We start from the raw sequence: 56,876 nt of genomic DNA, 5'->3' as shown, positions 1-56,876 counted from the left end.
GTGCGCGGCGCGGTGCTGCGCGGCGCAGGTGAGGTCGTCGCCGACGATGATCAGCGAATCTGGGACAACTCCAACATCATCGAGAGCTTCAGCGGCATAACCTCGCCGCTGACCTATACGACGGCCGCCGATATCTACGGCCGCGTATATCACGGCTACGCGAAATCGCTGCGAGTGCCCGCCGAACAACTGCGCCAGACCGATCGCTGGACTCCGGTGCTGCTCGGCTACTTTCACGGCCGGGTCTACTACAACCTGCTGCACTGGTACCGGATGGTCGGCATCGCGCCCGGATATCCGCTGAACCGAAAGGTGCTCGAGGCGGCCCTCGGCGTCGATGAACCGCTGCCCGACGAGATCGCGAAGACCCTGCGCCCGTACACCTTCCGCACCCCGTCGGCTCGACTGCGTTCGCGCGCCGTCACCACGGTCACCTATGTGCGGCGGCTGTTCGGCATCGACGATATGGTCGAGCGCTTCATGGCCGAGTTCTACCGCGTCTACGACGAATACGACGCCCTCGACTATTCGACGCTGACCGGTGAGCAGGCCTACGCGGCCTATCGCAAGGTCGACCGCGACCTGGTCGAACGCTGGGGCCCACTGATGGTCCTCGACGCCATCCTGCTGACCTGCACCGGTCTGATGTATCTGCTGACCAAGCTGCTGCTGCCGAAGGCGCCGGAATGGTTCCTCTACGCCGTGGTCGGCCCCGGCGCGGATGTCGAATCCGCCGAACCGGCCCGCGCCATGACCGAGCTGGCACAGTTCGTCCGCACCGATCCCGAGCTGGTGTCGCTGATCAATACGACACCGCCGGAACAGATTTACGATGCGCTGGGTGATCACGCCGAACTGCGCGGCCGGGTCGAGGACTACATCGACCGCTACGGCTATCGCAGCCTGGACGAGCTCAAACTCGAAACACCGGATCTGCGTGAGGATCCCGCGAGCCTGTTCGTCATGTTGCGCAGTGCGATCGGGCGCGTCGGCGAGGCCGCGCAGCACAGCCGCGGCGCCGAGGCCGATGAATACCTCGATGCCAATCTGCACGGCTTGCGGCGTCGGATCTATGAACGCCTGCGCGGCAAGGTGAATCGCTGCGCCGCCCATCGCGAGCGGCTGCGGTTCTGTCGCACCAGGGCCTTCGGCATGGTCAAGCGGATGATCCGGGTGATGGGCCGAGATCTGGTCGCCCGCGACGTCATCGATGAATTCGGCGACGTCTTCTCGCTGACCGTCCAGGAGTTGCGCGGCTGCTACGAGGGCGCCGATACCGCCGGTCTGCGTGAGCTGGTCGCCGCACGGAAAGCCCAGCGCGCCAGGGATGCCGAGTTGGTGGCTCCGGCACGCTTCGTCACCACCGGCGCGACCTTCGGGCGCGCCGAACTCGCGCGCCAGGGCTGGGTGCCGGTCGCCGATACGCCGGCCGCGACCGTCGGCACCGTGCTGCCCGGTACGCCATCGGCATCCGGGCTGGTCGAGGGCAATGCGGTGGTCGTCGACGAGCCGCGCGATGTCGCGGGGGGCATTCTGGTGGCATACCGCACCGATCCCGGCTGGGTGGCCGCCCTGCCTTCGGCATCGGCGCTGGTCATCGAGCGCGGCAGCCCCCTGACCCATGTCGCGATCGTGGCGCGGGAACTGGGCGTGCCGACGGTGGTTCAGGTCAAGGATCTGACCAAAAAGATACGGCCCGGTATGCGAATTCGGGTCGATGGTACAAACGGAACAGTGACTGTGCTGTCCGAAGGAGATCTGCGGAATGATACCTGACGAAAACGTTGCCGCAGTTCGCAATTGGCTCGCAAATCCGGCGCGGGACACCGGAATCCATCTGGCCGATGAGTCCGACGGCTGGGACTACCGCAGCTACGCCGATCTCGCCGAGCTGACCTGGTCGATCGCGGCGAGCATGCGCGCGCACGGTATGGGCAGCGGTGACGGTGCGTGTGTGATCATGCCGACCGGATTTCCCTGTGCCGCAGCGTTCTACGCCGTGTGGGCGTGCGGCGGGGTGTTCACGCCGGTCGCGCCGCCGATGTTCGGCGACCTCGACCAGATCATCGCCCATATCGCGGCCATTCTGGAGCAGGCCCGGCCGCGACTGGTGGTGACCTCGACCGAATTCGAGGAGTTGGTGCGCAGAGCCGCGATCGCGGCGGGCCGCACCGATGAGCCGCTGGTGATCGATGCCGCGAAACTGGGTCCGGCGCCCGAGGTCCGTGAATTCGGGCAGCCGGACGAATGCGCGCTGCTGCAATTCACCTCCGGATCCACCGGTACGCCGCGCGGGGTGCGGGTCAGCTGGCACAACCTGGCCAACAACATCGCGATGATCTCCGCGCTGATCGACTGGCGGCCCGGCGAGACCATGGTCTCCTGGCTGCCGCTCTATCACGATATGGGTCTGGTCGGCGCATTCCTCACCACCGTGACCAATCAGGGCGATCTGTATCTGATGCGCCCGGACCAGTTCGTCCGTGATCCCGCGCGCTGGCTGCGTGCCATGACGCAGGCCCAGCACACGCCGTCGCCGTCCTTCGCGCTCGGTTATGTGGCGCATCGGGTAGCGCCGGAGGAGATCGCGGACCTGGATCTGTCCGGATGGCGCACGCTGGCCGTCGGGTCCGAACCGGTCGAGGTGGCCGATCTCCAGTCGTTCGCGAATCTCACCCGCGGCCAGGGCTTTTCGACCAACGCCTACACCCTCGCCTACGGTTTGGCCGAGGCGACGCTGATGGTCACCTCCTCCGCGCGCAACCGGCCGATCACCGCACTGCGGCTGGACAATGCGAATCTGCGCTTCGGCGAACCGATTACGATTCTGGCCGAAGAGTTGCTGGACGATACCCACCGCGTCGAGGGGTCGGGCTGGATCACCGGACTCGGGTATTCGACGCCCGAATCGACGGTGCGGGTGGTGGATGAAGACGGCCGGGAGCTACCGGACGGCACCCTCGGCGAGATGATCGTGGTCGGTGATTCGGTCGCACTGGGTTACTCCGGTGCACCGACCGGTGGCTCGTCCACGCGGATCGTCGAAAGCGTGCTGTTCACCAGTGATGCCGGATTCCTGCACAACGGTGAGGTCTTCGTACTCGGCCGGATGGGGTCGAGCCTGAAGGTGCGCGGCCGGTCGGTGTTCATGGAGGACATCGAATCCCGGGTCGCTCAGGAAGCCGGGATCACCAAGGGCAAACTCGCGGCCGTCGCGATCACCGAGGCCGGTGCCCAGGGCATCGCATTGTTCGCCGAATCGGCACCCGGTGACTGGATCACCGAGGCGCGCAGGATCATTCGCGGTGAACTCGGGCCCGCGCAGACGGTGACCATCGTGACCGGACCGCGGGGGATCATTCGACGCACGTCCAGTGGCAAGCCACGCCGTCGGCACATGTGGCAGCTGTTCGTCGACGGCGCGTTGGCGGGTGCGGTGGTGCACGCGGTCGACGGTGCCGCGGAATCGAAACCGCGCGCGGAGCTGGCCGATATCGATGAGGCCGGGCCTGAGCCTGCCCTGCCCGCCGAGCGGGTGCGCCAGCTGCTCGATCGTGCGCTGGAAAGTGTTGCGGTGCCGCGTGATTCGGCCGTTCTGTTCGAAGGCTCGCTGGCCGAGGGATTCGGCAATGCCGGATCCGATGTCGACTTCCTGGTCGTCGCACCGGGTGATGAAGACCTGCCGACACTGCCGACGGTGTTGTTCATCGACGGTCGCCGTGTGGAAGTGCGGACCAGGTCCGAGGCGCAGCTGCGCGATCAGTTGACGCAGGCGGGTGATCCGGACCGGCTCGACGAGGATCTGCTCAACCGGTGTCAGCGCTTCCTGCGCGCGAGCCTGGTCGAGTCCGGCACGCCCGATATCGCGGAACTGCGTGCGCTGCTGCCGCATTCGAACTTCACCACGCTGATCGCGGACTGGTGGACCCGGCGCGCAACGCAGGCACTGCGCTACGCGGTCGCATTGCGGGCATTGCGAGCCGAGGACGAGGCCGGGGAGTGGGCGCGTGACGGACTGCTGCAGGCCATGAAGGGCTGGGCGGCCCGCCGGGGCGAAAGCTATCTGGAGACCAAGTGGCTGCCGCATCAACTCGACCGCATCGGCGACCACGAGCTGATCGATCGCTACCGCGAGCTCAGCACCCCTGCTGAACATGTTGTGTGGGAACAGGTTTGGGAGCTGGCCGCCGCGCTCGGCGTATCCGAGGTCGCCGACGATCCGCATCAGCTCCTGTTCGCACGAGCACCGCGGGTGACAACCTGGACGATCGGCGCTCGGGTACATGTGATCCGTGACGACCGCGACGTGTTCGCGCTCTCGGACTCCGCCGCCCGCGCTTGGCGCTCGGTGGTGTTCCGGCACTCGCTGCGCGATGTCCTGGCCCGTGCCGAGCACGATATCGCCGCGGACCTCATCGAATTCCTCAGGCTCGGTCTGGTCGGATTGCAGTGGCGCGGTGGCGAACTCGTCGAACCGGCGCTGGCCATGTGCAAGTCGGTCAAGCCGTATACGCCGGTGCCGAGTTCGGCCGCGCCGGCGCTCGGCCTGACCGGCGCGGCTCGCGATGATGTGATAGCGACGCTATCGCCGCTGCCCGCGATCAGATTCACCGAATGTGCGCTGAATCTGGTGTGGTCCAATATCGTCCTGGAGAACGCCAGGGAGGATCTGGCGGGTGCGGTCAAGAACTCTCAGGGGGCGGTCGCCGATATCGCCGCCCATCGGCTGATCGCAATGGCGGTGCGTGTCCTGTTGTCCGCATTCGGGATTCACCCGCTGCCCGCCGATGTCGCGCCCGTGTCCACGGTGCGGCGGCTGTTGCCGGTGCACGCCGTGCGCCACGACGAGCTGCTGGCACAGCTGGAATCGGCGCGGCAGGTGCGTTTCTCGGAGATCATCGGCACCGGCGGCGATACCATTGCCGGACTGGCGATGCTCGATGATTTCGTCACGCTGGTTCGATCGGTGGCCGCGGGTTCCGATGCGACAACGCGCTTCCCGGCCTCCTTCGATTCGCGTGAGCAATGGCGGCGCACCCTGGCGATCGGTTACGACTGGCTGCGCATCGCTGGCTACCTGAACACCGACCTGCCGCTCGACGAGGCCCGCGATCTGCTGACCTCCGGTGGCCAACAACCCCATCTCCGGGAAGGAGAGTCCGCATGACGGCAGCATCGCGCAGCGATTCGATCGGCGGTGATACCCGAGTGACGGACGGACCGGCCGATAAGGTGCGCAGACTCGTCCTGGCCATGGCCCCCGAACCACCGGCCGAGCTGGCCGACGAGCACCGCCTCGTGGAGGACCTCGGCTTCGATTCGCTGCGTCTGATGGAGCTCACGGTCGTGCTGGAGCGAGCATTCGCGCTACCGCGCTACCGGCCGGAGGAACTGGTCGGCGTCCGCCGGGTCGATGCGGTGATCGCCCTGGTGTCCGGCACCTTGGCGGCGGCCGAGAAGGTCGGCGAGGTGAACGGGTGAGCCTCGGCGATACCGTTCTGGTCACCGGCGCGGCGGGTCTGGTCGGCGCGGAGGTGGTGGCACGGCTGGCGGCCGCGAGTCGGCCCGTTGCCGCTGTGCTGCACAGCAATTCGACCATTGTGCGCAATGACGGCACCCTCATCGAGGCCGGGACGGCGGTCGCGGGTGATGTCCGGGTGCCCGGATTCGGCCTGGCCGAAGGTGTTGCCGCGGATCTGGCCGAGCGGGTCGGCATCATCGTGCACTGCGCGGCGACAACGGCATTCGACGCATCGGCGGCGGATTACGAGGACCTCAATGTGCGCGGCACCGCGAATGCGATCGCGCTCGCCCGCCAGTGGGATGTGCCGCTGGTGCACGTGAGCACCGCCTACGTCTGCGGTATGCGCGGCGGCAGTATTTCCGAGGATGACCTCGATGCGGGCCAGAGCTTCGGAAACGGCTACGAGGACAGCAAGTTTCGCGCCGAGCAGCTGGTTCGGGCGGCGGGTGCGCAGGGCCTGCAGTGGGTGATCGTGCGCCCTGGCATTGTGACCGGAGCCGGCGATACCGGCGTGATCCGGGAGTACAAGAACCTCTACACCGTGGTGAAACTCATGGTCGAGGGCAAGCTCCGTTCGCTACCCGGCCGCTACGACGCGACGCTGTCGCTGGCGCCGGTCGATCATGTCGCCGATGTGATCGCCGCTGCGGTGCTGGATTTCGACTCCGCGTGCAACCGCACACTGCACGCCGTCGGCCGCGACACCCTGTCGCTGCGCGAGGTGTCCGATGTGCTCGCCGAATACCCGTCGTTCGAGGTCGCCACCTTCGTACCGGAGGCGACCTTCTCCGAGGACGACCTCGAGCCGATCGAGCGGGAGTACTACCGCCGTATCGGCTCGCTGTACACCAGCTACTTCCGGCGGCGGCTGGTCTTCGACACTACCCACGCCGACGTGCTGCTCGGCCAGTTGTCCCCAGCGACGGGTAAGGAGTATCTGCGGCTGCTGTTGGACCATTGCCTGGAATCCGGATATCTGGGAATACCGCTGCCTTCGATCGAGGATATCTTGGCCAGCAACGACTTCGACGGAGCCGCGCAATGAGTGCCACTACGCCCGAGCCGCTGCGCCAGCTGCTGAGCACGCTGACGCCGTCGCCGGAGAAGGTCGTGGCCTATGTCGCCGACACCTACGTCCAGGAATCGGTCGACCAGCTCGACCGGCTCGGCGTTGACGCGGCCAAATTCGCCAGGGAGCATTCGCTGCTGCTGCTCAAGCCGGACGCGATCGTCGCCCGTTCTGTCGAGCCGACACTGAACTGGCTGGCCGACAACGGATTTCGCGTCGTCGCGGCATGCCGCATACCGGTGGACCGGCATCTGGCCCGCGCGCTGTGGTACTTCGCCTGGAATATCGCCTCACCCGAACGCCGCCGTCTCGCCGATCTGCTGGTCGGCATGTCGGATGTGCTGGTGCTCGTGGTGCACGGAGCCGACGGCGCATTGCCGGTTCCGGTGCGGCTCACCGAGGCGAAGGGTGCCACCGATCCCCGCAAGCGCCGTCCGGGCGAGCTGCGGTATCTGCTCGGCCGCCACAACTATCTGCTGAATCTGGTGCATTCACCCGACGATCCCGCCGATGTGCTGCGGGAACTCGCCATCTACCTGGACGAGTGGAGCCGAGCCGGGGTGATCGCGCAGGCGTGCGCGGGCCAGGACCGCGCGGCGGACGCGACCGCGATCGCGCAGGACCTCTACGCGGGCACACCGGCGCGCAGCTTCGAGCGGGCGGACGCGCTCGACCGGGTGCTGCGCGATCTCGAACGGGACGGCCGGACGGTCCCACCCGACTTCGATCCGACCTCGGATGCGGATTGCGCACAGCTGCTGTATCAGGCCTGGGCCGATGGCCGCGATCTGGATCCATGGTCGGCGATCGTGCTCGGATCCTATGTACTTCCCATGCGGACCGGCACCGAGCCGCAGATGTTACGGCCGGTGTCGGCCGAGGAATGGTTGGAGGGTCGACCGTGACCACAGAAGCGGCCGCCGTACAGACGGCAAGCCATATCCGCACGATCTCCCGGGAACTCGCGCACCGGTGCGCGGTCTCGGAGGTGTTCGTCACCTCGCTGGACACCGTTGGGGAACACACCTTCGTCGTCGGGGCCCAACTACCCAGAATGCACGCCTATTACGGCGACCACGTCGGATCGCTCGCAGTGCGCCACGATCCACTGGTGGTCATGGAGGCGGCGCGACAGGCCGCGATCGCATTGACGCACAAGTTCTATGGGGTGCCGCCCGAAATGGGCTTCGTGGTGCGCACTTTCAACGGCACCCGCTCCGACACCGCGGCCTGGGAGGTCGGCACCGCGCCAGCGGATCTGGTCATGCGGGTGCCCGTTCCGCAACGTCACCAGCGCGGTGGCGTGCTGCAGGGTCTCGATATGGTGCTCGACATCGAAGCCGATGGCGAGCCGATGCTGACGGTCGACGGATCCTTTTCCTGGGTGACCCCACGGCAGTGGTCGGCGCTGCGCAGTGGATTCCGGGAAAGCCTGGGGCTCGGACCGTTTCGCGGTGCCTCGGCCCTCACCGAACGGGCCACACCGGCCGCGGTGGGCCGGGAGAACTGGCGCAATGTGGTGATCAGTCCGCCGGTGCGCACCGGCGCGGTCGCGCGGGCGACGCTGGTGCCCGACCTCGGCCACCCCTTCCTCTTCGACCACCAGCTCGACCATGTGCCCGGCAGCCTGCTCATCGAGGCCTGCCGTCAGACCGCGCTGTCGATGATCGTGCGCGATCTGCCCCAACTCGAGTGTGTAGCAAGCGCTTTCGACCGATTCGTCGAATTGGACCTCCCCGCCGAATGCACCGCCGAGATCACCGATCAGGGTGCGGGCACTATCGTGATCCACTGCGAGATCCACCAGGCCGATGCCGTCGCCGCCGAGATCGATCTCGAATTCGCCGAGGACACACTGGTTTCCGAGGCCGATACCGAAGGACTCTGATGGGCGAGGACTTCAAGGGCACCGACCTGCTGACCACCACTCGCGCCTTCCGCCGCCGCCTCGATCCGACCCGACCGGTCGCGCGCCAGGATCTGCTGGACTGCCTCGATATCGCGGTGCACGCCCCCAGCGGCACCAACCGTCAGCCGTGGCGGTTCCTCGTGGTTGAGGATCCGGCGCTCAAGCAGCAGATCGGCGATTACTACCGAAAGGGTTTCGCCGCTTATCTTTCCGCACGCACACCCCGCCCCGACCAGCTCGGCGATCTGGCCTCCGGCCAGCACCTCGCCGCGCATCTGCACGAGGTGCCCGCGCTGGTCATCGTCTGCTCACTGGGGCGTCCGCCCGCGAACGCGTCTGCGCTGCTGCTCGCCAGCTTTTACGGCTCCATCTACCCGGCGGTGTGGAATTTCATGCTCGCCCTGCACGAACGTGGACTCGGGTCCACCATGACGACCGCGCATCTGGCCTACGAGCGCGAGATCGCCGATCTGCTCGGGATTCCGTTCGACCAGGTCACCCAGGTCGCGATGCTGCCGGTCGCGCATCTGCTGCCCGGTACCCGGGGCCCCGGCCTGCGGCGCACTCCGGCCGCGGAGGTGACCATGTGGGACCGGTGGAGTGACCGATGAGCGATCGCGTCGCGTCCTCGCCCGGTCTCCTGGACTCGGTCGTTCGCATCGGTCGCTTCACGGCGGTGATGTACAAGCCGCACTACGTGCTCTACGGCGTGCTGTGGGTGCTGGCACTGGAGGGCACCGCGGCCCTGGTGTCGCAACCGGATTCGCCGTGGCGGCCGACCGGGTCCACGGTATTGCGGATCCTCGTGGTCGCCTTCGTCCTGCTGTACCTGCGTATGGTCGACGAACAGAAGGACCTCGACTACGACCGCGTCCACAACCCGGATCGTCCCCTCGTGACCGGCGCGGTCACCGCCACCGAACTCCGTGCCGCCATGACCGCCATCGCCATCGGCGCGATAACCGCCAGCATCACCCTGTCGGCGATCTCGGCGCTCATGATCGCCGCCGTGCTCGCCTACGGTCTGGTCCTGTGGGGTCTCGAGCGGCTGTCGGTCACCATCCGAACCGACATCCTGGTGAACCTGGCCGTTACCTACCCGGTCCAACTTCTCGTCACCGCCTACGTCATCCTCTCCGCCGCCGATACCGGAACAGTCCGCGCCACCGGGAAGACCGCCGCCGTCGCGCTGATCTTCGCGGGCGCGTTCCTGCAATTCGAATTCGCCCGCAAGATTTCTCGAACGCCCCGTCCCGACGAGAACTACTACTCCAACACCCTCGGCCCGATCGGCAGCACCGCCTTCGGACTGCTGTGCGCCGCCGTCGCCGTGCTCACCGATATCGTCCTCGTCCAACCGTGGACGTATCCATCGGCTCAGGCGGTTGTCGCCTGGATTCCCGTGGCGCTCTTACTGCTTCCGATTTGGGGCGCACTGAAGTTCGTGCGCGGCACGCGGCCGGACTATCCGGTGCTCCCGGCGGTCCTGTTCATCCTGACGGCGTACATCGTGCTCGTAGTTCAGGCGTTCACACTGACGTAAGTGCGATTCCCGCAGCTGATTTCGGCCGCATCCGTCAGCCGATCGGCAGGCACGCCTGACCCGAGACCGATGCCGACGCTGACCAGGACCGAACCCTCCGACTCCGACGTGTAAGTGCCGCCGACGTACTTCGCGAGCACCATATCGCCGGTCGTCGCGGGCTTCCGATCGAATTGGGCGATGAGCGCGACTGCGCGCGTCGGCGTGGCCTTGTTCATCGTCGCACCGAACGAGATGCGACGAACAGCCGCACCAAGCTTTGCGACGGCCACCTGCGCTCGCGAACCCGATCGACCGGTCCAGTGTCGATACGGTCTCGGTGCATCGCAGGCTCCGAGCGACTTCGGCGAGCCGCTGCGGGTCGGCCCCCGTAGTGCGGCCGCCCGGGACGGATGAGTAGCTGGAATGAGTAGTTCGGCGGACGTCGGACCTACTGGTTCATTCGTAGTCTCGCAGCCACCACCACAGTCGGTGGTGGATTCTTGGTAGGAGGCACCATGCCGTACATCAACATCACGCGCACACCCGGTGTGGGATTGCCGGAGTATCAAGCGGTTGTCGCCGAACTCGGGGATCAGCCGATCGCGGGGCAATTGCTGCATATCATCGGGGTGTCCGATGGCGCATTGCACATCGTCGATGTCTGGGAGTCGGCGGCCGCCGCCGACCGGTACGCGGCGGAACGACTGTTTCCGGCATTCGAACGCGCCGGAGTTCGCCCCGGTCCGGATTCGAGCGTGCACGCCTTCGAAGGCGATGTGATCTCCGATGGGGAGGTCTGATCGGGCGACCTCATCCGCACCACCGCGCGAGTAATGTCAACCTCTCGGAGGTGGCGCGTGTCGACCGAACTGATCGGGCGGGGAGACGAACTCGCCGATCTGCTGCGCTGGCTCGACGCCGCGGTGAATGGGGAACCGCAGTTGATCCTGTGTTCCGGCGAGGCGGGAATCGGCAAGACCCGTTTGATGTCCGAATTGGCCCAGCGCGCGCAGGCGAGGGGTGTGGGCACGCTCTGGACCCGGGCTCTCGAACTGCCCGACGCACCCCCGTTCTGGCTGTGGCGGCAGGCGCTCGACGATCTACCGGCCGTCGATGCCGTACCGGTCGAACGCGCCGCGCTGTTCGAACGCTTCGCTGATCGGCTCGACGGCACGGCGGCTCTGTTCGTCATCGATGACATTCATTGGGCCGACGAACCGTCGCTGCAGGCGCTGCTGCATCTGATTCGAAACCTGCGGGGTAAGCGAATCCTGGTGTGCGCCACCGAACGTGATGCGGTATCCGATGCCGCGACCGGCTGGCGGGCGATCAAACCGGATCTGCTGCGCGAGCCGGTGACCAGGACGCTCGGCCTGACCGGTCTGTCGCAGCGGAGTTCGGCCATGTGTCTGCGGGCCCAGGCCGGCCGGGTGGTCCCGGACCAGATTGCCTTCGACGCCTACACCATGACCGGCGGCAACCCCTTCTACCTGCGTGAACTCGGACGATCCCTGCAGGAGACCGGTGCGCTGCGGTTACCGGACACTCTCCGGGAGGTGGTGCGCGGTCGGCTGGTGCCGCTCGCGGCGCGGACACAGGAGTTGCTGCGAGCGTCTTCGATTCTCGGCGAGGAGTTTCCGATCGCGGTGGCATCGAGATTGATCGGCAGGCCCGCATTGGACTGTTTGGCCTCGATGGATGAGGCCGCCGAGGCGGGACTATTGGTAATCGGCGCGGCACCGGGCGCGGTGCGATTCGGGCACGCCCTGGTGCGGACCGCATTGCAGGAAAGCTTGTCGCTGCAGCAGCGGGTGCTGTTGCACACCAGGGCGGCGCAGGCCATCGAGGAACTGTATCCCGATGCGCTGGAACACTATTCGGCGGCGTTGGCCCGACACTGGGCGAGTGCGGCGGTGACCGGCGAACACGGTCGCGCCGTGCACTGGGCCCGTCGCGCGGGCGATGCGGCACTGCGGGAGTTGGCCTTCGAGGAGGCCGTCCGGCTCTACGGGCTGGCACTCGATCATGCTGCGGGATCGGCCGCTGCCGATCGCGGCAGATTGCTGTTGGCGCGGGCGACGGCGAGTTTGCGCGCGGGAGATTTGGCAACGGCCCACGCGGATTGTGTTGCCGCACTGACCATTGGCCGCCGGATCGGCGATGCCGTCCTGATCGCCGAGTGCGCGCTGGTGCTCGAGCCGGTCGGCAATCGCGCCTGGGACCGCGATATCCGGGAATGGTGCACGGACGCACTGGAATTCGAAGATCTCGCGGATCTGCTGCGGGTTCGGCTGCTGGCGCGGGCGACGGAGGCCTCGGTCTATCTCGGTCTACTCGACCATGTCGACGAGACGAGCCGGGCGGCACTGGAACTCGCCGACGCGTGCGGCGATCGCGATGCCGTTGTCGCCGCCTTGCGCGCCCGACAACTCGCCTGTGCCGCACCGGAATACCGCGACGAGCGAAAGGAACTCGCCGCCCGCATGACCGCCGCTGGAATCGGCATGCGCAACCCATCGATCGAGCTGTGGGGCAGGCTGTGGACGATCGATTCCCAGTGGGAGCGTGGTGAACTCGCGGCGATCGGCAGCGAGCTGTCCCGTTTGCGCTGGTGTGTGCGACATACCGGTGGCCCGATGGCGCGCTGGCACCTGCTGGTGGCCGAAGCGGCCCTGGCGCAGGGACACGGCGATCTGGACGATGCGCTGCGGCTCGGTGGGCAAGCACGCGAAGTGGCGGAATCGATCGACCATCCGGCGGGCTTTGGCACGCACCGGGCACTGGTGGCCAATATCGGTCACCATCGCGGCCACCTCGACCTCAGCTTCGAACTGCCGCCCGTATCCACCCGCAGTGAAGTCCGCAACGAGATCTTCGCTCGACTCGGCACCGCGTTTCCCCTCGTCGAAAGCGGTCGCGCCGCCGAGGCCGAACCGCTGTACCGCAGCCTCGGTCCGCCGGAGGAATGGGTGATCCCGCCGTACTTCCTGCTCAATGCGCTGGTGGTCGGCGGGGCCGTCGCGCTGGCCCTCGGCCTGGACGACGATATCCGCTACTTCGCCGAGCGCCTCGGCCCGTATCGCGACGGCCACGTGGTCGCCGGCAGCGGTAACGGACACTACTTCGGCCCGGTCACCCTGTGGCTCGGCAAATTCGTGGCCGCCCGCGGCGACTTGTCCAGCGCCGAGGCGTATCTCGGCAACGCGCGAAAGGTCTGTCGCGAGGTCGGCGCCCGCTGCTTCGCCGTGGAGGCCGATTGCGAACTGGCCGACCTGTTGATTCGGCGGGGTGCCACCGAGGACGGCGTGAGCATGGCCAAATCCGCACTGGCACTGGCGGAGTCCTACGGTATGCGCCCGTGGGTGGACCGCCTGCGCGCCCTCGCCGCGACACCGCTGGACCGTCGGGCGCTCTCACCACGGGAACGCGAGGTCGCCGCCCTCATCGCCGCTGGTAAGAGCAACCGCGAAATCGCCACCGTCCTGGTGCTTTCCGAACGCACCGCGCAGAATCACGTCCAACACATCCTGACCAAGCTGGGATTCACCAACCGCAGCCAGATCGCGGCCTGGGTGAGCAAGAACCGCGAGCCTTGACCGGTCAGCGGGGGCTCAGGACCGCCGGGAGCCGCGATGGGGCCGCGACGAAATCGTGGTTGGCGGGTTTCACCCGGTAGGCGGGGTCCGGGGTGGGCTCCCAGCGGGAGAAGAGGGCCGCGGTGGCGAGGGTGATGGTCATCAGGGCGAAGCTACTGCCGGGGCAGTGGCGGGCACCGACGCCGAACGGGAGGATCGCCTTCTTGTCGATCTCCTCGATGCGGCTCGGAAACCAGCGGTCCGGATCGAACTTCTCCGGGGCCGGATAGTAGTGCTTGTCGTGATGGATCAGGTAGGGGCTGAACACGATCAGCGAGCTGTCGGGGAGGGTGGTGCCGCCGATGGTGACCTGGCCGCCGGCGGTCTGGGTGCTGACCCACGGGCCCCAGAAGCGCAGCGCTTCGAGGATCACCTGGTGTAGATACGGCAGGGCGGCGACGTGTGCGGGCTGGACCGGGCCGGTCCCGACGAAATCGTCGAGTTCGCGACGGAGTTCGGCGGCGATCTCCGGATTCCGCATGATCTCGTGCCAGACCCAGCCGAGGATCGAGGCGGTGGATCCGACACCGGCGGCGAGCATGAGGATCAGCTCGTCGACGATCTCCGCATCGGACAGGCGCGTCCCCGTCTCCGGATCGGTATGGCGGACCAGGGCCGAGAGCACATCATGGAAATCGCGGTCGGCGCGGCGGTATTCGGCGACAACGCGACCGATCTCGGCGCGCAGGCGAGCGGATTTGCGGGCGAATCGGCGGTTGGCGAACAGGCGCAGGCGGCGGATCGGCCGAGGCAGGGCGGCGCGCCGCACCACTTGCCCCAGCAGCCACGGAATGTTCTGCTGGACTTCACGTTTCGCGTTCGCACCGAATTCGGCGGTGAACAATGTGGTGGAGATGATGTCCAGCACCAGGCGATGCGCCTCGTCCATCAGATTCAGCCGCTGCCGAGCCGGCAATGCCGCGGCCCACGAATTCGCGAGATCGGCCGCGACGACGGCGTATGCGTTGATGCGAGGTTGCCGCAGGGCGGGGGCGATCATTCGGCGCCGCAGTTCGTGCGGCTTACCGCTGAGCACATTGGACGCGTCCCGAACAGCGTCCTGAATCGCCTCGCGCAGTTCCTCGCGGTGGAATTCACCCGCCTCGCCGAGGCTCACCTCGCGGATCAGATCGACGCTGGTGAGCACGTAGGCCGGTCGCGGCCCGAGATAGATCCGCACGATGGGTCCGATCTCGGCCAGCGACATGACGAAGTCCAGTCCATGGCGCAGCACGACCACACTGTGGCCGAGCAGCGGTATCCGGCCCGGGGCGGTCGGCACGTTCGGACCTGGTTGCCGCATGCGGTGATCAGGTCCCGAGGGCGATGGCACCATGCATGCGCACCACCGTAGTTACCCAGGATGTCCGATGTGCCGCGGACACGCGCCGGGCCCGGGCCCGAAGTAACGGTTGTGTTGCCATGGGCTCACCTGGCGTTGATTCCGCCGGAATTGGGAACTCCTGCTCACACGTCCCGTGAGCGGAATGAGGTGCCACATGAACACAGTGGTATGCGGCGACTGCTGGCGTCGCGAAAACTTGACGTTCGCACAGCGACTGGACCCGGCATTCATCCGGACCGAATTCGCCTATCTGTGCGCGGAGCACCGGGCCTGTCGGGCCGAAACGCTCGGCCGCACCGACTTCCGGCAATCGGCGGCGTGAGCACTCCAAACCTACCGCCCGCGATCGCGGCAAGCGCGCACCCACCGCGCCGACTTCGTCGGCTGCCATCCCCCCATGCGGCCCAGCGAATTTCGCTGGCGGTCAGGGCGCGTCGGGCAATGAGCCGGTGCGCCCACGCTCGCGCTCCGCGGCGGTGGCGAGGTAATCGCCCAACTCGCGCCGCAGCGTGACATCGAGGGACCGGGCCAGGGTGGCATGCACCGAGGCCACGGCCAGTTCGCGCATTTTGTTGAGCATCGTGGTGGTGTCGGCGATTTCGCTGCTGGTCTCCGGAAGCCAGCCGGGTCCGTGTTCGTCGACGATGTGCTGTTTGGCGGCCGTGATCATGATGTGGGTGATGTCATCGATGTGCTCGGCCACCTTGGCGTAGATCTCGATGAGCGTGCGCAGTTCCAGGCCGTATTCGTGCAATTCGGCGAAGGAGGTGAGCAGTGCGGTATCGGTGAAGGCGACGGTATCGCCGTCGATCCGCACCAGTTTCATCTCCGCGAGCCGGTCGACGAGTTCATCGGTATCGGTGCCGAGGATGGTGCCGATGAGTTCGCGGGGGACCTCGAAGGTTTCATCCTTGGCCCAGGGGGCGGTCACCGCGTGCTGTAGGCCGAGCACCTCGGTGAGGTCTTTGCCGGTCTCCCAGCTGGTGATGAAATCGGCGATGTGGGCGGTGGTGAAGCCACGCTGCAACAGCGCGTCGATGAGCCGCAGCCGCTCCAGATGCGAATCGTCGTAGATGCTGGCACGCCCGTCCTTGCCGACCGGCGGTGGCAGCAGCCCGCGTTCCTGGTAGGCGCGCACATTTCGGGTCGTGGTGCCCGCGGCGCGGGCGAGATCATCGATCCGGTACTCCGGCACCGATATCACCTCCCATAGCGACTGCGCCGCGCTGCACCGGCGGCCTGGACACGGTCTTCGAACCGACCGAGTCTAACGTTCGACCGCCGCTGGCGATTGCTTGCAGATCGCTCGAAACAACCACCCGCTCGGCGCTCAGGAAACCGCGGCGATCCGCGGCTTCGTACGCGCGCTGACCGGCACGACGTGGTAGTCGTCGAGGTCGACCGTCCGCAGCTGACCGACGTACTGGGTGGCGAAACCCGGATACATGGTCGCGTTGAACCCGTCCTCGGTGAGATACCAGCTGCGGCAGCCGGAGTTCCAGGTGGTGCTGCCCAGCCGCCGCTGGATCGCGGCGTTGTAGCGGTCCTGCTGGTCCCGGCGCACCTCGAGCATGCGCAGATTCCGGTCGAGGATGATGCCGATCGCGCGGACCAGATAGTCGATCTGGGCCTCCATGTACACCAGCGCCGAATTGTGTCCCGGCCCCGAGTTCGGCCCGAAGGTGAGGAACAGATTCGGATACCCGGATACCGCGATGCTCTTATAGGCATAGGCGCCGCGCCGCCATTCCTCGGCGAGCACCCGCCCGTCCCGGCCGACGACCGGAATGGGCGAGCCCGTCTTGGAGACATCGAATCCGGTGGCGAAGACGATGCAATCGGCCCGGTGCTCGACACCTTCCGCGGTGCGGATGCCGTCTTCGGCGATACGGGCGATCGGCCAGGTGATCAGCTTGCAGTTATCGCGTTGCAGCGCCGGATAGTAGTCGTCGGTCATCAGCAGCCGTTTACATCCGGCGCGGAAGTCGGGGGTGAGCTGGCGGCGCAACCATGGATCGCTGACCTGCCTGCGCAATTGGGCCCGCCCGACGAGTTCGACCACCCGGGTCAGCGGGGTATTCCAGACGACGCCGAGCGCCACCGATTCGTGCCCGTAGAACCAGGCCAGGCGCGATAGCGATGCGGCGGCGGGCACCCGGCGGTAGAGCTGTTTGGTCAGCGGTGTGGTGCGCCGATTGATCCGGGGCAGCACCCATCCCGGCGTCCGCTGGAACACCTTGACCGAGGCCGCCCGCTCGACCAGTTCCGGAATGATCTGCACCGCACTGGCTCCGGTGCCGATGACCGCGACCTTCTTGCCGGTGAAGTCGTAGTCGTGATCCCAACGGGCACTGTGGATCTTGTGTCCCCGGTAGTCCTCGATACCCGCAATATTCGGCAGACCGGCATTGGCGAGCGGTCCCGAGGCCAGCACCACGGCCCGCGCGCGAACGGTCTCGGCTCGGCCTTCGATCGTGATATCCCAGACCCCGGCGTCCTGGTCGAAGGCGAGTCCGGTGACATTGTGGCCGAAGCGAAAATGCTTGTGCAGTCCGAACTGGGCGGCCATCGATTCGATATAGCCGAGGATTTCACTGCTGCCGGAATAGGTGTGCGACCAGTTCGGGTTCGGCGCGAAACTGTAGGAGTACAGCCGCGACGGAATATCGCACGCCGCACCGGGATAGGTGTTGTCGCGCCAGGTCCCGCCGATCGCGGTGCCCCGTTCGAAGATCGCGAAGTCGCCGATTCCCTTTTGCTTCAGTCGAATCGCGGCACCGATACCGGCGAACCCGCCGCCGATTATGGCGACGTCCAATGTCCGCCCACCCCTCATCGAATCGCTGCGCGATGCGGTATCCATCTGTTCGCTCCTCATGCGGCGGGCTCGTAGGTGAGTTCCTTGGACCAGCTGGGGTCCTTGCGCAAGAGCGCCTTCGGCACGCGGGCGGTGATCTTCACCAGTGCGTCGGCCAGCAGGTGATAGGGGTGGCCCCGGTTGATCACCCAGCCGCCGTGCATCTTCACGATCTGGTACATCGGCAGCCTGCGCGCGAATTCGCTGCGCTCGCCGACATTGGCGTAGCGCTTGAGCGCGGCGTAGAGCTTCTCCTCGTCCACGCCCATCTCGACAATGTTGTCGCGCATCTTGTTCAGCAGCGGGACATAGCTCAGCACGCCGATGATGAAGGAGGGCTTGGCCCAGCCGCCGACCAGATCGATGAGCAGTTTGCGCATCTGCGCGTGTCCGAGCAGATCCATCACCGCGAAATCCACGGCCAGATGCCGGGATTCGTCGGCATTGATCTTCTTGAAGGCCTGCTGGCAGATCGGATCCTCGATCTCGTCCATGATGAACTTGATCAGCGCGCCGTCCAGGGCGACCTCCAGCATTGGGATCACCGTGCCGAGAAACGACAGCGACATATCGTCGGAGTACTGGTCCAGGAAGTCGATGACCAGTTTGACGTTCACATTCGGCTGCGGAATCTCATCGCCGTCGAGCATGCCCCAGCGCCGCATCAGCGCGAGTTCGGCATTGGCGTGCTTCTGCTCCTCGGCGTGGAAGTAGCGGTAGATCTCGCGCAGCGTCTCGCTGGGCGCCTTCTTCGCCATGGCGGCGAAGCCGCGCGCGCCGACATTTTCGATCCACATCAGATCGGCCATGAACGGTTTGAGTTTGGCGTGCAGTTCGGGCGAAATCGTCTCCGCGCCGGGGGCATCCCAGTCGATATCGGCCAGTGCCCACTGCCGATCCTTGATCTTGCGGAGCATATCGTCGAAGTCCATGGCCATGATCAGACTCCCGTTTTATCGGAGACCGCGCAGCGGTCGGTGGTGGTCGAGTTCTCCTGTGGCAGTAGCCGATCCAGGAGGCCGAGGGCATAGGTGTACTGGGCGGGGAAGTAGCGCTTGAGCCGCCAGATGAGGTGGGCGTCCAACTGCGGCAGCACATACAGCTGGCCGCGGTCATGGGCGTCGAGGGTGCTGCGCGCGACCCGGTCGGGGGAGAAGCCGGTCAGGCGCATGAGGGTGTCGGCCAGCCGGGCCGACTGTTCGGTAATGCGGCCGTCGCGCGCCACATTGGTCTTGACGAAGGTCGGGCACAGCACGGTGACCGCGACCCCGGTGCCGCTCATTTCGGCGGCCATGGTCTCCGACAGCGACAGCACCGCCGCCTTGGACGCGTTGTAGACCGCCATCGATGGCGCGGCGGCGAAGGCCGCCGCCGAGGCGACATTGATGATCCCGCCACCGCAGGCGGCGCGCAGTTGCGGTGCGAAGATCTCGCAGCCGTGCACCACACCCCACAGGTTGATGCCGAGCGCCCATTCCCAGTCGTCGAAACCGATCTCGCCGACATGCTTTCCGCCGATGCCGACCCCAGCATTGTTGACCACCAGCGTGACCGGGCGTCCGAACAGCGATTCGGCGAAGCGCGCGAGCACTTCCACGTCCTCGCGCCGGGAGACATCGCAGCGGAACGCGTGCGCCGTGCCCGGGTGGTTGCCTTCGATGAGCGCGACGGTCTCGTCGGCGCGGGATTCATCGATATCGGCGCAGATCACCTGTCCGCCGCGGGCGGCGATTTCGAGTGCGAAGGCCCGGCCGATGCCGCTGCCAGCGCCGGTCACCACCGCGCGTGCGCCGTGGCTGCGGCGCGGACGGATCCCGACCGGAATGAGCCTTTCCAGTCCGAACATATCAGCTCACCTTCTCCGTGACGGTGTGGGAAATCAGTGCGGTACAAAGGAATTCGGCGGCGCGGCGCAATGCCCTTTCCGCCTCCGGCACCAGCAGCGGCAGCGCCTGGAAGACGTGCACCTGGCCCGGCCAGATCTCGAGTTCGCACGTGCCGCCCGCATCCCGCACCATCTCGTGCAGGTGTCGTGCGTCGGCACTGAGCATTTCCGCACCGCCCGCCTGGATCAGCATCCGCGGCAGGGCCATACCCGGTGGTACGCGCAGCCGCAGGCGCGGTGTGTCGGCGGGCAGACCGCGGGTGTAGGCGTGCGGGAGTCGGCTGGCCGCGCGGGCCGAGATGACCGGATCCCGTTGCCGCCGTTCCTGTTCGGCGGCCAGCCCCAGGGTCAGATCGAGCAGCGGGGAGAACATCGCGACGGCGGCGGGTTGCGGCCGGTTGTGGCGTTGGTTCTCGAGCAGCAGATCCAATGCCAGATGTCCGCCCGCCGAATCGCAGGCGATCGCCAGATCGTGTGCGGCGAAACCGCGGTCGAGCAGCCAGCGGTATCCGGCCTCGACATCATCGGCGGCGGCCGGAAACCGATGCTCCGGCGCGAGCCGGTAGTCGATGAGGAAGACCGGCAGCCCGGTCCTGCGCGAGAGCTGCGCGGCCAGTCCGCGATGGGTGCGGGCCGAGCAGAGCACGTAGCCACTGCCGTGGATGTAGTAGATGGCACGTGATCCGAAATCCACACCGGGGGCACGGACCCATTCGCCGCGGACCATGCCGGACCTGATCTGGGTGACGGCCGTGCCCCACGGCGCTGGACCCACCGCGGCCATGATCGTCGCGATCAGCTTGCGTGCGAACCACACTCCCGGTGCGTTCATGGGTACCGCGTTGTTCAGCGGCCGCAGCCCGATCTCGCATGCCGTGGCAGCGAGTCTGGACCGCGCCGACGGCACCGTCGGAACGCCGGGGACCGAGGTCCTCGTTGACCTTGTCATGCTCCTAGCGTCATCGATGAATGTGCCAGTTGTCAATGGCACATTTAAAACAGGCTGATTACGTTCGCGTCATGGCGAGGCCTCGAGCCGGTCGTGGTCTCAGTAGCCGCGGTGCGGGTCGATCGGTGCTAGGAGATCTCGGCCATCGATGAAACGGAGCACGTTCTCGCTCACATGGTCGGCGAAGGCGGCGAGTCGCAGTTGCGGGGGATTCGAATCATGCGGGGTGACAATGGCATTCGGCAGCACCCAGAGCGGGTGGCCATCGGGTAGGGGTTCCGGGTCGGTGACGTCGAGGCCCGCACCGGCGATCGCGCCCGAGGCGAGCGCGGCCACCAGCGCGTCGGTATCGATCAGGCTGCCGCGCGCGACATTGACGATCCAGGATGTCGGCTTGAGGCGGGCGAGTTCGTCGGCGCCGACCAGATGGCGGGTGGCGGGAGTGGCCGGGGCGGCGATGACGACGTGGTCGGTGCGGGGCCAGACCCGGGCGAGCTGGTCGGCCGGAATCGTCTCGACGGTGTCGGGGATGCCGGGGCCGGTTACCGGTGTTCCGGAGCGGTTGACCGCGATGACGTGCACGCCGAGCGGAATGAGCATGGGGATCAGGGCGCGCCCGATTCCGCCCGCGCCGACGATCGCGACGGTCTTGCCGTGCAGCGTGTCGACATGGGGAAAGAACTCCTGCTGCCGCCAGCTCCCGGCGTGCAGATGTTCGGGCAGATAGCGCACCCCGGCGAGCAGCAGCATCAGTGCGTGTTCGGCCACGCTGGCGGCGAAGGCGCCTGCGGCGGAGGTGAACCGAATGTCGGGATGGCGGGCGAAGATGCCCGCGGTGAACCAGTCCTCGACACCGGCCGCCGGGAGCTGCACCCATTCGATGGTGTCCGGCAGTTCGTCCGGGAATTCGCGGGGACCACCGGCCCAGATCAGTGCCCTGGCCTCCGCCAGATCCACCACGTTCGCGCCGGTCTCGACCACCGCCTTGCGCAGCAATGTCGGAGCGGGCATGGCCGGGCCGATCGCGATCGGAACCGGACCCTCGGCGGGGCTCATGGACGACCTCCTATCGCGGGCGAGACCAGGGAGCCGCAGCTGACTCCGAAGCGAACGGTAGCACCGCTAGCCGCATCGGCCGCTCGTTGTCAGTCCTGCTCGTCGAGGTCGACTTCCACGTTGTCGCGATCGGCCCATTCCAGCAGTCGGTCGATGCGGAATACCGCGTCGTCGATGCCCGCGTGCAGATCGCCGAATTCGGCGAAACGAGGGGGGACGGTCTTCATGGTGAAATCCTGCGGTTCGACATCGGGTATCTCGTCCCAGCGGACGGGGGTGGATACCGTCGCCTCCGGTACGCCGCGTACCGAATAGGCGGCGGCGATGGTGTGGTCGCGGGCGTTCTGGTTGTAGTCGACGAACAGCAGGTTCGGATCGCGGTCCTTGCGCCACCAGGTGGTGGTGACATCCTCGGGCGCGCGCCGTTCGACCTCGCGCGCGAAGGCCAGTGCCGCGCGACGCACCTCGGTGAAACCCCACTCCGGTGCGATGCGGACGTAGATGTGCAGGCCCTTGCCGCCGGAGGTCTTCGGCCAGCCGACCGCACCCAGTTCATCGAGCACCTCATGGGCAACGCTCGCCACCCGCCGCACCCGCGACCACGGACAATCCGGCATCGGATCCAGATCGATCCGCCATTCGTCGGGTCGCTCGGTGTCGGCGCGGCGGGAGTTCCAAGGATGGAATTCGACGGTCGACATCTGCACCGCCCAGATGACATCGGCCAACTTGTCCACGCAGAGTTCGTCCGCATGCCTGCCGTAGCGCGGGAAGAAGACCCGCACCGTCGGAATCCAGTCGGGCGCGCCCGCGGGCAGCCGCTTCTGATGCACCTTGTCGCCCGCGAGTCCCTTGGGAAACCGGTGCAGCATGCAGGGCCGGTCCCGCAGCGCCCGGACGATGCCGTCGCCGACGCTCAGGTAGTACTGCACCAGGTCGAGCTTGGTCGCGCCGGACTCCGGGAAGTAGATCCGGTCCGGGTTGGAGATGCGGACGGTGCGGTCGCCGATATCGAGTTCGACAGCGGGCGACGCGGACTTACTGGCCACCCGTCCGACGATAACGGCTGCCCGGTCCCATCGCGCGCATCCGCGTGATATTCAGCGCGAACTGAGCAGTTAGAACTGTACAGTTTAGACTGAATAAATTAGAGTCGTCGGCATGGCCGAGAAGATCTCCGAATCCGCCGTCCGCGCCGCTGCCGAGGTACGGGTCGTCTTCGGCAGGTTGCGACGGCGCATGCGTGAACTGGCCGCCGATGACGACCTCACTCCGTCGCAGGCCGCGGTGCTCAGCCGCTTGGACAAGGACGGCGCGGCATCGACCAGCGATCTGGCCGCGGCCGAACGCGTGCGGCCGCAGTCGATGGCGATGACGGTCGCGGCGCTGGATCGGTACGGATTCGTCGAGCGCCGCCCGGATCCCGCGGACGGGCGCAGGCAATTGCTGTCGTTGACGGCGGCGGGGCGCGAGCGGCTGCGGGGTGACCGGCAGGTGCGCCAGGAGTGGTTGGCTCGGACCCTGCAGCAGCGGTGTACGGAGGCGCAGCGGCGCACCATCCTCGAGGCGCTCGCATTACTGGACGAGGTGGCGCAATCATGACGGCCGTCGAGCAGCACCACGCTGGACCATCCACTGGCGCAACGGGATTCGATCGCGGTCTGATCGCGCCGATGATCCTCGGCTCGATCCTGAACCCGATCAACTCCTCGATGCTCGCGGTGGCGCTGGTGCCGATCGGGAAGGCGTTCGGCGCACCGCCGTCGCAGACCATCTGGCTGGTCTCGGCCCTCTACCTGGCGACCGCGGTCGGGCAGCCGGTGCTCGGGCGGCTCGTCGACCGGTATGGGCCACGCACGCTCTATCTGATCGGCACCGCTGTGGTCGGCATCGCGGGTGTGCTCGGTGCGCTCGCACCCGGGCTCGGTGTGCTGATCCTGTCCAGGGTGCTGCTCGGATTCGGCACCTCGGCGGCCTATCCGGCCTCGATGTTCTTATTGCGCAGCGAATCCGAGCGGGCGGGAGCGCAGAGCCCGGCCGGGGTCCTCGCCGTATTGTCGATGGCCAATCAGGTGATGGCGGTGGTCGGGCCCACGCTGGGCGGGGTGCTGATCGGCCTGGGCGGATGGCATCTGATCTTCACCATCAATGTGCCGTTATCGCTGGCGTGCCTGGTGCTCGGGCGGATGCGCCTGCCCGAGGTGGCCGAATTGCCCGCGGCGGTGCGGGCGCGGCAGGACGGCGGTGTAGATATCGCTGGCATGGTGTTGTTCGCGGGCGCGCTGGTCTCGTCGATGCTGTTTCTGATGGAACCGGCTCTCGCGCACTGGTATCTGCTGGTGATCGCCGGTGCTGTCGGGCTGGTGTTCGTGCTGCGGGAATTGCGTGCCGCCGCGCCGTTCATCGATCTGCGGGTGCTCGGCGGTAATGCGCCGCTGTTGGCCACCTACGGCCGTCAGGTGCTCGCCTTTGTCACCGCCTATGCCTTCCTCTATGGCTTTACCCAATGGTTGGAGGAGGGACGGTCGCTGAGTGCGTCCGTGGCGGGACTGGTGCTGCTGCCGATGTCGTTGAGCGCCATAGTGATCACCGCGATAACCGGGCGGCGTCGCCAGGTGCGCGGCAAGCTCATCGCGGGTGGGCTGTTGCAGGTCGCCGCGTGCGCGTGTCTGCTGCTGCTCGGTCCGCACACCGGGATCTGGCTATTGGTGGCGCTCGGTGTGTTGATCGGGCTGCCGCAGGGGCTCAACGGGCTGGCCAATCAGAACGCGCTGTACTACCAGGCCGATCCGGCGCGAATGGCGTCGTCGGCCGGATTGTTGCGCACCGGAATGTATCTCGGTGCGTTGATCGCGGCGGCGGCCGATGCGGCCGCATTCCCGCATGCCGCCGATAGCGCCGGGGTACACGAGTTGGCGGCGTTGCTGTTGGTCGTGTCGGTGCTGCTGGTGATCGTCACGCTCGCGGATCGCTCACTCGCGCGCGTGGGGCGCGCGGCAACCTGATCTTCCTATATCCCAAGACAATTCACCTCGGAAAGGTCGCAATATGCCGGTTACCACACTCGACGAGCGCACCGCACTGGTCGTCATCGACCTGCAGCACGGCATCGTCGCCGCACCGCGCCAACCGCATTCGGCCGCGGCCGTCATCGAGAATTCCGCCGCGCTCGCCCACGCCTTCCGCGCGCACGGCCTGCCGGTGGTGCTGGTGCGGGTCTCGTTCTCGGCCGATCGCGCCGATCAGGTGAAGGGGCGCAACGAATTTCCGTATCCGGGCGGTAATCCACCGGAGGGCTGGGACCGGATCGTGGACGATCTCACCGGCCATCCCGAGGATATCCACGTCACCAAACGCAACTGGGGCGCGTTCTATGGCACCGACCTGGATCTGCAACTGCGCCGCCGCGGCATCACCCAGATCGTGCTGGCCGGGATCGCGACCAGCATCGGCGTCGAATCGACCGCCCGCGCCGCGCACGAACACGGCTACCACGTCACCCTGGCCATCGATGCCATGACCGACTCCGATGCCGAGGCCCACCGGCACAGCATCACCAGGATCTTCCCGCGCCTCGGCGAAACCGGCACCACCGCCGAGATCGTCGAACTGGTCGCCGCAACCCGCTGACCCGCGGCTTCGCCGGTCGTGAACATCGGTGTCAACCGGGGTCGAAGGGGCGCACACTGGCGAGATGATGACCAAGCTGATGCGAGCGATTCGTCGATTGTTCGGACGCGGGGTGCCCGCCGGCGGCGGGGGTCCCGGCGAATCCGGTGGTGGGGCCGCGGGCGTCCGCGAGCCGCGCAGGCCGATCTTGCCCGACGACCGACTCAGCGATACCAAGCGAATGGAACCGGATCCGCCGACGCTTCGGCTACCGGACGCGCGCCAGTGAGGCGCGACCGGTAGCCGACCGCGACGGCTCAGTTGTGTCCGTGCAGTTCCGGCATGGGCGGTAGCTCGATGGTGTCGGCCAGCGGGTCGATGCGCAGTTTTTCCAAGACTTCGAAGAACGCCTCGGCCGAGCCATACCGCGCGATGACCTCTCTGAGCAGTCTTTCTGCGGGCATGTTCGAGTTCATGTGGATATCGTGACCTATCGAACCCGGTCTGAAACGCACGTTCGCTAAATAGTTGCTAGGTTGTCGATTTTTGAGCGGCGGACGACGGGTTCACGGATGCGTCGGCTCGCCCTGACCCGGGGCCGGTGCCGACTACGTCTGGGTCGCCAGCGCGAATGGCAGCACCGCCGGTGCACCGGCGGTGCGGAGCGCATGGGCGGCCACTGTGAGCGTCCAGCCGGTATCGGAGCGGGCGTCGACCAGCAGAATCGGCCCGTCGATCGAAATCGGGTCCGGGATCAGCCAGGAGTCGAACAGCCCGGCCACCCGGTGCGCGGAGTTCGCCGCCGACACCGGCGGCCGGTCCGGACGCAACCGCAGGGTGCCGAGGTCGCAGAGCCGACCGACCTCGGCGAGGCGGGCCGCGAGGGTGGCGGTGAGCACCGGATGGCGGTGCGATTCGAGGGCCATGACCGCGGTCGGGCGGGTTGCCCAATTCCACTCGCGCAATACGGCGATGCAGGCATCGAAGACCGCGTCCGGAACCGGATCGTCCGGGGCGTCGAGGAGGGCGCGCAGGCGCTGGCCCCACCCCAGGTCGGTGAGCCTGCCGAGTGCTCGTCCGGTCTCGGCGCCATTGGTGATCTTGCCGGACAATGGGATGCCCAGTTTCGCCATCCCGGTCGGCCACTGTTTGCGCGGGGCCAGGTCGAGACCGGGACGGTCGAGTCGGGCCCGGGTCGCGGCGATGGCCGAGGAATCGATGGTGGTATCGAGCCGAGTGCCGGTGCAGTTGTCGCAGCGACCGCAGCCGGACGCATCGCCGTCGAGCGCGGGCAGTCCCGGGTCGTCGAGCTGGCGGCGCAGGAACCACATCCGGCAGCCGGTGGTGCGCTGATAGTCGAGCATCGCCTGCTGTTCGACCTCGCGGGCCGCGGCCAGGCGTTCGTAGCGTTCGGTGTCGTAGGTCCACGGCTGTCCGGTGGCGGTCCAGCCGCCGCGGACCCGCCGCACCGCGCCGTCCACATCCAGCACCTTGAGCACCATCTCCAGTCGCGAGCGGTTCAGCTCGACCAGCGGTTCCAGTGCGGCCGTCGACACGGCCCGGTCGAAATCCAATGCGTCGAGCACCGAGCGCACTATGTGTTCGCGCGGAAAGGCAACGGAGGCAAAGTAACTCCAGATCCTGGTGTCCTCGGGTCCGGGCAGCAGCACCACCTCGGCGCGATCGGTGCCGCGGCCCGCGCGACCCACCTGCTGGTAGTAGGCGATGGGGGAGGACGGCGCGCCGACGTGCACCACGAATCCCAGATCGGGTTTGTCGAAGCCCATGCCGAGTGCGGAGGTGGCGATGAGCGCCTTGACCTCGTTGTCGAGCAGCGCCGCCTCCAACGCCTCGCGTTCGGCGGTATCGGTCTGCCCGGTGTACGCGGCGACATTGTGTCCGTGCGCAGTCAGCACATCGGCGAGATCGTGGGCGGCGGCGACGGTGAGGGTGTAGACGATGCCGGAGCCGGCCAGCTCGCCGAGGTGCCCGCTCAACCAGGCGGTGCGCTCCACCGCGTCGTCGAAGTGGACCACCGACAGATGCAGCGATTCACGATCCAGGGTGCCGCGCAGCACCAACGGGGGTGGCAGGCCGACGGAGTCGGCGGGGTGGGTAGACGCGGTGTCCGTGCCGATCTGGGTCACGACATCGGTGACCACCCGGTCGTTGGCGGTCGCGGTGGTGGCCAGCACCGGCACATCGGAGCCGAGATCGGCGATCAGCGTGCGGATGCGGCGGTAGTCGGGCCGGAAATCGTGACCCCAGTCGGAGACGCAGTGCGCCTCGTCGATCACGACCAGTCCGGCGTCGGCGGCGAGCCGGGGCAGCACCTGGTCGCGGAAATCCGGATTGTTCAACCGTTCCGGGCTGACCAGCAGTACGTCCACCTCGCCCGCGGCCACCCGATCGTGGATCTCGTCCCATTCGGTGACATTGCCGGAATTGATGGTCGCCGCGACGACGCCCGCGCGTTCGGCGGCCGCGACCTGGTTGCGCATCAGCGCCAGCAGCGGCGACACGATCACCGTCGGACCGCGCCCCGCCCGCCGCAACAGCTTGGCGGCGATGAAATACACCGCCGACTTACCCCAGCCGGTGCGCTGCACCACCAGCGCCCGCCGTCGCCGCACGATCAGCGCCTCGATCGCCGTCCACTGATCCTCGCGCAACCTCGCTCCCGATCCCGCCAGATCGCGCAGCAGCTCCTCGGCCCGCTCGCGCAGGTCGGGAGCTGTGAGGTCGATCGCTGACGTACCGGCCGCCGTGGTCATGGGCTCCATCGTGCCCGATGCCACCGACAGCGCTGCCGACCACCTTTGGTCCGGCGGATTGCCGATCCAGGAAAGCTCGGCCTATCGACTGTCTCGCGCTACCCGATCGTCACGAGTTCGTTCCGCGCAGAACGGTGAAATACCCCCGGGGAACCGACAATAGGGTGAGACGATAGCTCGGCACCGTGGGACCGCGCAGGAGGTAGCCATGACCAACTATGAGCCGCCGCCGGGTTGGTCTCCGCCCGGTTCCCAATTCCGCAGCACCGGTGGGTTCGGGCGGACGCTGGTCGGCATTCTGGTCGGTCTGGTGGTGACGCCGGTCGGGATCGGGCTGGCCGCGCATGCGGCGCTGGATACCCGGCAGTGGGTCATTCTCGGATCCGCGGCCAATCGGGCCGGATCGACCTTCCAGATCGTCGGCGGGGCGCTGCTCTTGCTGCTGGTCGCGGCGCTGGCCGCGTACTCACCGGCCGGGACGGTGCTGGCCGGGCTGGTCTGGGGTGTGGTGCCGGGTTTCGTGTACTTCCTTTTTCCGGACGACACCTGGCGGATCATCCACGACGATCTGCCGGTGCTGTCCGATGAAATGCGGCTAGCGCTGATCACCTGGGTGACGAGCGGCTACGCATTCATCCTCGGCGTACTGCTGATCGGCGCGGGGGTGGCTGGCACATTGCGGCGACGCTGAAATATTCAGGGCCGAATTGCGGTTGTGCGCACCGCGATTCGGCCCTGTGTCATTCGGATCCCGGCTATTTCACCCCTTCACGCACAGCACCTGATGCAATGTCGCGACGATATCCACCAGATCGCTCTGTGCCGCGATCACCTCGTCGATATCCTTGTACGCGGCCGGGATCTCATCGACCACACCCGCGTCCTTACGCGATTCCACCCCTTCGGTCTGGGCGATCAGATCGGCGACGGTGAACTGCCGCTTGGCCGCATTCCGGCTCATTCGCCGACCCGCACCGTGCGACGCCGACTGGAACGAGGCCGGATTTCCCTTGCCGCGCACCACATATGAGCGCGTGCCCATCGAACCCGGAATCAACGCCAGATCGCCTGCGCCCGCTCGCACCGCGCCCTTACGGGTCACCAGCATCGGCACGCCGTCGATCTCCTCCTCCGCCACATAGTTGTGGTGACAGCTGATCGGCTCGTCGAAACGCACCTCGCGCCCGGCGAATTCCGCGCGCACCGCGCCGCATACCAGCGACAGCATGACCGCGCGGTTGCGGGCGGCGTATTCCTGCGCCCAGGTGAGATCGCGCCGGTAGGCTTCCATTTCCGGTGTGCCGGAAAGAAATACGGCCAGATCGCGATCGGGGATGTCCTGGTTGTGCGGCAGTGCGCGCGCGATGGTCATATGCCGCTCGGCGAGTTCCTTGCCGATATTGCGGCTACCGGAGTGCAGCAGGATCCAGACCGAATCGTGCTCGTCCAGGCAGATCTCGATGAAGTGGTTGCCGCCGCCGAGCGAGCCGATCTGCTTGTGTGCCTTGGACTCCAATGACTGCACGCCCGAATGCAATGAGCCGAATTCGGACCAGAAGCGGTTCCAGCCGGTGTTGTGTCGCGCCAGCTCGCCGTGTGAGGTGGCGAACTGCGCCCCCAGCTTCGCGATATCGACCGCATTCTTATGCGCCTGGAAACCCACCGGTACCGCCGCTTCGATGCGCGAGCGCAGCGAATGCAGATTGTCCGGCAGGTCGGCGGCGGTGAGGTCGGTCTTGACGCTTTCCATGCCGCAGCCGATATCCACGCCGACGGCCGCTGGCGCGACGGCATCGCGCATCGCGATCACCGAACCGACCGTCGCCCCCTTACCGAGGTGCACATCCGGCATGACGCGGACGCCGTGGACCCATGGCAGTTGCGCGATATTTCGCAGTTGCCGCAGCGCGGCCTGCTCGATGTCGTGCTCGTTGGCCCACATGAGCGTCTGCGCCCTCGTACCGCGCAGCTCGACGGGAAACATGGGGAACGTCCTTTCTCGTTCGGTGTGTTCCCCTTCAACGCTAGTTTCTCCGCACAGCTGTCCGCACATCATTTTTCGCCGGTTACGGCTCCACGAAATCGGCGGCCAGGCCGCACAGTTTCCATGCCCCGCCGCGGCGTGCCATTGTCCCGGTGTAATCGATGTCCTTGAAGTACTGCCGATATTTCGCGGGCACATTGGTGAAGGATTCGTGTGCGAGGAAGGTCGCCGAATCCGGGCCGGTCTGGGTGATTCCGGTGATCGTGGTGGTGAAGCCCGCATCCTCGACCTCCGGGCCGATCCGCCCGTCGTATTGCGGCGTGTACTGCATGACCAGCGCGTTGACGGCCGCCAGCGCCTCCGGGCAAACGAGCGCGGCGAACGATTGCCACTGTCGGGCATTGGCCGTCGCGGCCAGTTGTCCGACGGCCTCGGTGAGCGTCGGGTCCGGGCTGGTCGGATTGTTCGACGTGGTGCGCGTATCCGGCGGATTGAAGACCAGCGGCGCGGGTAGTGGCCGATAGCCCGACGGTTCGATATTCGCGGCCACCGCGCGGGCCCAGCTGCCGTCGGCGATCATGGCCTGAATGGCGTGGGTGATCTTGCTCTGCAGGATGGTGTCGCCCTTTTCGACGCCGACGCCGTACCGCTCGCGGGTGATCGGGTGCCCGACGACTCGCAGCTCGTTCGGATGCTGTGCGGCGAATCCGGCGAGGATCACATCATCGGTGCTGACCGCGTCGACCTCGCCTTCGAGTAGTTCGTCCACGCAGATCGAATAGGCCTCCTCGACGGTGACCCGCACGCGGGTCGCGAAGTCTCGCTTGATCTTGTCCGCCGAGGTGGAACCGTCGCCGGTGCACACGGTCCGGCCGTCGAGGGCCTCCGGCCGATCGATATGCGCCTCATCGCGTCGGACCAGCAGATCCTGACCGGCCAGCAGATACGGTCCGGCGAAGGACACCGCTTGCTGTCGATCGGCGGTGATCGAATACGACGCGACGACAAAATCCACCTCGCCGCTGTCCAACAGCGCTTCACGTCGATTCGACGGTGCCTCCAGCCAGCTGATCCGCTCGGCGTCGACGCCGAGGTATTTCGCGATATAGATCGCGGTATCTATGTCGAATCCGTGCGGAATCCCGTCCTCGCCCATGACCGACAGCCCTGGCTGATCGAATTTGATGCCGATGCTGAGGGTCCATGGCGGGTAATCGGCGGGGTATGCGCAGGCGGCCAGCACCACGCCGATCGCTAGGCCGACAGCTTGGATCGAGCGCTTCATCGAGCCGAATCTCCTCTCGATGCCGGGATACCTCGGTCGAGCAGGATGGTGCCTCCGCGCATATTCAGCTAATTATCAGCGCGAACGATTCGCTGATGATTTTCGCTGATCACGTGCTAGAAGTGAGCGGGTATTGCACGAAACCGTTCACTTTTTGAGATCTGGCTACCGATGAGCGCTCGACGGTCTCCAGTTTCGATAGATGCGCGCCGCGTTGCCATCGGCGATCGCAATGACGAGTGCTTCGGCGTCGCCGGACGTAATGACGTCCTCGGCGATCCACTCGTCGAGCAGGCGGCCGAGACCACGGCGCCACAGCACCGCGCCGAGGTAGTGCAGTTCCGGAAGTCCGTAGCCGTCCGAGGAATAGAGCATCGAACCGAACGGGGCGAGCTCGAGTGTTTCCGCGAGCACCGCCGCGGCCCGCTGCCCCACATAGGGAATCGTCAGGCCGAGGTCGAGATGCACATGATCGAAGGCGTGCGCGAGATAGGCCGCGTTGCGGTGGAAGGGCCAGCAGTGCAGCAGTACGACCGATGTTCCCGAGTCCGCCGTGGCCCGCAGGAAGTCGGTCAGCAGCAATGGATCCGCGTGCCGCAGTCGCAGATCGGTATCCCCGAAACCGGTGTGGAATTGCAAGGGCAGGCCGAATTCCCCGCCGATGCGGGCACCGAGTCCGACCAGCCAGCCCAGGGTCGCCGGATCGGTGAGGCGGCGTTCGAGGGTGACTTCATCGGGCGGGGTATCGGTGCGCGGGAAGTCGAGTCCACAGCGGTAGGCCACGATTGTCTTGAGGCCGACGGCATTTCGGACCCGGCCGCGCAGGGCGGTCTCGATATCCTCGAACGGCGTCGTCTCCACGCCGACTTCGGCGATCACCTGTTCGGCGAGGTGTTCGAGTCGGACGATCTCGCTCACCTCGCCGTCGGCGACGGCCGCAAATTCCGCTCGCCCGCCGCCGAATCCGGTGTCGAGAAACCAGCGGGTGACGCCGGTGGCGCGCAGTAGCCGGGTGGTGGTTTCACGCCAGCCGAGTTCGGCGCGGCGGGCCAGATACCGCTCCGGATCCGCATGCGGTTCCAGATCGAGAACCGGTGCGCACCAACGCCTTACCGCGAGTCCGAGCGCCGAATCGAAACTGCCGCGTTGTCCTTCGCCGAGCAGCCGCTCGAAACCGGGCCGGTCCAGATCGGCGGCCACAACGCCGTGACAGTGGTGATCGGTGAGCGCGATGCCATCGGTGAGCACGCTAGAACCGCCACCGGGTCAGCTCGACCACCTTGGCCGGGCTGATATCCCGATAGCGTTCCGCCTCGGCGCGGCGCACGGTGAGCAGGGCATCGTGCAATTCGACGCCGAGCGCCTCGGCGAGCACCTTGGAATCCGCCAGTGCGTCGGCGGCTTCCATGGAGTTGGTCGGCAGCCGCCGCACACCGGAGAGCATGAGTTGTTCCGCATCGAATCCCACCGGATCGCCGGTGATCTCGGCGGGCAGCCGCAGTTCTTCGGCGACGCCGGCGAGCCCGGCGGCAATGACCGTGCCGACGATCAGATACGGATTACCGGTCGCGTCGAAACATTTGATCTCGGCATTGGCCGCCCATTCCTCGGTGCCCCGCACGCCGGTGATGAAGCGCAGGGCGGACTCCCTGGTCTCCCGGCCCCAGCATTGCCAGATCCCGGCCCAGCGCGAGGGCTGCAGCCGCAGGAAGCTCGCCGGATTGCCCGCCCCGATCGCGACCAGTGCGGGCAGTTCCCGCAGCACACCGGCCAGGAATGCCTCGCCGGCGCGCCGCATGCCGTACGGCCCGTCGCCGCCGGCGAACAGCGGCCCCTGCTCGTCCTGGAGCGAAAAATGCAGGTGCGCACCGGAACCCGCGCCGCCGGGCTCGATACACGGCGCCAGCAGCGCGCGCCACCCGTATTGCGCGCTCACCTGCCGGATGGTGTGCCGGAGCAGGACCACGTCATCGGCCGCGGCCACCGGATCGTTGGGTGCGACCGACAGCTCCATTTGCGCGAGTGCGTATTCCGGATGGAACTGGTCGACCGCGATCTCCTGGCGTTCCAATGCCGCGACCAGATCGCTGGCGTATTCGGCCACCTGACTCAATCGGATCATGCCGTAGGCGGGTCCGTATATCGCTGGGACGAAATCGTTTTCGGCATCCGCGCGCCCGAGCGCCCACTCCGTCTCGAAGGACATCGATAGCCGCAGGCCCGACTCCTGCGCCGCCTGGACCTGCCGGGTCGCGAACGCGCGCTGGCAGGCGACGAAGCGGGTGCCGTCCTGGGTGTACTTATCGGCGGGCGCCCAGGCCCAGCCCGGCTGACAGGCCAGTTCGGTCAGCCGGGACAGGTCCGGGATCAGGCGCAGATCGCCGTCGGGTCCGCCGAGATATCGGCCGACCGACATCAGATCGTCGAAGGTGAACGTCTCGAAACAGGGGGAGACGCCGATCCCGTATTTGGCGGCGTGCGCCAGCCGTCCCTTCGGGACCGTCTTCACCCTGGTTATTCCGGCATTGTCGACGAAGGACAGCACGACCATATGGGCCTCGAGGTGTCCGATCAGCGCATCATGGGCACCTTCGGTCGGTATCCGATCCGGCATGGTGGGCATAGTCCCAAGATAATCCGCTCGCGCCCGCAGATGGCGTGATAGCGCCGACAAGATCTCCGGAAGTCTGATGGTCACTCGTCCGGTTGCTCGACCTCGTCGCGCTCCATATCGGCCAGCTGGCTGCGGGTGTTGAGGAGTTCGGTGGCTACCTCGCTCGACGGGGCCGTTTCGGCCAGTTCTTCCAGTTCCGCGAGTAGTGCGCGCATCGTCGCCAGCCACGGCCGATCGGATGCCGCACCGACGCCGTAGAGCTGTAGCCAGGCCGCCGAGCGCAGGCATTTGGCTCGGGGGCCGATGTGACCGAGGCCGCCCCACAGGTGTGCGGCGCGCAGGAAGGCGGTGACCGCCTGTTCGTCCTCGCCGCAGTAGTCCAGCACCGAGGCCGCCGACCAGGCCAGATCGGCCTCGAGTTCGACGCGGTCGGGATCGTTGTGGACCAGCCTGGCCGCCTCGACGAATTGCTGTGCGGCATCACGGTATCGGTTGAGTTTGCGCAGCGATTCGCCGTATTGGCGGCGCACGAGCGCCATTTCGGCGGGTGGATAGGGCATCTCCCCGGCCGCGAGTGGCTGTTCGAACAGTGCGGCCGCCTCACCGTGCCGTCCGGCCCGGTGCAGTGCGCGCGCGGCGACGAAGATGAGGTGTATCGCGTCCGCGGGCGAAATCGGTTCCCAGCGGGCCGCGGCGGTGAGCGCCGCGTCGGCCAATTCGTATTCGCGGCCCCGCTGCCCGGACAGCGCCATGACGAGTTGGGAGCTCAGGCGCGCGAGATGTTCGGCGGGCAGTGCGGTGGCGCCGATCGAGAGTGCCTGGCGCAGATACTGTTCGGCGTCCTGTGGATAGTCGACCAGTCGTACCGCGGCCAGCTCGGCCAGCTGTAGTGCGTCCTCGGCTTGTTCCTCGGATGTCGCGGTGAGAGCCGGTGCCACGGCGGCGACCTTGCGCGGCAAGGTATTGCGCACACCGAGTGGAAGATGCTCGACCAGCGGCTGTTGCGCGAGCCGGGCCGCGACCCGATCGCTGACCACGATATTGCCATTGCGAGCGTCGTAACGTGCGGTGAGCTCACCGATTTCGACGGTGAGCTCGGCATACACCGAATCCACCGTGCCCGCGCCGATGTCGAGTGCGCCGAGTTCCAACTCCGTCAGCCGCCGCAACAGCACATGGACACCCGATATGAAGGCGAGCCGGATGGCGGCGTCCGCGCCCTGATCGGTCAGCCACGCCGTGTGTTCGGACAGGATCTCCAGACCGCGCGCCTCGTTCCCGGTCAACGCGCAGAATTCGATGTGCTCACCCACCGAGCGCCGCAGGTCCGGAGCATGGCGCACCAGGGGATAACCCGTCAGATGCGCACCGCGCGCCTCGGCGATGCGACCGGTGCGCACCATCGGCAGCAATGCGTGCCCGAGCACCCGGTGCGGTTCCTCGGCGCAGCTGCGCGTTCCGTCGATGACCGGGCGCCAGCACTCGAGTGCGGCCTCGTAGTCGCCGGCCTGGGCATAATTGGCGCCCCACTGGTTGCGTTCACAGGCATCGCAGTCGGACATGCTGTCGCGCGCTGCCGCGCGGGCCGCGTCGAGCAGCTCCGCGGCCGCGTCGTGGTCTCCGAGTTCGCGGGCCAGGTCCGAGCGCAGCGCGAGCACCGGACGAGCGCTGTATCCCCGCTGCCGATAGCGACTTTCGAGTTCGTCGAGCCAGCGGTAGGTGGTGTGCAGCGGTACGGCGGGATTGTCGATCAGGCCCCAGGTCAGCCATTTCAGATACCAGTGCACCGAATGCGTCATCCCGCCGAGTTCGGCGGGGAAGTCATCGTAGATCCGCAATAGCCTGCCATAGGCGACCGGAGCCAGATCTCGTTCGCCCGCATAGGCATACGCCTTGGCCAGCTCCAAAAGGACACTGCCCTCCAATGCCCGGTCCGGACCCGACTTGGCCGCGGCGGCAAGGGTTTCCAGGCGTTCGGTGCGGCCGCGGCCGTGCGGCAGCGCACGGCTCTGCGCCAGCGCCGCCCGGATCTCGGAGGTCTCCATCTCAGGCCTCCTCCGCGGTCTCGCCCGCCGCGCGCCGGGTCGCCCAGGTGAGGAATTCGCCGAACGCGCGATTGAGCAGCGCGGTATCGGCCGGTCGCAGCGGCCGGTGTGTCATCAGCAACGCCTGGCCATAGAGGGATTCGATGGCCGTCTTCAGGAAGGCGGGATCGTCGATGCGGCTCAGCCTGCGCACCACCGGACTGTGGTGGTTCAACACCAACTGTGCCCGGGGCGCGCTCGCTTCCAATGCGCCGAGGATTTCGGTCCAGAGTTCGTCGGCGCCGACCGTGGTCTCGACCCGGGTTCGTTCATTGCGCGCGCCGCGACTGTCCAGATGCAGCGCGGGCACCGAAACCGGGTGGAACGCACGCAGAATCACATCGCAGGACAGCGGATCCAGTGCCGTGCGGGCGGCGGCGAGCACCGGGGCCAGCGCCAGTTCGTCGGGCGGATCCACCGGGTCGAGGGCGTTGGTGACCGCGGCCGCGTCCAGTTCGGTGACCGTGACATCGGGCAGGATCGCGGGCAGCAGGGCGACGAGTTCGGCATCGTAGGTGTAGCCGCCGTTGACGACCCCGATGCCCTGTGCGGCCGCGATGGCGGCCACCTGGCGGAATTCCTCGACCGTTGTCGTCACCCGCACCGCGGGATGGTTGCGTGCGAATTCGGTCAGCGCAACCCGGCCATCGGTCGTCTCGAACAGCAAGTGCGGCACCATGATCCGCAGCATGTCCGGGGAGTGCCTGGCCATCGCCTTGACGCCGAGCGCGTGCACGGACAGGAACGCGGCAAGCCGCTCGGGCTGTTCGGCGGCGATTTCAGTGAGCCAGTCCCGAATTCGATTCCCGAGGGTGTCGCGGATGATGGCGAGGCGTTCGTCTTCGTAGAGTCCCTCGCGCGAGGCGGTCGGGCGCAGACTGTCGGTATCGATCACACAGCGCACGAAGAAGGCCCAGTCCGGCAGCAATCCGCGCACCGCGTCACCGAGCAGCATGCCCTTGAGATAGACCCGGTGGGCGCTGGGATCGGCCGGATTGCCCGGCTGCGACAGCACGAAGGCGACGCCGCTGACTCCGGCCAGTTCGGCATCGAGTTCGATCACATCCAACGGGGTGAAGCCGAGCGTGCGCTCGCCGTATTCGAACAGCGCCGCCCGTCGCTGCGCCGCGGACGCATAGCCGCGCCGCCACACCGGCGGCCCATCGGTCGCGCGCAGTCCGGTGCCGTTCGCCTCGACCGTCACCTCGTAGGGCAGCAGCGAACCGTATTCACGGACCAGGTCGAGCACCCGCCCGGGGGTGAACCATGCCTGCGCACCGGCTCGTGGCGTGAGATGCACTGTGGTGCCGGGCTCTTGACGCTGCGCTGGATCGAGTCGGCGCAGCGCATAGGTGCCGTCGGCGGCGGCCCGCCATTCGACAGGCGCGGCGGTCGGATCGACGGCCGAGCGGGTGACCACCCGGATGGTCTCGGCGACGGTGAAGCAGGCCAGCAGTCCGATGCCGAACTGCCCCAGGAACTCTCGGCGCGCGCCCTCGATATCGTCGCGCTTGGACGAATGCCCGATGGTGGCGAGGAACCGATGCACATCCGCCTCGGTCAGACCGATGCCCGGATCGGTTATCCGCAGCCCCGATTCGTCGATGACCAGTCGAATCGCGGTGGGCGCCGAGGCATCGCGCTGGGTGCGCGCGGTGACGGCATCGACCGCGTTCTGCAACAGCTCGCGGATGTACACCCGCGGACTCGAGTACAAGTGATGCGATAAGAGATCGACGATTCCGCGCAGATCGACCTGAAACGAGTAATTCCCATCACCGATGCGGTCCGACCCCGACCATGCACCACCCGGTGCGCTGTTCACCATGGAGCGCATCCTGGTGTGCGCCGCCAACAGTTCTCTTAACGAACGCTGATGGTGTTAACAGCCAGGACGCTTCGACTTTGGGAGTTTGCTTACAACCGCGTCGTAGGACTGATCGACGAGTTCACGCAGTTCGTCATCGGACACCGCACCGCCGAGTTGTATGACATTCCAGCCGTAGCGGCCGATGTAGGCCGATGCCGAAACGTCGTCCGGGTAGATCCGCACCAGCTCGTCGGCCTCCTCCCGATTGCGCCCGCACTTGAGCCCGATAGATGTCGATCCGAGGAAGGCGAAAATCTTGTCGCCGACCTTGGCGACGATATCGCCCTCCCACGGCTCGTCCTGCCAGGCACCGGGTTTCGCCAAGCAGTACTTCAGCACCCGCGCGTCATTCACTGTCGCTCCTACACCGGCAGCAGCCGCGACACCACCGCGGTCAGCTGTTTGGCCGAGCGGCATTCGTGCATCTCGATCACTTCGCGGTACTTATCCGCAGCGGAATCGCCTGAGCCCCAATTGCTTTCCTTCTCCGGATTGAGCCAGTGCGCGTGTTTGGCGGTCTGCACCAGTTGGCGCAGCGTATTCAGTCGCGGGTCGCGGTAATTGGTGCGGGCATCGCCGAGGATCAGCAGTGAGCTGCGGGCGGTGACGGCATCGGGCCAGTCCGTGGCGAAGCAGGTGAGCGCATGGCCGTAGTCGGAGTGTCCGTCCAGGCCGACCACTTTGCCCTCGGTGAAGATGCGTGCCATGGCCTGGTCCAGCTGGGTGTTCGGATCGAAGAACCGGGTCACCTCATCGGTGCGGTCCACGAACGCGAAAATGCGCACCCGGGAGAACTGTTCGCGCAGCGCACTGACGAGCAGCAGCGTGAAGTTGCTGAATCCGGCCACCGAACCGGACACATCGCAGAGCAGGACCAACTCGGGGCGCCCCGGGCGTGGTTTACGGTTCACCAGGTCGATGGGCACACCGCCGGTGGACATGGATTTGCGCAGCGTTTTGCGCAGATCGATCTCGCCGCGGCGCGCATGTCTGCGTCGCACGGCCAGTCGGGACGCCAGTATCCGGGCCAGGCGCTGGGTGCTGCGGCGCAGCTCCATGAGCTCGGTTTCCGAGGCTCGCAGGAAATCGACATCCTCCGCCTGCCGCGCGACGGCATAGTTGGCGACGCGCTCCCGCCCGATATTCTCCGCCACCCGCCGATGGGTTTCCGCCTCCACGATGGCGCGGAATCCGGCGATGCGCGCCCGGCCGATCCGGCGGGCGACCTCGGTGTCGAATTCGCTGGTGTCCGGTCCGGCGCCCAGGCCCGCCAGAATCCGGGCCAGCAGGGTTTCCGGCTGCACCTCGCGCAGGGTGCGGTACGCCGAGAAGGAGGGGCCGCGCGAGGACTCGTACTGCCCGAGCTGCTCGACCAACTGCGCGGCGATCATTTCCAGCTGCTGTGCGGAATCCTCGCGGCTCAGCAATGCCGCGAGCAATCCGCGCAGTGCGGGCATGTCGACCTCGCCGGTGGGCGTGCGCGGAATCTCGAGGTCATCCGGTGTGCCGCCGCGCTCGCCGATCGCGGCGGGGAACCACAGGTCGAACAGGCCGTCGAAGGTGCTGCGATGCGTGGTGCGGCGCAGCAGTGCGCAGGCCAGACCCTCGCGCAACACCTCGCGGTCCATCAGATCCAGCACCGACACCACCCGGCCCGCGTCCACGGTCTCCGAGGGACCCACCGCGATGCCGCGCGCCCGCAATGCCTCGACGAAACCGACAAGATGCCCCGAAAGCCCGTGCGGCGCATTGATTGTGGGTGTCGCGGGCACCGATCCGGCCGCCATGATCAGGCCAGCTTCAGCTCGGCCAGCGCGCGCTGGTGGTCGGCCTGATGTTTGAGCACGACCCCCAGCGTGGCGCGCACGGTGGTGTCGTCGAGATCCTGCATGCCGAGCGCGAGCAGGGTGCGTCCCCAGTCGATCGACTCGGCGACACTCGGCAGCTTCTTGAGCTGCATACCGCGCAGCACGTGCACGATCCGCACCAGCTGGGCGGCGACCGCGGCGGACAGTTCCGGAACCCGACTGGCCAGGATGCGGCGCTCGAGTTCTTCGTCCGGGAAGTCCAGGTGCAGGTAGAGGCAGCGGCGCTTGAGCGCCTCGGACAGTTCGCGGGTGGCATTGGAGGTCAGCACCACGAACGGCTTGCGGCTGGCGGTAATGGTGCCGAGCTCGGGCACGGTGACCGCGAAATCGCTGAGCACCTCGAGCAGCAGCCCCTCGATCTCGACATCGGCCTTATCGGTTTCGTCGATGAGCAGCACGGTCGGATCGGCGCGCCGGATCGCGGTCAGCAGCGGGCGGGAGAGCAGGAATTCCTCGGTGAAGACGTCGGCCTTGGTCTCTTCCCAGTCGTTTTCGCTGGACGCCTGGATGCGCAGGATCTGCTTGGCGTGGTTCCACTCGTACAGCGCGCGGGCCTCGTCGACGCCCTCGTAGCACTGCAGGCGCACCAGTTCCGCGCCAGCGGTCTGCGCCACCGCCCTGGCCAGTTCGGTCTTGCCGACACCGGCCGGACCCTCGATGAGCAGCGGCTTGCCGAGCCGGTCGGCAAGGAATACCGACGTAGCGGTCGCCTTATCGGCCAGGTATCCGGTCGTGGCAAGCCGTTCGATCACATCGTCGACCGATGTGAAGATCGGCTCCTGCACTGCGCTTTCGGTAGCCACCTTTGCGTCCTTCCCTCGAAACCACCCTGCACGCTACGGGAGGGTCCGGAGCAGGCGCTCGGCGGTTCTTACACCGCACGAAATCTACACCGGACGGATCTGGCCGTCGCCCCAGACGATCCACTTGGTCGAGGTCAGTTCCGGCAGCGCCATCGGGCCGCGGGCGTGCAGTTTCTGGGTGGAGATGCCGATCTCGGCGCCGAAGCCGAACTGCTCACCGTCAGTGAAGGCGGTGGAGGCGTTGACCATGACGGCGGCGGCGTCGACGCGGCCGGTGAATTCGCGGGCCGCGGCCAGATCGCCGGTGACAATGGCCTCGGTGTGGCCGGTGCCCCAGGTATTGATGTGCTCGACGGCCGCGTCCAGGTTCTCGACCACCTTGAGTGCGATGTCGAGGGTGAGGTACTCCTCGCCCCAGTCCTGATCGTTGGCGGGTACCAGCCCGGGCAGGTCGCCGTGCACGGTGACGCCGTGCCGTTCGAGTGCCTCGATCATCCGGGGCACCGCCGTGGCCGCGATCGCGTCGTCGATGAGCACCGTCTCGGCCGCATTGCACACGCTGGGACGGCGGGTCTTGGCATTGATGAGGATCTGCTCGGCCATCTCCAGATCGGCGGCGGCGTGCACGTAGACGTGGCAATTGCCGGTGCCGGTCTCGATGGTGGGCACCTGGGCGTCGCGGACCACGGCGTTGATCAGGCCGGCCCCGCCGCGCGGGATGACCACGTCGACCAGGCCGCGGGCCTGGATCAGATGGGTCACGCTAGCGCGATCGTGGCTCGGCAGCAGCTGCACCGCATCCGCTGGAATGTCCAGTGCGACAAGGGCTTCCCGCAGCACCGAGACGAGTGCGGCATTGGAGTGCGCGGCCGAGGAAGAACCGCGCAGCAGCGCCGCATTGCCGGATTTGAGTGCGAGTCCGAATGCGTCGACGGTGACATTCGGGCGGGCCTCGTAGACCATGCCGACCACACCGAGCGGCACCCGGACCTGACGGATCTCCAGCCCGTTGGGCAGCGTCGACCCACGCACGACCACGCCGACCGGATCGGGCAGCCCGGCCACTTGGCGCAGCCCCGAGGCAATGCCGTCGATGCGCGCCTTGGTCAGCCGCAGCCGATCCAGCAGCGACTCCTCGGTCCCCGCCGCCTGCGCGGCCGCGATGTCCTCGGCATTGGCGGCGAGCACGGTATCGGCCGCCGCCAGCAACGCATCCGCCGCCGCATGCAGCGCCTCGTTCTTCTGCGCCGTGGTCAACTGTGCGAGCGCCCGCGAAGCCACCCGAGCCTTCCGCGCCGCATCGTGCACCGCCTCGCGGATGTCCTGGCCGGTCGTCGTCCCTACCGTCATGACTGACAGCTTACTGAGCGGTTCGAATGGCCTCAGCACCCATTCCCGGGCGGCATCAGGGAAAAGTCGGATCGGGCGCTGAGTGCATACCCGCGGTGGCGATGGCTCGAATCAGACGATCGCCGCGCGCCTGGTCGGTCGCTCCATCCGAACCCTCGCCCGCACCACCGACGAGCACACCTGAGCCGACAGATACAGATGAACATTGTCGCTCGCAGCCGATGTGCGAATGTTCGAGACTCGAGTGACACTCGAGCGTTTGCATAATGAAGACATGACAGCCTATGTGATCTCCGAGGTCCGAGCACTCGACGAGACACTCGCACAACGCTATCGAGAGCTGGCAGCCGCATCGATCGCCCGCTACGGCGGGCGCTATCTGGTGCGTGGAATCGTACCGGAGGCCGCCGAAGGCGCGTGGGACGATCAGCGACGCCTGGTCATTGTCGAGTTCCCCACCGCCGAACAACTGCGCGAGTGGTACAAATCCGCCGAATACGCTGTCGCCCTGCGAATTCGGGAACAGGCACTCGATCGGCGGCTGCTATTCGCAGAGGGACTGACCACACCGAGCTGACCGACATCGAACCCAGCATCGCGGCGCGAGCTGCCATGCGATCTCCGAACACCCCATACCACAGCACATCACGCGGCCCCAACAGAGTTCTCGGACGCCCTCTCAGCTTGACTCTGTCGGTGATCTTGAAATTCGGTGTATGTAGCGGCTGGCGGGCTGCCACACTGCGAGGCGCGAATACTGCTGCGTCCCTTGAAGGAACAGGTGAATGTCACTCGGACCCGGTCCGGCCAAGACGGTCCCGCTGCTGACTGTGCGGGTGGCCCGCGCCAGTAATCCCCGCGGCACCACGGCCATGTGGATACGTGATCGGCTCGAAAGCCTATGGAGCAACGAGGATTTCGCCGACTGGTATCCGCGCGACGGGCGGCCGGGTCTGTCCCCGGCCCAACTGGCCACCGTGTGCGTGCTGCAGTACGTGCTGGACCTGTCCGACCGGCAGGCGGCCGAGGCCGTGCGCTGCCGTATCGATTTCAAGTACGCGCTCGGCCTGGAGTTGGACGACCCAGGCTTCCACCACAGCGTGCTGAGCGATTTCCGTGACCGGCTCGCCGAAGGCGACCGCGCTGACCGCTTGCTCGATCTTGCTCTGGCCCGGCTCACCGCTGCCGGACTGGTGCGCGAGCGCACTACCCAGCGCACCGACTCCACCCACGTGTTGGCCGCGGTGCGCGACCTGACCGGCTCGAGCTGGTCACCGAGGCTGTCCGCGCGGCACTCGAAGAACTTGCCCGTTGTGCCCCGCACGTCCTGACCGGTGTGGTCGATGAGGATTGGGGGCGCCGCTACGGCCGCCCGGTGCGCCTGGGCAAGAATCCCACCCGGCCCAAAACCAGGATCCTCACCGCCGGCGAGGACGCCTGCCGACTGCTGGAGCATCTGCGAGGGCACGAGCCGCACTACCTGTCCGGCCCCCAGATCCAGGCTCTGCGGCAGATCGTCCTGCAGAACTACTACCGCGATGACAAAGGCCGCCTTCGTTGGCGCACTGACGATGACGGCGGTCTGCCACCCTCGGCCGTGGCGATCGTTTCTCCCTACGACATCCAAGCCCGCTACGCGCGCCGGGGACAAGTCACCAGGTGGAAGGGGTTCCTGGTCCACCTGACCGAAACCTGCGCACCCGAGGGCACCAACGTGATCACCGACGTGGCCACCACCCCGGCCACCACAAACGATGCCCAGGTCCTTCCCGGAATCCACACTCGCCTACAGCGTCGCGCGCTGCTTCCCACCGAGCACCTGGTCGACGGCGGCTACACCTCCCTGGTCCACGTGGCGCGCGCAGCCCGCGAACACCAGGTCACGGTCAGCGGGCCGCTACCAGGCAACCCCACCCGCCAGCACCGCGAGAACGAGGGCTTCGGCAGAGACGACTTCCACATCGACTTCGACCGCCGACGGGTGACCTGCCCGCAGGGTCAGGTCAGCAAGGGATGGCACGGCCCCTACCCGACGTCATCGCCCACCGCGGCCCCGCTGATCGTGGCACGGTTCACCAAGGCCCAGTGCCAGCCATGCCCGGTCCGCAGCCAGTGCACCACCTCCCGCGACAGCGCCCGCAACGTGGGATTTCCCCCACGAGAACTCCTCGACCTGCAAGTCCAGGCCCGAGCCGAACAGCAGAGCCTCTCCTGGCAGCAGAGATATGCCGTGCGTTCGGGAATCGAGGGCACCGTCTGCGAATTCGCGCACGGGCACGGCATGCGGCAATGCCGCTACCGCGGCCAGCGCAAGGCCCACGTCCAGCACGTACTCACCGCCATCGCCGTGAACGTCGAACGACTCAGCGCAGGACTGCTACCAGACGAGCTATCCCCGGCCCGGCCACCAACAGCCTTCCAAAACCACCTGGACCAGAAGGGAATTCCCCGGCTGCGGTCCTGGCGCGCAGTCAGCAACTGATCTTGTAATCCACAAGATCACCGACAGAGTCAAGCTCAGATCGTCCCCGGCGAGCGCCCCTTAGCAGATAGGGATTCCGTCCAGTACTCGTGCCGTACCGCGTCCCACAACCGCGCCAGTTCCGGGAACCGCTCACGAACCTGCACCAGGTCCGGCGCGGCGGCCGCGCTCGATATCGAAATCAGCGGCTCCGATTCGAATACATTGCACACCAGCATTATTCGAATGCGTCGATGGTCGAGTCGCCAGCTCACCTGCCAGCCCTCCACCTCGGTGCGATACTCACTCATCTCCGGCTCGTCAGCCGTCGCCGCCGCTGTCCGCGCCCGGAATCGGTAGTACCAGCTCGTTGAGTCTGTCCAGCACCTCACGCAGTGTTCGAATTGTCGGCCCGCCCTGCGCGCAGCCCTCGCGATCCAGTGCCGGGAACTCGAGCCCGCGCGCGGCGGCGCGCTCGCGCGGGGTCAACGATTGCGGCGCGAGTCGACCCGCATCGACCAGCGTGTAATAGGCCGCCGCCTTCCACACGCACCTGCCGATCCGACAGGCGCGATGCTCGCGCATCTGCTCATGCGCCAACGCGATATCGGCATACCCGCAAACCCTCGGCGGCGTGACGATCGTGTCCTCGCGCATCACGCCGCCCCTGTCTCGGGGATGGCCGGGCACGCGACCCTCGCCCATGTGGTTGCGGGACAAACGGTTTCGAGATCGAAGTCCTCACACACCCGCGCTGGTTGATCATCGACCTGAGCCAGGTCGTAGACCACGATCGCGGCCACACCCAGCCCGGCGGCGATCCCGAGGGCGTACCCGATCGGATCGGGGATGTCCTGCGGGGGCCGTACCGTGTAAACGTACTGGTAGCCCAGTAGCCGCGCGTGCTGCATTACGGCGTTCGCATGTCGGGGTGCGGCAAGTCCGGACACGTCACCGCGTACGAATCCAACGGCCTTCGGCGCGTCGGATCTTTCTGTATGTGATTCTGCCACTTGATTGTTCGTCATCGCTCCAGGCCTTCGCGTTGTTGGGTGTTCAGTTGGATCGGCATTACATCTCCCAGGCGGCAGTCGATGCGGCCCTGACGTCGTCTCCAGCCGTGACCTACAGTTCCGCTGACCGGTGGTGTGCATCCCGGACGGAAATTGCCTGCGACCTGCATCGGGTGCCGCAATGAGCCTGCGGCAAGGAATCCGGTCCATAACAGTGCAGAACCGGCGCGAGAAGGGTTAAGAGCGGGTAATTTGCTGTTCGGCACTGGTCTACGCAGGGGGAGCGAACCGTATGGTGGATATCGAGTGGACGCCTACAGAGACACGAGCCCTCCGCGAAGCGATGCGGCGTAGCCCAATGGAGTTCGCGCGCATCGTCGGCGTCACCAAACGGACCCTCAGCCTCTGGGAGTCCGGGCAGACGTCGAATATGCACGAGTCGAGTAAGCGCCTGCTGTATCAGGTTCTGGAGGATGCACCCGACGATGCGAAACAACGGTTTTGGAGCGCCGTCGCAACGAACTCCCACCCTGAGACCGGTCGTCGGCCGAGCGACGAAGGCCTCCTGGTTGCGACAGCCGATGAATCGGCATCACTGCTGGCATGGGCGGAGACGACCAACGTGGGGCCGCTGACCATCGCGGACCTCGAGGACAACCTGCGTTGGGTGACCCGCGAGTACTTGAAATCGCCTACGCTGCCGCTGTTTGGGCGCGTAGTCCAGACCCGGGATCGGGCGATCGAGTTGCTGCACGGAGGGCAACGCCCGAGTCAGAGCGCCGAACTGTACGGAATTGCCGGATGGTCCATGACAATTTTGGGCTGGATCACCACGGACCTCGGGAATCCGGATATCGCAGAGCGGCATCTCCGCGCCGCATGGGCTCTTGCCGACAACACCGAGGACAATGAATTGCGTGCCTGGATCCGGGCCGCCCAGAACACGGCGGCGGCTTGGCGCGGGCAGTATGACCACGCCGCCGAGGCCGCCGCAGACGGACTCACGTACGCCGATACCGGCACAGCGGTCCTCATCCTGGCCAGCGCTAGGGCCATCGATCTCGCTCGCCTCGGCCGAGGGGAGGAATCCGCCACAGCGCTTCAGAACGCTCTCGAAATCGCAGCCCAGCTGATCAGCGAGCCACAGTGTGACCGATTCGCCGGGCCATTCTCCTGCTCGATCGAACGCGCCGGTGGATATTGGGCCGACACCGCACTTGTCAACGAGGAGCCAGCGAAGTCGATCCAGTTCGCCGCAATCGCTCTCGACCAGTTCCGCAACGCCCCACCAGCAATGCGCAACCTCGGCTCCGAACGCATGGTCCGCTGCCAGCAGATCAAGGGATACGTCGCGCTTGGCGACCTCGACGTCGCCGCGACCGAGCTGGCCGAGGTCGCGGCAACAACACCGGTCGAACACCGTGTCGGGCCCCTGATCCAACGGATCGACGAAATCGCCCAATTGGCACGCGAGACAACCGGAGCCGCGAGCAGCGTCGCCGACATCGACGATGTCGCATCGGCATTTCGACAACTCGCCGATTTCGGAACCTTGCCAGCCCTCGCAGCCGGGACGAACGGAAACTGACTCTCATGGCCGACGATTCGACACATGATCATTGGTGGTGGCGGCCCGGCTGGAAGCTCGACCGGTCGTTCTACACCTGGCACATAACCTTCACGGACAACTCCCCCGTCGAACGGCTCGTCGACCTGTTCGAACCGACGCTGACACAGGTCCACACGATGGACCCCGTTGCCAAGGAAGGACTACACATCACGATCCAGGGCATCGGATTCACCGACGAGGTAGCGGCCCGAGACGCCGAACGTATCGCTGACGCAGCCAACGATCACCTTTCCCAGCGTGAACCATTCGACGCACGGATCGGACCGCCCGTCGTGGATGAAGAAACCATCGGGATGCCGATCGCGAACCCCGATGGCTTCCAGCAGGTGCGGTACGCACTGCAACGAGCCATCGCAGATGTGTGGGGTAACGAAAATGTGCCCGAACGCAACGACCGTTTCCAGCCGCACCTGACACTCGCCTACTCCACCGGGGAGGCATCGATGACCGACCTCCGCGATCTACTCGAGCGAAACGAGTTGAGCCACATCGAGGTTGTCGAGCGCGTCACAGCGGTATCGCTGATCGAGTTGAATCGCGACAACCACCGATACGAATGGCGCGAGATCGCCAACGTGTCCCTTGGCCCACATCTGTGCACCTGATGTCACCAACCAGGTGGGACAGGGTACTTGCCAACCGGGGATTACTCCCGAGGTACCCATACCGGCGACTTCTTCGGCGCTGCACCTACCGGCAAGCCTTTCGTGACCGGCGGCGTCGACATGGTCCGCGTCGTCGACGGCCTGCTTATCGAGCATTGGGCATACGCTGCGCCGCTTCAGAACAGAGAATGACCCGCCACAGCTGCGGCCAACTGCTACCGACGGCCATGACGCGATCCTGAAGGGGCGCAGTGCTGTCCGCGCGCCTAGCGAGTCGAGCTAGCCGGGCTGACCCGGCTCCAGTCGAAGCCCAGTTCGCCTTTGTCCGCAATCACCTGACGGCGAGTGGGATGCCTTCGCGGCAGGCGTGCAAGACGGTGAGTTCACCCGGCCCACCACGTAACAGCTCCCCGAAACGATCACAGTCAACGACCTCATTCCGACACGTAATGGACTGAGGTCGTTACCGTTTCAGCCCGGGGCACCGCTGCCGATGCGCTCGCTGTCTTCCGATGGAGCATCAAGTGCCGCCAACAGCCCGCGCTTCTTGTACTTGGGTCGAAGCACCCGCCCGACCATGTCGGCCGGTGACAACCAGGACATGACAGCGCCGTGTTCCTGGTTCGTGAGCAACCGTGGAACGAGGTCCGCCGCAATGGTTTCGGGTAGATCGGCAAAAGCCGAGTAGAGCCCGCGTCTGCGGGGCGAGGCCCTCCGGTACTGCTCGGCCAGCATGTCGCTGACGACGATCCCGGGGATGATGGTGCCGACCCGGACCGAGCCGCCCGCGACCTCTTTGACCACCGACCGGGTGAAATAGCGAATCGCCTGCTTAGTGGCACCATAGATCGCCATGCCGTTGCGCTTCATGCCGTTACTTCCGAAACCCTCGGTGTTGAAGATCTGACCGGTTGTCTGCTGCTTCTGCATTCCGGCAAGCGCGACGATGCAGCCGTTCATGGTGCCGGTGAGATTCGCCGCCACGACGTCGGCTATCTCCGTCGCCGTCAGTTCGACCAAAGGTACTGGGTGTCCGCCGATTCCGGCATTGTTGATCCACAGATCGACGCGGCCGAACGCGGCTGTGGCGGCCGCGAACAAGCCCTCGACGTCCTCGAGACAACCGACGTCGGCCGCAACCCCCGTGATCCTTGCGTTCAGGTGTGTCGAGCGCAACTTCTCGACGCATTCGCCGACCGCACTCTCGGTTCGCCCCGACACCACGACCGCGCAGCCCGCCTCGAGAAACGCATCGGCCAAAGCGAATCCGAGACCGCGGGTACTTCCGGTGACAACGACGCAATGCTTGTCCATGCGCGCTCCTGTTCGAGTTGGATGCGTTCCGAGACACCCCGGAGCGCAATATTGGTGGTCTACCACCATTTGATGACCACATGTCTATCACAGCAAAATATGGTGGTCAACCACCACTAATTCTCGGAGACCGCTACGGTGAGAAACATGAGTCAGCAACCAACCGGCGCCGACGAGAACCCCAGCAACGCCGAACTGGTCCAAGCCCTTCAGCAGGCGGTGGGGCTTGTGCGTGCCCACTTCGCCGCAGCCACAGCCCAGGCGGGCGTAACGCCGGTGCAAGCGAAGGTGCTTCGTGAACTCTGCGACCCCCTTACCCTCAAGGATCTGTCGGCACGATTGGGCGCCGACCTGTCAAATACCTCGGGAACCGTCGACCGTCTGGAGTCTCAGGGCCTACTTCGCAAGCAGCCGCACCAAACCGATCGGCGAGCACGCGTACTCACCTTGACCGCCACTGGCAAGCGCGTACGGCAAACCCTGGAAGACCTCGCCTTCAGCACCGTGCCCCCACTCGACGTACTCAGCCCACGCCAGCGTCACGACCTGAACACGCTACTGCGACTGATCACCTCGACACAGACCACACCCGCAGATATCGAATCACCGTAGCGATTGATCACCCGCAGCCCGGCTCATCGACCTAGGCGTCGGCGGTCATGGCCCCGCCGCCTGGTCACTGCTGCCGCAGGCTTCATCGGCACGAACTATGTGTGCTCGATCTCGTTCAGGATCTGTCGCAGGAAGGGCCGGGGTGGCTGATCGGGTGTCTGCGGGGCGGCGAGCAGGGCTTCCACGACCGACGCGAGCCCGGGGGCGCTGTCCACGGCCATCCGGACGAGACCGAGTTCGGCGCACCGAGAAAGGGCCGGAGCCAGGCAGGCGATCGCCTGATCGGTTTGTCCGGCGACGGAAAGGCAACCGCCGTACAGCAATTGAGCCTGCAGAAGCGCGCGGGGGCGGGGTTGGGTACGGATTTCGGCGACGATCTGTGCGGCGGCGGCGGCCGCGCGCTCGGCGGTGGCCGGTGACTGTTGGGCGAGTAGGAGACGAATGGCCGAGTCGTGGGTGAGTTCGGCGGTGATCGCGAGTGGGTGGTTCGGTTGCCGCTGGTAGGCGGGAAGGTGCTCGAGCATGTGCCGGTCTTCGTCGGTGATCGGCAGACCCAGTCGGACCCGCTCGTTCAAAACACGGGCGGTCAGCCGTGGCAGGACGATGTGCTCCGCGACCGTTTGCCCCTCGTCCAACCGTTGTCGTGCGGCCTCGAGGTCGCCGCGTACTGCCGCAAACCTGGCACCGGTCCCGTAGTTGGCGATCAGGAATTCCACGGCGCCGCTCGCCACGCCGGGACCGGATGCCAGCAGCTCGGCGGCTTCGGTGTATTGGCCTTTCTGGTAGAGCAATTCGCTGAGCAGGCCGCTGGCCAGCCGGGTCGCGTGGGATTGGCTGCCGGTATTTCGGGCGAGGGCGAGCGCGGAGCGGAAGAGCTCCTCGGCGCCGGCGATGTCGAGTTCTTCGGCGGCGGCTTGGCCGGCGATACAGGCGCCGTATACGACGCCGGCCGGGCCGTTGATGCGGGTCCGGTAGGGCTCGGCCCACGCATGCCAGCGGCGGGCGCCGGCAAAGTCGAAACGATAGTAGGCGGCCGCTTCCGCGGTGGTGGCCGCGACGCTGGCGAAGAACGGTCGTACCTGCTGCTGTAGCCATGCCACGGCGGTATCGGGGAAATCCTTGAAACGGTCCGTCACAAGGTATTCCGCGGCTCGCGTCACATCAGCCTGGATGCGCAGCTCCGCGGTCTCGCGATCGTTCGGTGCGGTTGCCAGTGCCGCGTCCACGCGATCCAGCGCGGCTCGGGTGGCGGCGGGGCGCTGGAGGGAGATATTGGCCCAGGCCACCGACAGTTGCAGCCGCGGATCGGCAACCGTGATCTCGGCGGGCAGCTTTTTCATCAGCCCTAGGAAGGTGGCCATCCGGGAATCTTCGATCAGCATGTCGGCGTGTTCTTGCACGAGCTGTTTCGCCTGCTCGGCGGCGTCGGCCGCGAGTGCGTGATCCACGGCTTCGGTGACCATTTCGTGCCCGGCGAACCAGTTCGACGCGGTCAGATGGAGCTGTTCGAGCAAGCCGGGATGCTGCCGGATCAGTCTGCGGCGCAAGAAATCCGCGAAGAGCGCGTGATAGCGGAACCACCGCAGCTCGTCATCGACGCTGCGCAGGAACAGGTCTCGGCGCCGCACCTCCTCGAGCTGTTCCTGCCCGGACCGCACTCCGGTCAGCGCCTCCGCGAGATCTCCACAGACGGTGTCGGTGATCGCGGTCCGCATGACGAAGTCGAGCATCGTCGGTTCGAGTGCGCCGACGACGTTCTCCATCAGGTATTCGCCGATGGCGTAGTGCTGCCCCGTGATCTGGTCCAGGTAGCTCCCGGGATCCTCCTTACCGCGCAGTGACAGTGAGGCGAGCTGCAGCGCGGCCACCCAGCCCTCCGTCGACGCGCGCAGCCGGTCGACGTCGGCGTTCGACAGGTGCAATCTCTTCGCACCGACCAAGAAATCCGTCGTCTCCCCGGAATCGAAACGCAGTGCGCTCTCATCGATTTCCACCAGTTCGTCCTGAACGCTCATGCGCCCCAACGGAAGACCGGTGCGAGTGCGACTGGTGATAATCCATCGCAGGTGGTGGGACCCGTTGTCGAGCAAGAACTCCATCGCGGCGAGGGTGGCCGGACTGGTCACCTCATGCCAATCGTCGATCACGACCGCAATGGACTCCGCATTGTCGTGGATCTCGTTGATCAAGGCCGTCATCACCTGCTGCGCCGCGCCAGCGGAACGCTCCTCGAGAATCTGCGTCAGTTCGCTCGCCAGCGTCGGGCGAACTTGCCGAATCGCCTCGACCAAGTGGCTCAGGAACCACACGGCATTGTTGTCGTCCTCCGCGATCGCCAACCAGGCAACCCGGACGCCGTCCGCTTCGAGGGCGTGCGCCCACTGTGCGGCCAGGCTGCTCTTGCCGAAGCCGGCCGGGCCATGAATGAGGACCAGCCGTCTGGATTGTCCCTCCCGCAAGATCTCCAGCAACCGCGGGCGATCGACCAGCCGGCGCAGTGTCGTCGGTGGACGGAACCGGGTTGTCGGGGCCGATTGCGGCCGCAACGCCGTTGCGGCGGACGACCTTGTCAGCGAGATCGGCTGCATGCCCACGACCGAGACGGCTTCGACGGATTCGTCGCACTCCGGGGCAGGCATCGTGTCCACCGGCAGCCCGCAGGAGAACTGCACGGTGCGCAACCGCTCGCCGAATTCCCGGGCGGTGGCCGGCCGGTCGGCGGGTTCGGTGGCCATCGCGGCCTCCAGGACAGTGCACACCATTGCTGGTACACCGGCGGATCGCAGGTCGGGGAGGGGTTCGGAGGTGATGCGCACGAACTGCGCCACCATCGACTCGCCTGCCTGGCGCTCGAACGCGGCGTGGCCGGTGAGCGCCGCGAACAGCGTCGCGCCGAGCCCGTAGATATCGGAGCGAACCGTCGGAGGTGCGCCGCGGATTACCTCCGGAGCCATGTAGGCCGGGGTCCCCGCGACGACGCCGGCCGCCGTCTCGAACGCACCGCCGATACGCGCGATACCGAAGTCCGCCAGCTGCGGTTCGCCGTAGTCGCTGATCAGCACGTTCGCGGGATTGACGTCGCGATGTATGACACCGCAGGCGTGCGCGGTCGCCAGCGCGCCCGCCAGCTTCACGCCGACGGCCAGTACCTCCTGCCACGACAACGGCCCGTCCGCGCGAATCCGTGCGTCGAGCGAGCCCCTGGGGTGGAAGGGCATCACGATGAACGGCCGTCCGGTCGGGGTGACGTCGGTCGTCAGCACCTGGACGATGTTCGGGTGGGTCGAGAACTTCCCCAGCGCACGTTGTTCGCGCAGGAAGCGGGTCCGGTCCTCGTCATCGACCGTGGAGCCGAGAACCTTGACCGCCACGTCCCGATCGAGTGCGGAGTCGGTGCACCGGTACACGATGCCGAATGCGCCGCGGCCGATTTCTCGAGCGTCGGCCAACCCGGCCGCAGCCAGTTCCGCTGCGATGCCGAAAGTCAGGTCGCGTTGCGTCCCCTGAGCACTACTCTCGGACACCGACCGCTCAGCCGATCATCGGCGCAGATTTCCCGGATATTCGCGCGTTCGCGGCGGGCTGCCGCCCCGACCGCACCACGAGCGACTCATGTACTCACCTCTCGAGGCGAAAACCAGCTGGTCCCGACAGGTCGATCATAAGCCGCGACGACAGGAGCAGCGTGCCGGCCATCGAATCGGCCAGATAACTGCGGCGCGACGAGGTGGGCCGAATCCCAGCCGTATCCGCCGCCGAAATGGCGCTCGTTCGCCGCGCATGCCCCGTTTGTCTGTCTGCTGATTGAATGCGCTGCACGACGGTGATGCCGAGGAGGCGTTCAGTGCGTCCGAATTCGCGGCCCACAGCGGGTAACGACGTTGATCTGCGATTGCCGCCGACCTACGCGGCATGCACGGGAATGACGCTGACGGTGCCGCCTGCTGGCTTGCCCGTCGGGGCGTTTGCCGACGATAAGAAAACTGTTAGGCGGCATCGGCATTGTTGTGGGGGACACCGAGATCGCCTCGGTGTGATGGGGATTCGGAGTTCCGGATGAACAAGACCGCCGCTGTTATCGGTGCGCTGGCGAGCGCCGCAGTACTCACGGCCTGCGGGCCGGACGATTCGATGACGACCGGGGGTGGATCGTCGTCGATTACCGCGACCCCGTCCGCGGCGGGAGCAGCGTCGACCGCAACGGCGACATCGGTCGCCGGATCGCCGCGCGCCGATGAAACGGCGGCCTTCACCGCGACCTCCCTGCACCTCGAGGGCGATGGGTACAAAATCGACGTGCCCCAGGTGAGCGGTGGAAAGGCCGACGCGAGAGCCGAATTCAACCAGGGGATGCGGGCCGGGGCGCAGGAGTGGATCGACCGCATCACCCATCCGGGCGATTCGGTCACCGGTGGTACCGACAGCCAGGTCGTGCACATCGGCGCGCATGTGCTCAGCGGACATCTGGTCACCATCATGTACAGCGCGGGCGCCGCGCATCCGAACAGCTTCGACTCCGCGCACGTCACCAATGTCGACACCGGCACGGCGATCACCCTGTCCGATCTATTCGCCGATCTCCAGCAGGGCCTGAATGTGCTCTCGACGCAGGCGCAAACCCTGGTCGAGCAGAACCCGAGGGCGGCGGGCTATAGCAAGAGCCAGCTCACCCCCGTGGCCGAGCACTTCCAGACCTGGGTCGCCACGTCCGAGGGCATGAAGATCTATCTCGGTGAAATCGCCTCGCACGCCGCGGGCAATATCGATATCACCGTGCCGTGGTCCGCACTCGACGGCGTGCTGAAGCCGGGGATGCGCGCGGTGGTCGGCAGCTGACGCTCTCGGCACAGCTTGCGGTGGTACCTTCTCGGGCACGCACGCGAGCCATTCGGGGAGGCGAAATGAAGAAGACCGCTGCCGCTGTCCTGATCAGCGTCCTGTTCGCGGTGCTCATGGCCTGCGGGTCCAGCGATCGGGCCGACTCGTCGGCGGCACCGGCCTTCACCGCGACCTCGGTTCGGTTCGAGGGCCCCTGGTACTCCGTCGACCTGCCACAGGTGGCGGGTGGCAGCGACGATGCGCGCACCGATTTCAATGAGGGCATGCGCGCCGAGGTCGATCCGTTCCTGCGGAACGCGGCGGAGAAGCAGCAGGTGAAGGGGTTCAAAAGCGAGGTCGCCCATATCGGCCGCCATGTCCTCAGCGGCGTGCTCGGCATCGAGGTCAGCGACGGCTATCTTCATCCGATCACCTTCAAACGGACCCATGTGACGAATATCGACACCGGTAAGGCGCTGACCCTGCCCGAGCTGTTCACCGATGTGCAAAAGGGCCTCGACGTGCTGTCGGCGCAGGCGGCGGTGCAGATTCCGAAGACGCGGGTCGGCCCGAACTCCTACGACAAGCAGCGCATCGAGCCGACGGTGGAGAACTTCAAGGACTGGCTGGCCATGCCCGACGGTCTGCGCGTCTACCTCGGGGAGATCGCATCGCACGCGCTCGGCTATATCGACATCACGATCCCGTGGTCCGAACTCGACCGGACGCTGAAGCCGGGTCTGCGGGCGGTTGTCAGCAGTTGATGGTCCGACCCCGGGGCGGGGCGAACCGACCGGTTAAGCTCGGCACTCATGCAGGAGAACGGTCGGCGCCGACGCAAGCTGGGGGTGATGGGTGGCACTTTCGACCCCATCCACCACGGCCACCTCGTCGCCGCCAGCGAGGTCGCGAACCGCTTCGAACTGGACGAAGTGATCTTCGTCCCAACCGGACAGCCGTGGCAGAAGGCCGATAAACAGGTCAGCCCGGCCGAGGATCGCTACCTGATGACCGTGATCGCGACCGCGTCGAACCCCCGATTCTCGGTCAGCCGAGCCGATATCGACCGGGGCAAGGTCACCTACACCGTCGATACCCTGCGCGAGATGCGCGCCAAGCATCCCGATGCCGAGCTGTACTTCATCACCGGAGCTGACGCACTCGCCAACATCCTGACGTGGCAGGATTGGGCGGAGTTGTTCGAACTGGCGAAATTCGTCGGGGTGAGTCGACCGGGGTATGAGCTGAACACCGATCATCTCGAGGCGCATCTGCGTGACCTGCCGGTCGACGCGGTGACCATGATCGAGATCCCGGCGTTGGCGATCTCATCGAGTGAATGCCGTCGCCGCGCCGCCGAGAATCGGCCGGTGTGGTACCTCGTGCCCGACGGCGTCGTGCAGTACATATCGAAGCGGCATCTATATGTGCCGGTGGGAGTGGAAGGTAAATAATTGAGCGCATCTGTCGAGTCGGTGGAGATGGCGCAGGTCGCCGCGCGCGCGGCGGACGAGAAGCTGGCCTCCGACGTCGTGGTGCTCGACGTGTCCGAGCAGTTGGTGATCACCGACTGCTTCGTGATCGCCTCCGCGCCGAATGAGCGTCAGGTCAATGCCATCGTCGACAATGTCGAGGAGAAATTGCGCGAGGCGGGGCATAAGCCGGTCCGGCGCGAGGGCACCCGCGAGGGCCGCTGGGCGCTGCTGGATTACGTCGACGTCGTGGTGCACATCCAGCACAATGACGAGCGCAATTTCTATGCGCTGGAGCGGCTCTGGAAGGACTGCCCGGCGGTGCCGGTGCCGGGGATCGCAGCCGGGAGTGAGGTTTTCGAGCACGCGGATGACGCCGCGGCGGTGAACAGCGAAACGGGGACGTCCGCGAGTGAGTAAGTATGCCGGGGTCCGCACGCTGATCCTGTTGCGGCACGGGCAGACCGAATGGAATGCCGCCGATCGAATGCAGGGTCAGATCGACACCGATCTCACCGAACTCGGCCGTCGCCAGGCGAAAGAGGCCGCGCGCGAACTGGTTTCACGCAATGCGATCGCCCTCGTCTCCTCCGATCTGCGGCGCGCCTTCGATACCGCATCGGCGCTGGCCGATCACACCGATCTCCCCGTGGTCCCGGATGCGCGGCTGCGCGAAACGAATCTCGGCGACTGGGAGGGGCTGACCCACCTGGAGGTCGACGCCGATTATCCGGGTGCGCGGGTGGCCTGGCGGTTGGACGCGGCCTACACCCCGCCGAACGGGGAGAGCAAGCTCGAGGTGGGCGCGCGTTCGCTGCCGGTTGTCCGGGAACTATTCGCCGATCGGCAGGATTGGCCCGGCCGGACTATCATCCTGGTGGCGCACGGCGGGCTGATCGCCGCCCTCACGGCCGCGCTGCTCGACCTGCCGCCGCGGAATTGGCCTGCCCTTGGGG

General features: G+C 66.4%; 54 protein-coding genes (2 of these 54 running past the window's edge). 28 read left to right on the top strand and 26 right to left on the bottom strand.

Annotated elements, in window-relative coordinates; genetic code table 11:
• The 8 genes in view from ACQP0C_RS32780 to ACQP0C_RS32745 are tightly spaced (each overlapping or abutting the next) and all read left to right on the top strand, a layout consistent with a single transcriptional unit that may run on beyond the window.
• Nucleotides 1–1,776: the 3' portion of a phosphoenolpyruvate synthase gene (locus tag ACQP0C_RS32780; protein WP_433726316.1), read on the top strand. 954 nt of this gene lie to the left of the window's left edge; only the last 1,776 of its 2,730 coding nucleotides appear in the window; its start codon lies beyond the left edge, outside the window; the stop codon is at nt 1,774–1,776.
• Complete coding sequence (locus ACQP0C_RS32775) at nt 1,766–5,167, top strand: AMP-binding protein (RefSeq protein ID WP_433726314.1); 3,402 nt, start codon at nt 1,766–1,768, stop codon at nt 5,165–5,167. The genes ACQP0C_RS32780 and ACQP0C_RS32775 overlap by 11 nt, the downstream gene beginning before the upstream one ends.
• Nucleotides 5,164–5,481, top strand: a complete 318-nt coding sequence (locus ACQP0C_RS32770) for an acyl carrier protein (protein ID WP_433726312.1) — start codon at nt 5,164–5,166, stop codon at nt 5,479–5,481. Before ACQP0C_RS32775 ends, ACQP0C_RS32770 begins: the two co-directional genes overlap by 4 nt.
• On the top strand, nt 5,478–6,569 hold the full coding sequence (locus tag ACQP0C_RS32765; RefSeq protein ID WP_433726310.1) for an SDR family oxidoreductase: 1,092 nt from the start codon (nt 5,478–5,480) through the stop codon (nt 6,567–6,569). Before ACQP0C_RS32770 ends, ACQP0C_RS32765 begins: the two co-directional genes overlap by 4 nt.
• Entirely contained in the window at nt 6,566–7,498 is a 933-nt protein-coding gene (locus ACQP0C_RS32760) for a nucleoside-diphosphate kinase (protein WP_433726308.1), read from the top strand. The genes ACQP0C_RS32765 and ACQP0C_RS32760 overlap by 4 nt, the downstream gene beginning before the upstream one ends.
• Entirely contained in the window at nt 7,495–8,481 is a 987-nt protein-coding gene (locus ACQP0C_RS32755; RefSeq protein ID WP_433726306.1) for a ScbA/BarX family gamma-butyrolactone biosynthesis protein, read from the top strand. Before ACQP0C_RS32760 ends, ACQP0C_RS32755 begins: the two co-directional genes overlap by 4 nt.
• Nucleotides 8,481–9,113: a nitroreductase family protein gene (locus ACQP0C_RS32750; RefSeq protein WP_433726304.1), complete on the top strand. Its 633-nt coding sequence runs from the start codon at nt 8,481–8,483 to the stop codon at nt 9,111–9,113. The genes ACQP0C_RS32755 and ACQP0C_RS32750 overlap by 1 nt, the downstream gene beginning before the upstream one ends.
• Nucleotides 9,110–10,045, top strand: a complete 936-nt coding sequence (locus ACQP0C_RS32745) for a hypothetical protein (RefSeq protein ID WP_433726302.1) — start codon at nt 9,110–9,112, stop codon at nt 10,043–10,045. The genes ACQP0C_RS32750 and ACQP0C_RS32745 overlap by 4 nt, the downstream gene beginning before the upstream one ends.
• Here ACQP0C_RS32745 and ACQP0C_RS32740 read toward each other — a convergent pair.
• The gene (locus tag ACQP0C_RS32740) at nt 10,024–10,263 is read right to left on the bottom strand and encodes a hypothetical protein (RefSeq protein WP_433726300.1); all 240 of its coding nucleotides are present in this window, start codon (nt 10,261–10,263) and stop codon (nt 10,024–10,026) included. The two genes, ACQP0C_RS32745 and ACQP0C_RS32740, sit on opposite strands and share 22 nt — an antisense overlap.
• A 279-nt stretch (nt 10,264–10,542) precedes the next feature.
• On the opposite strand from ACQP0C_RS32740, the gene ACQP0C_RS32735 reads away from it, so the two are divergent.
• Both ACQP0C_RS32735 and ACQP0C_RS32730 read left to right on the top strand, forming a co-directional pair.
• Nucleotides 10,543–10,827: a hypothetical protein gene (locus ACQP0C_RS32735; RefSeq protein ID WP_433726298.1), complete on the top strand. Its 285-nt coding sequence runs from the start codon at nt 10,543–10,545 to the stop codon at nt 10,825–10,827.
• A 57-nt stretch (nt 10,828–10,884) separates the two neighbouring features.
• The gene (locus ACQP0C_RS32730; protein WP_433726296.1) at nt 10,885–13,623 is read left to right on the top strand and encodes an ATP-binding protein; all 2,739 of its coding nucleotides are present in this window, start codon (nt 10,885–10,887) and stop codon (nt 13,621–13,623) included.
• Nucleotides 13,624–13,627: 4 nt separating this feature from the next.
• Here ACQP0C_RS32730 and ACQP0C_RS32725 read toward each other — a convergent pair whose 3' ends face one another.
• A complete protein-coding gene (locus ACQP0C_RS32725; protein ID WP_433726294.1) occupies nt 13,628–14,965 on the bottom strand; it encodes a cytochrome P450 in 1,338 nt (445 codons plus the stop codon).
• Nucleotides 14,966–15,161: 196 nt separating this feature from the next.
• Here ACQP0C_RS32725 and ACQP0C_RS32720 point away from each other — a divergent pair, with 196 nt between their 5' ends.
• Complete coding sequence (locus ACQP0C_RS32720; RefSeq protein WP_433726292.1) at nt 15,162–15,329, top strand: hypothetical protein; 168 nt, start codon at nt 15,162–15,164, stop codon at nt 15,327–15,329.
• A 102-nt stretch (nt 15,330–15,431) separates the two neighbouring features.
• On the opposite strand, the gene ACQP0C_RS32715 is transcribed toward ACQP0C_RS32720, so the two are convergent.
• The 7 genes from ACQP0C_RS32715 to ligD all read right to left on the bottom strand — a co-directional run bounded on the left by ACQP0C_RS32715 (nt 15,432) and on the right by ligD (nt 22,803).
• The gene (locus tag ACQP0C_RS32715) at nt 15,432–16,202 is read right to left on the bottom strand and encodes a MerR family transcriptional regulator (RefSeq protein ID WP_433726290.1); all 771 of its coding nucleotides are present in this window, start codon (nt 16,200–16,202) and stop codon (nt 15,432–15,434) included.
• 135 nt (nt 16,203–16,337) lie between these two features.
• Entirely contained in the window at nt 16,338–17,870 is a 1,533-nt protein-coding gene (locus ACQP0C_RS32710) for a flavin-containing monooxygenase (RefSeq protein ID WP_433726288.1), read from the bottom strand.
• A gap of 11 nt (nt 17,871–17,881) precedes the next feature.
• Nucleotides 17,882–18,802, bottom strand: coding sequence for a ferritin-like domain-containing protein (locus ACQP0C_RS32705; protein ID WP_433726286.1), 921 nt, complete (start codon nt 18,800–18,802; stop codon nt 17,882–17,884).
• Nucleotides 18,803–18,804: 2 nt separating this feature from the next.
• Complete coding sequence (locus ACQP0C_RS32700) at nt 18,805–19,710, bottom strand: SDR family NAD(P)-dependent oxidoreductase (protein ID WP_433726284.1); 906 nt, start codon at nt 19,708–19,710, stop codon at nt 18,805–18,807.
• 1 nt (nt 19,711) lies between these two features.
• Entirely contained in the window at nt 19,712–20,698 is a 987-nt protein-coding gene (locus ACQP0C_RS32695) for an alpha/beta hydrolase (protein WP_433726282.1), read from the bottom strand.
• Nucleotides 20,699–20,797: 99 nt separating this feature from the next.
• Nucleotides 20,798–21,754, bottom strand: coding sequence for a D-isomer specific 2-hydroxyacid dehydrogenase family protein (locus tag ACQP0C_RS32690; protein ID WP_433726280.1), 957 nt, complete (start codon nt 21,752–21,754; stop codon nt 20,798–20,800).
• Nucleotides 21,755–21,843: 89 nt separating this feature from the next.
• Nucleotides 21,844–22,803, bottom strand: coding sequence for a non-homologous end-joining DNA ligase (gene ligD, locus ACQP0C_RS32685; RefSeq protein WP_433726278.1), 960 nt, complete (start codon nt 22,801–22,803; stop codon nt 21,844–21,846).
• 112 nt (nt 22,804–22,915) lie between these two features.
• On the opposite strand from ligD, the gene ACQP0C_RS32680 reads away from it, so the two are divergent.
• The 4 genes from ACQP0C_RS32680 (at nt 22,916) to ACQP0C_RS32665 (ending at nt 25,652) form a co-directional block, all read left to right on the top strand.
• Nucleotides 22,916–23,356, top strand: a complete 441-nt coding sequence (locus ACQP0C_RS32680; protein ID WP_433726276.1) for a MarR family winged helix-turn-helix transcriptional regulator — start codon at nt 22,916–22,918, stop codon at nt 23,354–23,356.
• Complete coding sequence (locus ACQP0C_RS32675) at nt 23,353–24,759, top strand: MFS transporter (protein ID WP_433726274.1); 1,407 nt, start codon at nt 23,353–23,355, stop codon at nt 24,757–24,759. Before ACQP0C_RS32680 ends, ACQP0C_RS32675 begins: the two co-directional genes overlap by 4 nt.
• A gap of 43 nt (nt 24,760–24,802) precedes the next feature.
• On the top strand, nt 24,803–25,384 hold the full coding sequence (locus tag ACQP0C_RS32670) for a hydrolase (protein ID WP_433726272.1): 582 nt from the start codon (nt 24,803–24,805) through the stop codon (nt 25,382–25,384).
• Nucleotides 25,385–25,448: 64 nt separating this feature from the next.
• Complete coding sequence (locus ACQP0C_RS32665) at nt 25,449–25,652, top strand: hypothetical protein (RefSeq protein ID WP_433726270.1); 204 nt, start codon at nt 25,449–25,451, stop codon at nt 25,650–25,652.
• Between the two features lie 28 nt (nt 25,653–25,680).
• On the opposite strand, the gene ACQP0C_RS32660 is transcribed toward ACQP0C_RS32665, so the two are convergent.
• Nucleotides 25,681–25,839 carry a hypothetical protein gene (locus ACQP0C_RS32660; RefSeq protein ID WP_433726268.1) on the bottom strand — a complete coding sequence of 53 codons (159 nt, stop codon included), beginning with the start codon at nt 25,837–25,839 and terminating at the stop codon, nt 25,681–25,683.
• Nucleotides 25,840–25,971: 132 nt separating this feature from the next.
• On the bottom strand, nt 25,972–28,146 hold the full coding sequence (locus ACQP0C_RS32655; protein WP_433726266.1) for a RecQ family ATP-dependent DNA helicase: 2,175 nt from the start codon (nt 28,144–28,146) through the stop codon (nt 25,972–25,974).
• Between the two features lie 199 nt (nt 28,147–28,345).
• Between ACQP0C_RS32655 and ACQP0C_RS32650 the strand changes: the two genes are divergently transcribed.
• On the top strand, nt 28,346–28,828 hold the full coding sequence (locus ACQP0C_RS32650) for a hypothetical protein (protein ID WP_433726264.1): 483 nt from the start codon (nt 28,346–28,348) through the stop codon (nt 28,826–28,828).
• A 69-nt stretch (nt 28,829–28,897) separates the two neighbouring features.
• Here ACQP0C_RS32650 and ACQP0C_RS32645 read toward each other — a convergent pair whose 3' ends face one another.
• The 10 genes from ACQP0C_RS32645 to ACQP0C_RS32600 form a co-directional block, all read right to left on the bottom strand.
• Nucleotides 28,898–30,121 carry an RtcB family protein gene (locus ACQP0C_RS32645; RefSeq protein ID WP_433726262.1) on the bottom strand — a complete coding sequence of 408 codons (1,224 nt, stop codon included), beginning with the start codon at nt 30,119–30,121 and terminating at the stop codon, nt 28,898–28,900.
• A gap of 82 nt (nt 30,122–30,203) precedes the next feature.
• On the bottom strand, nt 30,204–31,406 hold the full coding sequence (locus ACQP0C_RS32640) for a glutamate ABC transporter substrate-binding protein (RefSeq protein WP_433726260.1): 1,203 nt from the start codon (nt 31,404–31,406) through the stop codon (nt 30,204–30,206).
• Nucleotides 31,407–31,571: 165 nt separating this feature from the next.
• Entirely contained in the window at nt 31,572–32,654 is a 1,083-nt protein-coding gene (locus ACQP0C_RS32635) for an amidohydrolase family protein (protein ID WP_433726258.1), read from the bottom strand.
• Nucleotide 32,655: 1 nt separating this feature from the next.
• Nucleotides 32,656–34,029, bottom strand: coding sequence for a glutamine synthetase (locus tag ACQP0C_RS32630; RefSeq protein WP_433726257.1), 1,374 nt, complete (start codon nt 34,027–34,029; stop codon nt 32,656–32,658).
• A 71-nt stretch (nt 34,030–34,100) separates the two neighbouring features.
• Complete coding sequence (locus ACQP0C_RS32625) at nt 34,101–36,065, bottom strand: hypothetical protein (protein ID WP_433726255.1); 1,965 nt, start codon at nt 36,063–36,065, stop codon at nt 34,101–34,103.
• A gap of 1 nt (nt 36,066) precedes the next feature.
• Nucleotides 36,067–37,932 (bottom strand): HSP90 family protein, encoded by a 1,866-nt coding sequence (locus ACQP0C_RS32620; RefSeq protein WP_433726253.1) that lies wholly within the window; start codon nt 37,930–37,932, stop codon nt 36,067–36,069.
• 54 nt (nt 37,933–37,986) lie between these two features.
• The gene (locus ACQP0C_RS32615) at nt 37,987–38,328 is read right to left on the bottom strand and encodes an MmcQ/YjbR family DNA-binding protein (protein ID WP_433726251.1); all 342 of its coding nucleotides are present in this window, start codon (nt 38,326–38,328) and stop codon (nt 37,987–37,989) included.
• A gap of 8 nt (nt 38,329–38,336) precedes the next feature.
• A complete protein-coding gene (locus ACQP0C_RS32610) occupies nt 38,337–39,761 on the bottom strand; it encodes a vWA domain-containing protein (RefSeq protein WP_433726249.1) in 1,425 nt (474 codons plus the stop codon).
• 2 nt (nt 39,762–39,763) lie between these two features.
• Entirely contained in the window at nt 39,764–40,645 is an 882-nt protein-coding gene (locus tag ACQP0C_RS32605) for an AAA family ATPase (protein WP_354960336.1), read from the bottom strand.
• Between the two features lie 84 nt (nt 40,646–40,729).
• Nucleotides 40,730–41,995, bottom strand: coding sequence for a glutamate-5-semialdehyde dehydrogenase (locus ACQP0C_RS32600; RefSeq protein WP_433726247.1), 1,266 nt, complete (start codon nt 41,993–41,995; stop codon nt 40,730–40,732).
• Nucleotides 41,996–42,269: 274 nt separating this feature from the next.
• On the opposite strand from ACQP0C_RS32600, the gene ACQP0C_RS32595 reads away from it, so the two are divergent.
• From ACQP0C_RS32595 to ACQP0C_RS32585, 3 genes are all read left to right on the top strand, one after another.
• Nucleotides 42,270–42,572, top strand: coding sequence for a DUF1330 domain-containing protein (locus ACQP0C_RS32595; protein WP_433726245.1), 303 nt, complete (start codon nt 42,270–42,272; stop codon nt 42,570–42,572).
• Nucleotides 42,573–42,780: 208 nt separating this feature from the next.
• Complete coding sequence (locus tag ACQP0C_RS32590) at nt 42,781–43,326, top strand: transposase (protein ID WP_433726243.1); 546 nt, start codon at nt 42,781–42,783, stop codon at nt 43,324–43,326.
• A 5-nt stretch (nt 43,327–43,331) separates the two neighbouring features.
• Complete coding sequence (locus ACQP0C_RS32585; protein WP_433726241.1) at nt 43,332–44,477, top strand: transposase; 1,146 nt, start codon at nt 43,332–43,334, stop codon at nt 44,475–44,477.
• Between the two features lie 35 nt (nt 44,478–44,512).
• Here ACQP0C_RS32585 and ACQP0C_RS32580 read toward each other — a convergent pair whose 3' ends face one another.
• From ACQP0C_RS32580 to ACQP0C_RS32570, 3 genes are read right to left on the bottom strand one after another with little or no spacing between them, the layout of a single operon-like run.
• Entirely contained in the window at nt 44,513–44,767 is a 255-nt protein-coding gene (locus ACQP0C_RS32580) for a hypothetical protein (RefSeq protein ID WP_433726239.1), read from the bottom strand.
• A gap of 10 nt (nt 44,768–44,777) precedes the next feature.
• Entirely contained in the window at nt 44,778–45,113 is a 336-nt protein-coding gene (locus ACQP0C_RS32575) for a hypothetical protein (RefSeq protein WP_433726237.1), read from the bottom strand.
• A complete protein-coding gene (locus tag ACQP0C_RS32570) occupies nt 45,113–45,469 on the bottom strand; it encodes a hypothetical protein (protein WP_433726235.1) in 357 nt (118 codons plus the stop codon). Before ACQP0C_RS32570 ends, ACQP0C_RS32575 begins: the two co-directional genes overlap by 1 nt.
• Nucleotides 45,470–45,827: 358 nt before the next feature.
• Here ACQP0C_RS32570 and ACQP0C_RS32565 point away from each other — a divergent pair, with 358 nt between their 5' ends.
• The 3 genes from ACQP0C_RS32565 to ACQP0C_RS32555 are packed head-to-tail and all read left to right on the top strand — an operon-like array spanning nt 45,828 to nt 47,896.
• Nucleotides 45,828–47,057, top strand: a complete 1,230-nt coding sequence (locus ACQP0C_RS32565) for a hypothetical protein (RefSeq protein WP_433726233.1) — start codon at nt 45,828–45,830, stop codon at nt 47,055–47,057.
• 5 nt (nt 47,058–47,062) lie between these two features.
• Nucleotides 47,063–47,704, top strand: coding sequence for a 2'-5' RNA ligase family protein (locus tag ACQP0C_RS32560; RefSeq protein ID WP_433726231.1), 642 nt, complete (start codon nt 47,063–47,065; stop codon nt 47,702–47,704).
• A gap of 27 nt (nt 47,705–47,731) precedes the next feature.
• On the top strand, nt 47,732–47,896 hold the full coding sequence (locus ACQP0C_RS32555) for an ester cyclase (RefSeq protein ID WP_433726229.1): 165 nt from the start codon (nt 47,732–47,734) through the stop codon (nt 47,894–47,896).
• Nucleotides 47,897–48,175: 279 nt separating this feature from the next.
• Here ACQP0C_RS32555 and ACQP0C_RS32550 read toward each other — a convergent pair whose 3' ends face one another.
• A complete protein-coding gene (locus tag ACQP0C_RS32550; RefSeq protein WP_433726228.1) occupies nt 48,176–49,018 on the bottom strand; it encodes an SDR family oxidoreductase in 843 nt (280 codons plus the stop codon).
• Nucleotides 49,019–49,165: 147 nt separating this feature from the next.
• On the opposite strand from ACQP0C_RS32550, the gene ACQP0C_RS32545 reads away from it, so the two are divergent.
• Nucleotides 49,166–49,630, top strand: a complete 465-nt coding sequence (locus ACQP0C_RS32545) for a MarR family winged helix-turn-helix transcriptional regulator (RefSeq protein WP_433726226.1) — start codon at nt 49,166–49,168, stop codon at nt 49,628–49,630.
• Nucleotides 49,631–49,725: 95 nt separating this feature from the next.
• Here ACQP0C_RS32545 and ACQP0C_RS32540 read toward each other — a convergent pair whose 3' ends face one another.
• A complete protein-coding gene (locus ACQP0C_RS32540; RefSeq protein WP_433726224.1) occupies nt 49,726–53,154 on the bottom strand; it encodes a protein kinase domain-containing protein in 3,429 nt (1,142 codons plus the stop codon).
• 532 nt (nt 53,155–53,686) lie between these two features.
• Here ACQP0C_RS32540 and ACQP0C_RS32535 point away from each other — a divergent pair.
• The 5 genes from ACQP0C_RS32535 to ACQP0C_RS32515 all read left to right on the top strand — a co-directional run.
• Entirely contained in the window at nt 53,687–54,466 is a 780-nt protein-coding gene (locus ACQP0C_RS32535; RefSeq protein WP_433726223.1) for an RsiV family protein, read from the top strand.
• Between the two features lie 65 nt (nt 54,467–54,531).
• On the top strand, nt 54,532–55,212 hold the full coding sequence (locus ACQP0C_RS32530) for an RsiV family protein (RefSeq protein ID WP_433726221.1): 681 nt from the start codon (nt 54,532–54,534) through the stop codon (nt 55,210–55,212).
• A gap of 48 nt (nt 55,213–55,260) precedes the next feature.
• The gene (gene nadD / locus ACQP0C_RS32525) at nt 55,261–55,902 is read left to right on the top strand and encodes a nicotinate-nucleotide adenylyltransferase (protein WP_433726219.1); all 642 of its coding nucleotides are present in this window, start codon (nt 55,261–55,263) and stop codon (nt 55,900–55,902) included.
• The gene (gene rsfS / locus ACQP0C_RS32520; RefSeq protein WP_433726217.1) at nt 55,903–56,340 is read left to right on the top strand and encodes a ribosome silencing factor; all 438 of its coding nucleotides are present in this window, start codon (nt 55,903–55,905) and stop codon (nt 56,338–56,340) included.
• Nucleotides 56,333–56,876, top strand: the 5' portion of a protein-coding gene (locus ACQP0C_RS32515) for a histidine phosphatase family protein (protein ID WP_433726215.1). Its footprint extends 116 nt past the window's final position; only the first 544 of its 660 coding nucleotides appear in the window; its start codon is at nt 56,333–56,335; its stop codon lies beyond the right edge, outside the window. Before rsfS ends, ACQP0C_RS32515 begins: the two co-directional genes overlap by 8 nt.

Source organism: Nocardia sp. CA-129566 (genome assembly GCF_050956075.1).
Classification (GTDB): Bacteria; Actinomycetota; Actinomycetes; order Mycobacteriales; family Mycobacteriaceae; genus Nocardia.
This window is presented reverse-complemented; position numbering and strand designations above follow the sequence as displayed.

Coding starts and splice junctions, on each gene's coding strand:
- ACQP0C_RS32775 (WP_433726314.1), top strand. CDS start 1,766: ATGATACCTGACGAAAACGTTGCCGCAGTTCGCAATTGGCTCGCAAAT.
- ACQP0C_RS32770 (WP_433726312.1), top strand. CDS start 5,164: ATGACGGCAGCATCGCGCAGCGATTCGATCGGCGGTGATACCCGAGTG.
- ACQP0C_RS32760 (WP_433726308.1), top strand. CDS start 6,566: ATGAGTGCCACTACGCCCGAGCCGCTGCGCCAGCTGCTGAGCACGCTG.
- ACQP0C_RS32750 (WP_433726304.1), top strand. CDS start 8,481: ATGGGCGAGGACTTCAAGGGCACCGACCTGCTGACCACCACTCGCGCC.
- ACQP0C_RS32745 (WP_433726302.1), top strand. CDS start 9,110: ATGAGCGATCGCGTCGCGTCCTCGCCCGGTCTCCTGGACTCGGTCGTT.
- ACQP0C_RS32740 (WP_433726300.1), bottom strand. CDS start 10,263: ATGAACAAGGCCACGCCGACGCGCGCAGTCGCGCTCATCGCCCAATTC.
- ACQP0C_RS32735 (WP_433726298.1), top strand. CDS start 10,543: ATGCCGTACATCAACATCACGCGCACACCCGGTGTGGGATTGCCGGAG.
- ACQP0C_RS32725 (WP_433726294.1), bottom strand. CDS start 14,965: ATGCGGCAACCAGGTCCGAACGTGCCGACCGCCCCGGGCCGGATACCG.
- ACQP0C_RS32720 (WP_433726292.1), top strand. CDS start 15,162: ATGAACACAGTGGTATGCGGCGACTGCTGGCGTCGCGAAAACTTGACG.
- ACQP0C_RS32710 (WP_433726288.1), bottom strand. CDS start 17,870: ATGGATACCGCATCGCGCAGCGATTCGATGAGGGGTGGGCGGACATTG.
- ACQP0C_RS32705 (WP_433726286.1), bottom strand. CDS start 18,802: ATGGCCATGGACTTCGACGATATGCTCCGCAAGATCAAGGATCGGCAG.
- ACQP0C_RS32700 (WP_433726284.1), bottom strand. CDS start 19,710: ATGTTCGGACTGGAAAGGCTCATTCCGGTCGGGATCCGTCCGCGCCGC.
- ACQP0C_RS32695 (WP_433726282.1), bottom strand. CDS start 20,698: ATGACAAGGTCAACGAGGACCTCGGTCCCCGGCGTTCCGACGGTGCCG.
- ACQP0C_RS32690 (WP_433726280.1), bottom strand. CDS start 21,754: ATGAGCCCCGCCGAGGGTCCGGTTCCGATCGCGATCGGCCCGGCCATG.
- ACQP0C_RS32680 (WP_433726276.1), top strand. CDS start 22,916: ATGGCCGAGAAGATCTCCGAATCCGCCGTCCGCGCCGCTGCCGAGGTA.
- ACQP0C_RS32675 (WP_433726274.1), top strand. CDS start 23,353: ATGACGGCCGTCGAGCAGCACCACGCTGGACCATCCACTGGCGCAACG.
- ACQP0C_RS32670 (WP_433726272.1), top strand. CDS start 24,803: ATGCCGGTTACCACACTCGACGAGCGCACCGCACTGGTCGTCATCGAC.
- ACQP0C_RS32665 (WP_433726270.1), top strand. CDS start 25,449: ATGATGACCAAGCTGATGCGAGCGATTCGTCGATTGTTCGGACGCGGG.
- ACQP0C_RS32660 (WP_433726268.1), bottom strand. CDS start 25,839: ATGAACTCGAACATGCCCGCAGAAAGACTGCTCAGAGAGGTCATCGCG.
- ACQP0C_RS32655 (WP_433726266.1), bottom strand. CDS start 28,146: ATGGAGCCCATGACCACGGCGGCCGGTACGTCAGCGATCGACCTCACA.
- ACQP0C_RS32650 (WP_433726264.1), top strand. CDS start 28,346: ATGACCAACTATGAGCCGCCGCCGGGTTGGTCTCCGCCCGGTTCCCAA.
- ACQP0C_RS32645 (WP_433726262.1), bottom strand. CDS start 30,121: ATGTTTCCCGTCGAGCTGCGCGGTACGAGGGCGCAGACGCTCATGTGG.
- ACQP0C_RS32640 (WP_433726260.1), bottom strand. CDS start 31,406: ATGAAGCGCTCGATCCAAGCTGTCGGCCTAGCGATCGGCGTGGTGCTG.
- ACQP0C_RS32630 (WP_433726257.1), bottom strand. CDS start 34,029: ATGCCCACCATGCCGGATCGGATACCGACCGAAGGTGCCCATGATGCG.
- ACQP0C_RS32625 (WP_433726255.1), bottom strand. CDS start 36,065: ATGGAGACCTCCGAGATCCGGGCGGCGCTGGCGCAGAGCCGTGCGCTG.
- ACQP0C_RS32620 (WP_433726253.1), bottom strand. CDS start 37,932: ATGGTGAACAGCGCACCGGGTGGTGCATGGTCGGGGTCGGACCGCATC.
- ACQP0C_RS32610 (WP_433726249.1), bottom strand. CDS start 39,761: ATGGCGGCCGGATCGGTGCCCGCGACACCCACAATCAATGCGCCGCAC.
- ACQP0C_RS32600 (WP_433726247.1), bottom strand. CDS start 41,995: ATGACGGTAGGGACGACGACCGGCCAGGACATCCGCGAGGCGGTGCAC.
- ACQP0C_RS32595 (WP_433726245.1), top strand. CDS start 42,270: ATGACAGCCTATGTGATCTCCGAGGTCCGAGCACTCGACGAGACACTC.
- ACQP0C_RS32590 (WP_433726243.1), top strand. CDS start 42,781: ATGTCACTCGGACCCGGTCCGGCCAAGACGGTCCCGCTGCTGACTGTG.
- ACQP0C_RS32580 (WP_433726239.1), bottom strand. CDS start 44,767: ATGAGTGAGTATCGCACCGAGGTGGAGGGCTGGCAGGTGAGCTGGCGA.
- ACQP0C_RS32575 (WP_433726237.1), bottom strand. CDS start 45,113: ATGCGCGAGGACACGATCGTCACGCCGCCGAGGGTTTGCGGGTATGCC.
- ACQP0C_RS32565 (WP_433726233.1), top strand. CDS start 45,828: ATGGAGTTCGCGCGCATCGTCGGCGTCACCAAACGGACCCTCAGCCTC.
- ACQP0C_RS32560 (WP_433726231.1), top strand. CDS start 47,063: ATGGCCGACGATTCGACACATGATCATTGGTGGTGGCGGCCCGGCTGG.
- ACQP0C_RS32550 (WP_433726228.1), bottom strand. CDS start 49,018: ATGGACAAGCATTGCGTCGTTGTCACCGGAAGTACCCGCGGTCTCGGA.
- ACQP0C_RS32545 (WP_433726226.1), top strand. CDS start 49,166: ATGAGTCAGCAACCAACCGGCGCCGACGAGAACCCCAGCAACGCCGAA.
- ACQP0C_RS32535 (WP_433726223.1), top strand. CDS start 53,687: ATGAACAAGACCGCCGCTGTTATCGGTGCGCTGGCGAGCGCCGCAGTA.
- ACQP0C_RS32530 (WP_433726221.1), top strand. CDS start 54,532: ATGAAGAAGACCGCTGCCGCTGTCCTGATCAGCGTCCTGTTCGCGGTG.
- nadD (WP_433726219.1), top strand. CDS start 55,261: ATGCAGGAGAACGGTCGGCGCCGACGCAAGCTGGGGGTGATGGGTGGC.